The sequence below is a fragment of the Amycolatopsis sp. genome (assembly GCF_025464955.1).
Lineage (GTDB): Bacteria > Actinomycetota > Actinomycetes > Mycobacteriales > Pseudonocardiaceae > Amycolatopsis.
The window spans coordinates 1-52,143 of sequence record NZ_JAODNM010000058.1 but is presented as its reverse complement, the minus strand read 5'-3'; the positions used below and the strand labels follow the sequence as shown (position 1 = coordinate 52,143).

45 protein-coding genes are annotated in these 52,143 nt (G+C 68.6%); 27 read left to right on the top strand and 18 right to left on the bottom strand.

All coding sequences use genetic code 11. The annotated features are described in order from the left end of the window. Window positions 1-119: 119 nt before the first annotated feature. The 3 genes from JWQ81_RS13235 to tkt are packed head-to-tail and all read right to left on the bottom strand — an operon-like array spanning window position 120 to window position 4,968. Entirely contained in the window at window positions 120-1,733 is a 1,614-nt protein-coding gene (locus JWQ81_RS13235) for a glucose-6-phosphate isomerase (RefSeq protein ID WP_297541150.1), read from the bottom strand. Further along, a complete protein-coding gene (tal, locus tag JWQ81_RS13230; protein WP_297541148.1) occupies window positions 1,730-2,842 on the bottom strand; it encodes a transaldolase in 1,113 nt (370 codons plus the stop codon). Before tal ends, JWQ81_RS13235 begins: the two co-directional genes overlap by 4 nt. 14 nt (window positions 2,843-2,856) lie before the next feature. Continuing rightward, a complete protein-coding gene (tkt, locus tag JWQ81_RS13225; RefSeq protein WP_297541146.1) occupies window positions 2,857-4,968 on the bottom strand; it encodes a transketolase in 2,112 nt (703 codons plus the stop codon). A gap of 331 nt (window positions 4,969-5,299) precedes the next feature. Between tkt and JWQ81_RS13220 the strand changes: the two genes are divergently transcribed. Then, a complete protein-coding gene (locus JWQ81_RS13220; RefSeq protein WP_297541143.1) occupies window positions 5,300-6,277 on the top strand; it encodes a heme o synthase in 978 nt (325 codons plus the stop codon). 41 nt (window positions 6,278-6,318) lie between these two features. Here the strand turns inward: JWQ81_RS13220 and JWQ81_RS13215 are convergent, their stop codons facing one another. Beyond that, entirely contained in the window at window positions 6,319-6,561 is a 243-nt protein-coding gene (locus JWQ81_RS13215; RefSeq protein ID WP_297541141.1) for a hypothetical protein, read from the bottom strand. Between the two features lie 146 nt (window positions 6,562-6,707). Between JWQ81_RS13215 and JWQ81_RS13210 the strand changes: the two genes are divergently transcribed. The 4 genes from JWQ81_RS13210 to JWQ81_RS13195 all read left to right on the top strand — a co-directional run bounded on the left by JWQ81_RS13210 (window position 6,708) and on the right by JWQ81_RS13195 (window position 10,765). After that, complete coding sequence (locus tag JWQ81_RS13210; RefSeq protein WP_297541139.1) at window positions 6,708-7,559, top strand: helix-turn-helix transcriptional regulator; 852 nt, start codon at window positions 6,708-6,710, stop codon at window positions 7,557-7,559. A 22-nt stretch (window positions 7,560-7,581) separates the two neighbouring features. Further along, the gene (locus JWQ81_RS13205; protein WP_297541137.1) at window positions 7,582-7,767 is read left to right on the top strand and encodes a DUF397 domain-containing protein; all 186 of its coding nucleotides are present in this window, start codon (window positions 7,582-7,584) and stop codon (window positions 7,765-7,767) included. 83 nt (window positions 7,768-7,850) lie between these two features. After that, complete coding sequence (locus JWQ81_RS13200) at window positions 7,851-10,097, top strand: ATP-binding domain-containing protein (protein WP_297541135.1); 2,247 nt, start codon at window positions 7,851-7,853, stop codon at window positions 10,095-10,097. 65 nt (window positions 10,098-10,162) lie between these two features. Further along, on the top strand, window positions 10,163-10,765 hold the full coding sequence (locus JWQ81_RS13195; protein WP_297541133.1) for an FKBP-type peptidyl-prolyl cis-trans isomerase: 603 nt from the start codon (window positions 10,163-10,165) through the stop codon (window positions 10,763-10,765). 67 nt (window positions 10,766-10,832) lie between these two features. Here JWQ81_RS13195 and JWQ81_RS13190 read toward each other — a convergent pair whose 3' ends face one another. Together JWQ81_RS13190 and JWQ81_RS13185 are read right to left on the bottom strand one after the other, a co-directional pair. Further along, entirely contained in the window at window positions 10,833-11,363 is a 531-nt protein-coding gene (locus JWQ81_RS13190; RefSeq protein ID WP_297541131.1) for a GNAT family N-acetyltransferase, read from the bottom strand. After that, window positions 11,360-12,331 carry a quinone oxidoreductase gene (locus JWQ81_RS13185; protein ID WP_297541129.1) on the bottom strand — a complete coding sequence of 324 codons (972 nt, stop codon included), beginning with the start codon at window positions 12,329-12,331 and terminating at the stop codon, window positions 11,360-11,362. Before JWQ81_RS13185 ends, JWQ81_RS13190 begins: the two co-directional genes overlap by 4 nt. A 95-nt stretch (window positions 12,332-12,426) precedes the next feature. Between JWQ81_RS13185 and JWQ81_RS13180 the strand changes: the two genes are divergently transcribed. Then, window positions 12,427-12,735, top strand: coding sequence for a hypothetical protein (locus JWQ81_RS13180; RefSeq protein ID WP_297541127.1), 309 nt, complete (start codon window positions 12,427-12,429; stop codon window positions 12,733-12,735). Continuing rightward, the gene (locus tag JWQ81_RS13175; RefSeq protein WP_297541125.1) at window positions 12,732-13,604 is read left to right on the top strand and encodes a hypothetical protein; all 873 of its coding nucleotides are present in this window, start codon (window positions 12,732-12,734) and stop codon (window positions 13,602-13,604) included. The genes JWQ81_RS13180 and JWQ81_RS13175 overlap by 4 nt, the downstream gene beginning before the upstream one ends. Before the next feature lie 4 nt (window positions 13,605-13,608). Here the strand turns inward: JWQ81_RS13175 and JWQ81_RS13170 are convergent, their stop codons facing one another. The 4 genes from JWQ81_RS13170 to mptB form a co-directional block, all read right to left on the bottom strand. Continuing rightward, a complete protein-coding gene (locus JWQ81_RS13170; RefSeq protein ID WP_297541122.1) occupies window positions 13,609-14,580 on the bottom strand; it encodes a COX15/CtaA family protein in 972 nt (323 codons plus the stop codon). A gap of 249 nt (window positions 14,581-14,829) precedes the next feature. After that, entirely contained in the window at window positions 14,830-15,555 is a 726-nt protein-coding gene (locus JWQ81_RS13165) for an ABC transporter permease (RefSeq protein ID WP_297541151.1), read from the bottom strand. Between the two features lie 62 nt (window positions 15,556-15,617). Beyond that, a complete protein-coding gene (locus tag JWQ81_RS13160; RefSeq protein ID WP_297541120.1) occupies window positions 15,618-16,544 on the bottom strand; it encodes an ABC transporter ATP-binding protein in 927 nt (308 codons plus the stop codon). Between the two features lie 19 nt (window positions 16,545-16,563). Continuing rightward, a complete protein-coding gene (gene mptB / locus JWQ81_RS13155) occupies window positions 16,564-18,201 on the bottom strand; it encodes a polyprenol phosphomannose-dependent alpha 1,6 mannosyltransferase MptB (RefSeq protein WP_297541118.1) in 1,638 nt (545 codons plus the stop codon). Window positions 18,202-18,295: 94 nt separating this feature from the next. Between mptB and JWQ81_RS13150 the strand changes: the two genes are divergently transcribed. Genes JWQ81_RS13150 through JWQ81_RS13120 form a run of 7 tightly spaced genes read left to right on the top strand, consistent with a single transcriptional unit; the run spans window position 18,296 to window position 24,785 of the window. Next, window positions 18,296-19,156 carry a metalloregulator ArsR/SmtB family transcription factor gene (locus JWQ81_RS13150; RefSeq protein WP_297541116.1) on the top strand — a complete coding sequence of 287 codons (861 nt, stop codon included), beginning with the start codon at window positions 18,296-18,298 and terminating at the stop codon, window positions 19,154-19,156. Next, window positions 19,153-20,601 carry a Fe-S cluster assembly protein SufB gene (gene sufB, locus JWQ81_RS13145; RefSeq protein WP_297541114.1) on the top strand — a complete coding sequence of 483 codons (1,449 nt, stop codon included), beginning with the start codon at window positions 19,153-19,155 and terminating at the stop codon, window positions 20,599-20,601. Before JWQ81_RS13150 ends, sufB begins: the two co-directional genes overlap by 4 nt. Then, complete coding sequence (sufD, locus tag JWQ81_RS13140; protein WP_297541112.1) at window positions 20,601-21,767, top strand: Fe-S cluster assembly protein SufD; 1,167 nt, start codon at window positions 20,601-20,603, stop codon at window positions 21,765-21,767. The genes sufB and sufD overlap by 1 nt, the downstream gene beginning before the upstream one ends. Window positions 21,768-21,801: 34 nt before the next feature. Then, window positions 21,802-22,563, top strand: a complete 762-nt coding sequence (gene sufC, locus JWQ81_RS13135) for a Fe-S cluster assembly ATPase SufC (protein ID WP_297541110.1) — start codon at window positions 21,802-21,804, stop codon at window positions 22,561-22,563. Between the two features lie 52 nt (window positions 22,564-22,615). After that, on the top strand, window positions 22,616-23,938 hold the full coding sequence (locus tag JWQ81_RS13130; protein WP_297541108.1) for a cysteine desulfurase: 1,323 nt from the start codon (window positions 22,616-22,618) through the stop codon (window positions 23,936-23,938). Next, window positions 23,938-24,387: a Fe-S cluster assembly sulfur transfer protein SufU gene (gene sufU / locus JWQ81_RS13125; protein ID WP_297541106.1), complete on the top strand. Its 450-nt coding sequence runs from the start codon at window positions 23,938-23,940 to the stop codon at window positions 24,385-24,387. The genes JWQ81_RS13130 and sufU overlap by 1 nt, the downstream gene beginning before the upstream one ends. Next, window positions 24,384-24,785: a metal-sulfur cluster assembly factor gene (locus JWQ81_RS13120; protein ID WP_297541104.1), complete on the top strand. Its 402-nt coding sequence runs from the start codon at window positions 24,384-24,386 to the stop codon at window positions 24,783-24,785. The genes sufU and JWQ81_RS13120 overlap by 4 nt, the downstream gene beginning before the upstream one ends. A 217-nt stretch (window positions 24,786-25,002) precedes the next feature. On the opposite strand, the gene JWQ81_RS13115 is transcribed toward JWQ81_RS13120, so the two are convergent. After that, entirely contained in the window at window positions 25,003-25,197 is a 195-nt protein-coding gene (locus JWQ81_RS13115; RefSeq protein ID WP_297541102.1) for a hypothetical protein, read from the bottom strand. Window positions 25,198-25,698: 501 nt separating this feature from the next. On the opposite strand from JWQ81_RS13115, the gene JWQ81_RS13110 reads away from it, so the two are divergent. The 3 genes from JWQ81_RS13110 to JWQ81_RS13100 all read left to right on the top strand — a co-directional run bounded on the left by JWQ81_RS13110 (window position 25,699) and on the right by JWQ81_RS13100 (window position 28,222). Then, on the top strand, window positions 25,699-26,238 hold the full coding sequence (locus tag JWQ81_RS13110; protein ID WP_297541100.1) for a snapalysin family zinc-dependent metalloprotease: 540 nt from the start codon (window positions 25,699-25,701) through the stop codon (window positions 26,236-26,238). A 98-nt stretch (window positions 26,239-26,336) separates the two neighbouring features. Next, complete coding sequence (locus JWQ81_RS13105) at window positions 26,337-27,578, top strand: histidine kinase (protein ID WP_297541097.1); 1,242 nt, start codon at window positions 26,337-26,339, stop codon at window positions 27,576-27,578. Next, the gene (locus JWQ81_RS13100; RefSeq protein ID WP_297541095.1) at window positions 27,575-28,222 is read left to right on the top strand and encodes a response regulator transcription factor; all 648 of its coding nucleotides are present in this window, start codon (window positions 27,575-27,577) and stop codon (window positions 28,220-28,222) included. The genes JWQ81_RS13105 and JWQ81_RS13100 overlap by 4 nt, the downstream gene beginning before the upstream one ends. Here the strand turns inward: JWQ81_RS13100 and JWQ81_RS13095 are convergent. Both JWQ81_RS13095 and JWQ81_RS13090 read right to left on the bottom strand, forming a co-directional pair. Beyond that, the gene (locus tag JWQ81_RS13095; protein ID WP_297541093.1) at window positions 28,206-29,900 is read right to left on the bottom strand and encodes a GGDEF domain-containing protein; all 1,695 of its coding nucleotides are present in this window, start codon (window positions 29,898-29,900) and stop codon (window positions 28,206-28,208) included. The two genes, JWQ81_RS13100 and JWQ81_RS13095, sit on opposite strands and share 17 nt — an antisense overlap. A gap of 86 nt (window positions 29,901-29,986) precedes the next feature. Further along, complete coding sequence (locus JWQ81_RS13090) at window positions 29,987-31,123, bottom strand: lycopene cyclase family protein (RefSeq protein ID WP_297541091.1); 1,137 nt, start codon at window positions 31,121-31,123, stop codon at window positions 29,987-29,989. Between the two features lie 42 nt (window positions 31,124-31,165). Between JWQ81_RS13090 and dgt the strand changes: the two genes are divergently transcribed. The 6 genes from dgt to JWQ81_RS13060 all read left to right on the top strand — a co-directional run bounded on the left by dgt (window position 31,166) and on the right by JWQ81_RS13060 (window position 41,388). Next, a complete protein-coding gene (dgt, locus tag JWQ81_RS13085) occupies window positions 31,166-32,728 on the top strand; it encodes a dGTP triphosphohydrolase (RefSeq protein ID WP_297541089.1) in 1,563 nt (520 codons plus the stop codon). A 530-nt stretch (window positions 32,729-33,258) separates the two neighbouring features. After that, complete coding sequence (locus JWQ81_RS13080; RefSeq protein ID WP_297541087.1) at window positions 33,259-36,144, top strand: S8 family serine peptidase; 2,886 nt, start codon at window positions 33,259-33,261, stop codon at window positions 36,142-36,144. A 54-nt stretch (window positions 36,145-36,198) separates the two neighbouring features. Next, on the top strand, window positions 36,199-36,927 hold the full coding sequence (locus JWQ81_RS13075) for an acVLRF1 family peptidyl-tRNA hydrolase (protein ID WP_297541085.1): 729 nt from the start codon (window positions 36,199-36,201) through the stop codon (window positions 36,925-36,927). Between the two features lie 180 nt (window positions 36,928-37,107). After that, window positions 37,108-38,736 (top strand): ABC-F family ATP-binding cassette domain-containing protein, encoded by a 1,629-nt coding sequence (locus JWQ81_RS13070; RefSeq protein ID WP_297541082.1) that lies wholly within the window; start codon window positions 37,108-37,110, stop codon window positions 38,734-38,736. 137 nt (window positions 38,737-38,873) lie between these two features. Next, on the top strand, window positions 38,874-39,122 hold the full coding sequence (locus JWQ81_RS13065; RefSeq protein WP_297541080.1) for a helix-turn-helix domain-containing protein: 249 nt from the start codon (window positions 38,874-38,876) through the stop codon (window positions 39,120-39,122). Window positions 39,123-39,522: 400 nt separating this feature from the next. After that, window positions 39,523-41,388, top strand: coding sequence for an ABC transporter ATP-binding protein (locus tag JWQ81_RS13060; protein WP_297541078.1), 1,866 nt, complete (start codon window positions 39,523-39,525; stop codon window positions 41,386-41,388). A gap of 86 nt (window positions 41,389-41,474) precedes the next feature. Here the strand turns inward: JWQ81_RS13060 and JWQ81_RS13055 are convergent, their stop codons facing one another. Further along, the gene (locus tag JWQ81_RS13055) at window positions 41,475-42,203 is read right to left on the bottom strand and encodes an SIS domain-containing protein (protein ID WP_297541076.1); all 729 of its coding nucleotides are present in this window, start codon (window positions 42,201-42,203) and stop codon (window positions 41,475-41,477) included. A gap of 114 nt (window positions 42,204-42,317) precedes the next feature. Here JWQ81_RS13055 and JWQ81_RS13050 point away from each other — a divergent pair, with 114 nt between their 5' ends. From JWQ81_RS13050 to JWQ81_RS13035, 4 genes are all read left to right on the top strand, one after another. Further along, the gene (locus JWQ81_RS13050; protein WP_297541074.1) at window positions 42,318-43,025 is read left to right on the top strand and encodes an alpha/beta fold hydrolase; all 708 of its coding nucleotides are present in this window, start codon (window positions 42,318-42,320) and stop codon (window positions 43,023-43,025) included. Between the two features lie 115 nt (window positions 43,026-43,140). Then, window positions 43,141-44,415, top strand: coding sequence for a cyclopropane-fatty-acyl-phospholipid synthase family protein (locus JWQ81_RS13045; protein ID WP_297541072.1), 1,275 nt, complete (start codon window positions 43,141-43,143; stop codon window positions 44,413-44,415). Between the two features lie 131 nt (window positions 44,416-44,546). Further along, the gene (locus JWQ81_RS13040) at window positions 44,547-45,731 is read left to right on the top strand and encodes an LCP family protein (protein WP_297541070.1); all 1,185 of its coding nucleotides are present in this window, start codon (window positions 44,547-44,549) and stop codon (window positions 45,729-45,731) included. 10 nt (window positions 45,732-45,741) lie between these two features. Further along, window positions 45,742-46,290, top strand: a complete 549-nt coding sequence (locus JWQ81_RS13035) for a GNAT family N-acetyltransferase (RefSeq protein ID WP_297541068.1) — start codon at window positions 45,742-45,744, stop codon at window positions 46,288-46,290. A gap of 8 nt (window positions 46,291-46,298) precedes the next feature. Here JWQ81_RS13035 and JWQ81_RS13030 read toward each other — a convergent pair whose 3' ends face one another. The 4 genes from JWQ81_RS13030 to JWQ81_RS13015 all read right to left on the bottom strand — a co-directional run bounded on the left by JWQ81_RS13030 (window position 46,299) and on the right by JWQ81_RS13015 (window position 51,975). Then, window positions 46,299-46,757 (bottom strand): peroxiredoxin, encoded by a 459-nt coding sequence (locus JWQ81_RS13030; RefSeq protein ID WP_297541066.1) that lies wholly within the window; start codon window positions 46,755-46,757, stop codon window positions 46,299-46,301. Window positions 46,758-46,861: 104 nt separating this feature from the next. Beyond that, window positions 46,862-48,724, bottom strand: coding sequence for an EAL domain-containing protein (locus JWQ81_RS13025; protein WP_297541064.1), 1,863 nt, complete (start codon window positions 48,722-48,724; stop codon window positions 46,862-46,864). Between the two features lie 191 nt (window positions 48,725-48,915). Further along, complete coding sequence (locus JWQ81_RS13020; protein WP_297541062.1) at window positions 48,916-50,367, bottom strand: cytochrome P450; 1,452 nt, start codon at window positions 50,365-50,367, stop codon at window positions 48,916-48,918. A 513-nt stretch (window positions 50,368-50,880) separates the two neighbouring features. Next, entirely contained in the window at window positions 50,881-51,975 is a 1,095-nt protein-coding gene (locus JWQ81_RS13015; RefSeq protein ID WP_297541060.1) for a ribonucleotide-diphosphate reductase subunit beta, read from the bottom strand. Between the last annotated feature and the right edge of the window lie 168 nt (window positions 51,976-52,143).

The following is a 52,143-nucleotide window of genomic DNA, read 5'->3' as shown; positions in this document are numbered from 1 at the left end:
CAGCTTCTTGCGGGACAGGTCACCGGTGACGCCGAAGATCACCACGCCGCACGGCCCGGCGATCCTGGGCAGCCGCTTGTCCCGCTCGTCGCGCAGCGGGTTGCGCACCACCGCCCTCGTCACCTGTTTACCTCCACCAGTGCCTTGACCAGTTCGGCCAGCCCGGCCACCCGGTCGGTCAGATGCAGGCGCAGCACCGGCCGGCCGTGGTCGGCGAGCACCGATCCGTCGCCCAGCGCTTGGGCGTGCTGCAACACGCCCAGTGTGTAGGGCCGGCTGGGCACCTGGATGTCTTCCTCGACCGCGCCGGTGACCTGGAGGAACACGCCGTTCTGGTGGCCGCCCTTGTGGTACTGGCCGGTGGAGTGCAGGAACCGGGGGCCCCAGCCGAACGTGGTCTGCAGCCCGGAGATCGTGGCCAGCTCCGGCCGCAGCACCGCCGTCGAAGCGTCCGCGAGCCGGTCCAGGTAGGCCTGCACGGACAGGTAGCCGGCGTCCGGGGCGGCGGCCAGCAGGGCACGCACCGCTCCGACCGCGGTGCGTTCCGCGTCGGCCGGCAGCCAGTCGCCGGCGAACACCTCGATCGCGCCGTCGGTGAAGGTGGGCGGGGAGTCGGAGCCGGCGGCCGGGGCGTCCAGCAGCGCCCTGGCGGCGTTCTTGGCGGCCTCCACGTCCGGTTGGTCGAACGGGTTGATGCCGAGCAGCCGGCCGGCCACCGCGGTGGCGTACTCCCAGAACAGGAACAGGCCACCGAGCGGGCCAGCGGTGGTGATCATGGCGCCGTCCGGGTCAGGGCCGATGGCCACCGTGGTGGCGTCGTCACCGGCGTCGGCGAACCCGGGCGCGTGCGCGCTCTCCACCACGACCGGCAGCAGTCCGGTGCCCAGCTTGCCGGTGGACTCCGCGATCAGCTGCTCGGCCCAGTCCGCGAAGCCGGCGATGCCCGAGCCGGTGTCGGCCAGCACGACCTTCTCCGCCCCGGCGGCGTGCCGGGAACCGAGGGCGGCGCCGAGCAGCAGGGCGGGGTTGTCCGTCCCGTCCTGGCCGAGCACCTCGGCGGCGGCCGCCGCGTCGTCGAGCAGCTGGCCGATGTCCGCGCCGGCCAGCCCGGCCGGCACCAGCCCGAACGCGGTGAGCGCGGAGTACCGGCCGCCGACGTGCGGGTCGGCGGCGATCACCGTGAGGCCGGCGTCCTCGGCGCGGGCGTGCAGCGGCGAACCGGGGTCGGTGACCACCACGATGTGCTCGGCGGGATCCAGCCCGGCGGCGACGAACTGCTCGGTGAAGATCCGGTAGTGGCTGTCCGTCTCCACCGTGGAGCCGGACTTCGACGACACCACCAGCACGGTCGAGGGCAGGTCACCGGCCAGCGCGTCGTCCACCTGGCTGGCGTCGGTGGTGTCCAGCACCACCAGCGGCACGCCGGCCGTCCGGCAGATCACCTCGGGGGCCAGCGACGACCCGCCCATGCCGGCCAGCACCACCCGGTGCACCCCGGTCGAGGCGAGCCTGGACTTCAGCTCGGCGACCTGGGCCACCAGCGGGCGGGAGCTGGTGCCCAGGTCCACCCAGTTCAGCCGGACCGACGCCTCGGACTCGGCGTCCGGACCCCACAGCGTCGCGTCCTTCGCCGCGATGCCGGAGGCGACCTTGTCATCGGCCAGCCCGGTCGCGATCCGCCTGGCCTCGTCGGCCAGGTCGGGATCGACGATCCGGAGTTGGACCGAACTCACTTAGCGGCCTCCAGCTGCTCGCGCACGGTCTCCTTGAGCTCGTTCCAGCTGGCGATGAACTTCTCCACGCCCTCGCGCTCCAGCACCTCGAACACGTCGGGCACGTCCACGCCGGCCGCGGTCAGCGCCTCGAAGACCTGCCGCGCGTCGTCGGCCAGGCCGGTGACCCGGTCGCCCTTCACCTCGCCGTGGTCGGCGAACGCCTTCATCGTCGCCTCCGGCATGGTGTTCACCGTGTCCGCGACGACCAGCTCGGTGACGTAGAGGGTGTCCGGGTAGGCCTTGTTCTTCACCCCGGTCGAGGCCCACAGCGGCCGCTGCGGGTTCGCGCCCTTGGCGGCCAGCGGTGCCCAGCGGTCGGAGGAGAACACCTTGCGGAACGCCTCGTGTGCCAGCCGGGCGTTGGCCACGGCGGCCTTGCCGCGCAGCGCGAGCGCCTCGTCGGTGCCGATCTTCTCCAGCCGGGGGTCGATCTCGGTGTCCACCCGGGAGACGAAGAAGGACGCGACCGACCGGATCGAGGCGAGGTTGTGCCCGTTCGCGGCAGCCTGCTCGAGGCCGCTCAGGTAGGCGTCCATCACCGTGAGGTAGCGCTCGATGGAGAAGATCAGCGTCACGTTCACGCTGATTCCCTCGCTGATCGCGCTGGTGATCGCCGGCAGGCCTTCCACGGTGGCCGGGATCTTGACCATCAGGTTGGGCCGGTCCACCCCCTTCCACAGGTCCAGTGCCTGCGCGGCGGTGGCCTCCGTGTCGTGCGCCAGGTCCGGGGCCACCTCGAGGGACACCCGGCCGTCGACGCCGCTGGTGCTCTCCCAGGTGCTGCGGAACAGGTCGCAGGCGCGCTGCACGTCGGCCACGGTCGCCTCGCGCACCGCGTCGTCCACCGATGCGCCCCGGGACGCCAGCTCGCGCATCTGCGCGTTGTAGGCCTCCCCGTGGCTCAGTGCGTTGGCGAAGATGGTCGGGTTCGTGGTCACGCCGACCACGTGGAAGTCGCGGATCAGCTCGGCGAGGTTGTCCGAGTCGAGCCGCTCGCGGGACAGGTCGTCCAGCCAGATGGACACGCCGGCCTCGCTGAGCGCGGCGAGTCGATTCTGCTCGGTCATGGGATGTGCGCTCCTCAGCTGTTCGTCTTCTGGAGGGAAGAGCGGGCGGCGGCAACCACGCTGTCCCCGGTGATCCCGAACTTCTCGTACAGCGTCTTGTAGTCGGCGCTCGCGCCGTAGTGGTCGATGCCGACGATCTCGCCGGCGTCGCCGACCCAGCGGTACCAGGTCAGCGGCTGGGCCGCCTCGACCGCGACCCTGGCCTTGACCTCCGGCGGCAGCACGGTGCGGCGGTACGCCTCGTCCTGCTGCTCGAACCACTCCAGGCAGGGCACCGAGACGACCCGGACGGACACCCCCTCGGCGGCCAGGCGCTCGCGGGCCTCGACGGCCAGCTGCACCTCCGACCCGGTGGCCATGATGATCACCTTCTGGGCGGACGGGCTGGTGTCGTCGAAGTCGGCCAGCACGTAGGCGCCCTTGGCGACGCCCTCGGCCGAGCTGCCCTGGAGGATGGGCAGGTTCTGCCGGGTGAGCGCGATGCCGGCCGGCGCCGTCGGGTTGGTCAGGATGGCCCGCACCGCGTACGCCGTCTCGTTCGCGTCGCCGGGGCGGACCACGTTCAGGCCGGGGATCGCGCGCAGCGCCGGCAGGTGCTCGATCGGCTGGTGGGTCGGCCCGTCCTCGCCGAGGCCGATGGAGTCGTGGGTCCAGACGTAGATGACCGGCAGCTGCATCAGCGAGGCCAGTCGGACGGCGGGCCGCATGTAGTCGCTGAATACCAGGAAGGTGCCGCCGTAGACCCGGGTGCCGCCGTGCAGCACGATCCCGTTCATGATCGCGCCCATGGCGTGCTCGCGGATGCCGAAGTGCAGCGTCCGGCCGTACGGGTTGGCGTTCCAGGTGTCGGTCGACGCCTTCTCTGGGCCGAAGGAGTCGGCACCCTTCATCGTGGTGTTGTTGCTGCCGGCCAGGTCGGCCGAACCGCCCCACAGCTCGGGCAGGACGTCGGCGAGCGCGCTGAGCGTTTCACCGGAAGCGACGCGGGTGGCGATGCCCTTGGCGTCGGGCGCCCAGCTGGGCAGCTTCTCGGCCCAGCCCTCGGGGAGCGTGCGGGTGGTGAGGCGCTCGGCGAGTGCCTTGCGCTCCGGGTTCGCCGCGCCCCACGCGTCGTACTTCGTCTGCCACTCGTCGTGTGCGGCCTTGCCGCGGTCGAGCGCCTGGCGGGTGTGCTTGATGACGTCGTCGTCGACCTCGAAGCTCTGCTCCGGGTCGAAGCCGAGGATCGTCTTGACGGCGGCGACCTCGGTGGCGCCGAGCGCCGAGCCGTGCGACTTGCCGGTGTTCATCTTCGTCGGCGCCGGGTAGCCGATGATCGTACGCACCGCGATGAAGGACGGACGGCCGGTCTCGGCCTTCGCGTTCCTGATCGCCTCTTCGATCGCGACGACGTTCTCGCCACCCTCGACGACCTGGGTGTGCCAGCCGTACGCCTCGTAACGCTTCACGGTGTCCTCGGACAGCGCGATGTTGGTGTCGTCCTCGATGGAGATCTTGTTGTCGTCGTAGAAGACGATCAGGTTGCCGAGCTCCTGGCGGCCGGCGATCGACGACGCCTCGGCCGTGACGCCCTCTTCGATGTCACCATCGGAGGCGATCACGTAGATGTGGTGGTCGAAGATCGACTCGCCGGGGGCCGCGTCCGGGTCCAGCAGGCCGCGCTCGCGCCGCGCCGCCATCGCCATGCCGACGCCGTTGGCGAGGCCCTGGCCGAGCGGGCCGGTCGTGGTCTCGACGCCGTCGGTGTGGCGGTACTCCGGGTGGCCCGGGGTCTTCGAGCCCCACTTGCGGAGCTGCTTGAGGTCGTCCAGCTCGAGGCCGTAGCCCGCGAGGTACAGCTGGATGTAGATCGTCAGGCTGCTGTGGCCACACGACAGGATGAACCTGTCGCGGCCGGCCCAGTGCTGGTCCGCCGGGTCGTGGACCAGCGTGCGCTGGAACAGCGTGTAGGCGAGCGGGGCCAGGCTCATCGCGGTGCCCGGATGGCCGCTGCCGCAGTTCTCCACGGCGTCGGCGGCGAGGACCCGGACGGTGTCCACCGCGCGGGTGTCGGTCGCTGTCCAGTCCGCGGGCACGTTTCGCCGCAGCAGTGGGTTGTTCTCGCTGGTTGAGGCGGTCTCAGGCACTGAACTCGAACTCCCCGTCGTCATGTGTCTTCCACGTCTTGAGCTTGGTGACTCTCTGGTGTGCCCGTGAGCACGCTCTACTAATCTCAATCGATCCCGAAGAGACGATATTCCTGCTCGGAGCTGTGCGCATGCGCACGCCGGAGCCCCGCGCGATCAGCCTAGTGGTTCGACCGTTCGTGCGATGCCCGGCGCGGCGTGAGGACCCGCGATCACGGAGCGAGAGGTACGCGTCTAGCATCGATCGCGGGCTCAGCCCCGCAGGTATCCGGGTTCCACCACAAGATCAACCAGGTGCCGGTGCCCGCCCCGATCTGACGCAGGGAGTGAAATGTCGTTGGTGAACGCTGCGCACGGCCGCAGTGACAGCGCCAGCGCGGTGCACGCCACCGGCGAACGGCCCGAGGGCGGGAAACGAACCCTGCGCTCGGTTTTCGGCGCTTATGCCGCCCTCGCCAAGCCGCGTGTCATCGAGCTGCTGCTGGTGACCACCATTCCGGCCATGTTCCTGGCCGGGCGGCAGATTCCGAGCCCGTGGCTCGTGCTCGCCACGCTCGTCGGCGGCACGATGGCCGCCGGCAGCGCGAACGCGTTGAACTGCGTGATCGACGCGGACATCGACAAGGTGATGAACCGCACCAAACGCCGTCCACTGGTGAAGGACTCGGTGTCGCGCCGCAACGCGCTGATCTTCGGGCTCACCCTCGGCGTGCTGTCGTTCGTGGTGTTGTACCTCACGGTCAACCCGCTGTCCGCGATCCTCGCCATCGTGACGATCCTGTTCTATATCTTCGTGTACACCCTGGTGCTCAAGCGGCGGACTTCACAGAACGTGGTGTGGGGCGGTGCCGCGGGTTGTATGCCGGTGGTGATCGGCTGGGCCGCGGTCTCCGGGACCGTGCAGTGGCCGGCGTTCGTGATGTTCGGCGTCATCTTCTTCTGGACGCCGCCGCACACCTGGGCGCTCGGCATGAAGTACCGCGACGACTACGAGCGCGCGGGTGTCCCGATGCTGCCGGTCGTCGCCACCGCCGAACACGTCGCGCGGCAGATCGTCATCTACTCGTGGGTCATGGTCGCCTGGACGATGCTGCTGATCCCGGTTACTTCGTGGTTGTACGCGTCGTTTGCGCTGGTCGCCGGTGGCTGGTTCCTCTTCTACGCGCACAGCTTGCAAGCCGCTGTGCGCCGTGGTGAGGAGACCAAGCCGATGGCGTTGTTCCACCGCTCGAACACGTACTTGATGGTGGTGTTCGTCGCGCTGGCCGTGGATTCCGCTGTCGGTCTGCCGGTGATCGCCCACCTCTAGGACTCGTGAGTGTTCCGGCCGGTTAGAACCGGCCTAAGTGCTCACGAGCTTTTGTCGGCGACGGCCTGGGTGATGGCGGCGTCGAGGGCGGTGCGGAACTCGACGATGTTGCGGTGCTGCAGGGTGAAGTACTCGCCGCCGGGGCCCGCGATGCCGATCTCGCCGTTGTTCGCCTCGACCCCGCAGACCCCCAGTCGCAGGTCGCTGTCCTGACACCGCAGCAGCCATTCGCGCCGGGGTGAATCCTCGGTGAACACGCTGAGCATGACGCTGTCGGCGGTCATGGGGCTCCTTTTCGCTGAGTTGATCGTCTCGCCAAGTATTGACGCACATCAGATGCACATGCAATTCCTCTTTTGGGTGAGGAGTCTGGCAATGCTGACTGCCGGAGGGTTGACTGTTTGTAGTCCCCAACCTGGAGGTGTGAGCAGTGGCTCGTCGTGCCGGTCCCTCGGTCAAATCCCGTCGTCTCGCGATCGTCCTGCGTCGTCTGCGCGCGAGTAGCGGACTCAGCGCGGCGGAGGTGAGTAGACAGACGGACCTTTCGGGCAGCAAGGTCAACCGCATGGAGAACGCCGAAATCGGCTTCTACATGGACGATCTGGAGAAACTGCTCGACTTCTACCGCGTCTCCGCGCAACGCCGGGTCGAGGTGATGGACATCGCACGCCACGCCGAACAGCGCGGCTGGCTGCGGATGACCAGCCCCAACCTCCCGCACGACTGGCAGACCTGGGTCGACTTCGAAGACGAAGCCAGCGGCATCCTTCAGTTTGCACCGCTGGTGATCCCAGGTCTGATCCAGACACCGGAGTACGCCAAAGCGGTCATTCAGGCGACCGGCAACAGCTTGTCGCCCGATCAGGTCGACGCGCTGGTCGCCAGCAGGATGGCGCGGCAGGGTTTGCTGTCGCGGTCGGAACCGTTGGGGCTCAAGGTGATTCTCGCCGAGAGTCTGCTCACCCAGCCATTCGGTGCGCCCGGTGCGCAGGGACGTCAGCTACGGAAGTTGCTCGACGATGCGTCCCACGAAAACGTTGTCATCCAGGTTCTGCCTACGGACGCCGGTTTGCATCCCGGACTTGCAGGTCCGTTCATCGTCCTTGAGTACGACGCTGAGGCGAGTCTCGTCCTGCTGGAGAACAAGGTCTCAAGCCTGTTCTTGGATGAGGAAGAACACATCGAGACCTACACCAGGACGTGGGCCGAGCTCGTTGATTTGTCTCATGGACCTGCTGAATCGCTAGAGCTGATCGCAGCTGCAGCGGGACGACTTTCCTGAATGACCGTGGGATCATGGCCACATGAGCCCACACTCCAACTCCAGTCCCCATTGGTTCAAGAGCAGTTATAGCGCCGACACTGCAAACTGCATCGAGGTCGCGCTCCAAGGCCCGGCGGTGGGGGTCCGGGACTCCAAGGATCGGGCCCTTCCGGCGCTTGCCTTCGCCTCGAGTGCCTGGTCTGCGTTCATCCGGGAGGTTCGCTAGCCTTTTCGCGGGAATGCCCAGGCGCCCGGCTTGGTTGGTCACTTCCGCCCCCTTCAGCTTCGACCACCGAGAGTGGGTTCCGCTTGTCCGTGTCTTCACCCGACACCGCCGCTGAGATCCAGCGGGAGCAGGACTACGTGTCCGTGCTCTACCGCAAACTCGACGCCGAGCGGGAAACCGCCCAGCGCCGGCTGGACTCCACGCTGCTCCAGACCGGTGGCACGCCGCAGGCTCGCACCGAGCGCGACGTCGCCACCAGCATGTACACCGAACGCCTCGCTCAGCTCGGGTCCGTTGAGCAGGGACTTTGCTTCGGCCGCCTCGACTTCCTGCCGGACGCCGAGGACGAAACCGCGTACATCGGGCGCCTCGGCCTCTTCGACGAGGACGACGAGTACCGCCCGCTGCTGCTCGACTGGCGTGCGCCGGTCGCGCGGCCGTTCTATCTGGCCACCGCCGCGTCGCCCGAGGGCGTGCGCCGACGTCGGCACATCCGGTCGCTGAGCCGGAAGGTCGTCGGCTTCGACGACGAGGTCCTCGACCTCCAGGCCGCTGACCAGGGTCAAGACCTCGGCCTGGCGGGGGAGGCCGCGCTGCTCGCGGCCCTCGAACGCCGTCGGACCGGCGAGATGAGCGACATCGTCGCGACCATCCAGGCCGAGCAGGACCGGATCATCCGGGCCGGGCTCAACGGCGTCGTCGTCGTGCAGGGCGGCCCCGGCACCGGCAAGACGGCCGTCGCGCTGCATCGCGCCGCGTACCTGCTCTACACGTACCGTCAGCAGCTCACCAAGCGCGGCGTGCTCGTGGTCGGGCCGAACAGCACGTTCCTGCGCTATATCGGGCAGGTCCTGCCGTCGCTCGGCGAGACAGGCGTGCTGCTCGCGACCGTCGGCCAGCTGTATCCGGGCTTGGTCGCCGACGGCACCGACACGCGTCTCGCCGCCGAGGTCAAGGGGCGTTCGGTGATGGCGAACATCCTCGCCAACGCCGTCCGGGACTGCCAGCGAGTGCCTGAACCGGTGATGGAGTTCGAGGTCGAGCGCGAGATCATGCGCCTCGACCGCAAAACATGCACCGAGGCGCGCGCCCACGCGCGCCGCTCACGACGTCCGCACAACCAGGCCCGTCGGCTGTTCGTGTCCGACCTTCTCGACGCGCTCACCAAACAGGCCGCGCGCAAGCTCGGTGAGGACCTCCTCGACCTCGACGACCTGACCGACATCCGCGCGGAGCTCGCGGCCGACAAGAGCGTCGCGAAGGCGATCGACTCGCTGTGGCCGGTGCTGACCCCCGAGCAGGTGCTCGATGACCTGTTCGCTGAGCGCGAAAGGCTTGACAGCGCAGCCGGGAAGCGGCTCAGCGAGGTCGATCGCGCGTCGCTCGTCCGGCCGATCGAGTCTCCGTGGACGCCTGCCGACATCGCCTTGCTCGACGAGCTGGCCGAGTTGCTCGGCGAGGACGACACCGAAGCGCGCGCTGAAGAAGCGCGTCGCGAGCGTGAAGAGCGCGCGTACACCGAAGGCGTCCTCGAAATCCTGGAGCAGGACGAAGAGATCATCGACGAGGAGCTGCTACGCGTCGGAGACGTCCTCGACGCGGAGCTGTTCGCCGAGCGGCAGCAGCGTCGCAGCGAGCTCACCGCGGCGCAGCGGGCGGCGCAGGATCGGACGTGGACGTTCGGGCACGTCATCGTCGACGAGGCGCAGGAACTGTCCGCGATGGACTGGCGCGTGCTGATGCGCCGCTGCCCGAGCCACTCGATGACGCTGGTCGGCGACGTCGCCCAGACCGGCGCGGCCGGCGGCGCGACGTCGTGGGCGGACGTGCTCAAGCCGTATGTCGCGGATCGCTGGAAGCTCGAAGAGCTGACGGTGAACTACCGCACACCGGCGGAGATCATGACCGTCGCGTCGGCGGTGCTCGCCGAGCTCGATCCGACGCTCGAAGCGCCGGTTTCGGTGCGGGAAACGGGTGTTGCGCCGTGGCTCGCCGAAGTCGGGCCGAGTGAGTTCGACGCGAAGCTCCGGTCCCTTGTCGACGGCGAACTCGACGCGGTGGACGGTGGCACGGTCGCGGTACTGTGTCCCGCTGACCGGGTCACTACGCTGACGGCGTTGCTCAGCGACGACGAGCGGCTGTCTGTGTCGCCAGTGGACCGGGCGAAGGGGCTCGAATTCGACTCCGTCGTGCTGGTCGCGCCGGACGAGATCGTCGCGGAGTCACCGAAGGGGCTGAATGACCTGTATGTCGCGCTCACCCGCGCGACGCGGCGGCTCGGTGTTGTCCAGACCGGAGAGGCTGTTCCGGCGCTGGCAGGCCTTGGCTAGGGCCCACCCGTCTCTCGCCGCCACCCTCAACGGTGACGCTGCGCGCCGCAGTTATTCTCCTTGCCATGCGCAATCTCGCCAAGATAGTGGTCGTAACGGCCGCGGTGCTTTCGGTGGCCGCCTGCGGTTCGACGAGTCAGGACGCGACGTCGGGCTCCGGCTCGTCGCCGTCGTCATCCCCGGCCGCCGCGGCGACGGGTCCGGTGGCCGGGCCGACGAAGGCGAAGCTGCCGGAGTGCACGGCTGACGACGTCAAGGTCGCCGGGGCGTTCGGGGTGAAGCCGACGATCACCCTCCCGACCACCTGCTCGGCGCCGTCGAAGCTGCTGACGAAGGACCTCGTGCCGGGGACGGGCGCGGGCGCCAAGACCGGTGACACGGTGACCGCGAACTACCTGCTCGAGACGTGGTCGGACAAGAACATCGTCGACAACTCGTTCGACCGCGGGCAGACGTTCCCGGTGCAGAACCTGGGGCAGGCGCCGGTCATCCAGGGCTGGAACGACGGCCTCATCGGCGAGAAGAAGGGCGCGCGGCGCCTGATCATCATCCCGCCCGCCTTGGGCTACGGCCCCCAAGGCAAGGACCCGGTGAAGCCGAACGAGACGCTCGTCTTTGTCGTCGACGCCGTCGATGTCGGCCCCACCACCGGCTCTCCGCAGGGCTAGGGCACCGATTGGACGTGAAGACCACCTTCATTGCGCAATGTGGTGTGAAGGTGGCCTTCACGTCCCGCTACGCCCGGTGCCGCCACTGGTAGAGCGTCGCGAGGCGGCCTTTGACGTCGTCGGCCAGAGGCGGAGCGTCGGTGAGGTGGTAGCCGGCTTTGCGGGCGACGGCCTGGCTCGCGGCGTTCTCCTCGTCGATGCGCAGGACCAACGTCGTATAGCCGAGTTCGTACCCGTACGCCGTCATCACCCGCAGCGCTCGCGCTGCCAGGCCTTGACCGCGGGCCGTCTTCGCAATCGTGTAGCCGAGCTCACCGGTGTCTTCGTCGTCGGTCCGGAACAGCACCATCGTCCCGACGAGCGCGCCGGCGTCGGTGGCGATCGCCAGCTGGATCGCTTTGCCCGTGGTCCGGTTGACACGCCCCTTCTCGAGGTGCGTTTTCGCGGCGACCTCGTCGAACGGCGAAGCCAGGCGGGTGTAGCGCGCGATGTCCGGTTCGTCGATTGTCGCGATCATCGCCGGGACGTCGTCGTCGGTCCATTCGCGGAGGACGAATCCGTCACCTTGCAGCCGGATGTTCGCGGGATACGGCGTCACGGGATCAGCAGCAACTTTCCGGTCGTCTTGCGGCCCTGGAGGTCCTCGTGGGCCTGGCGGGCGTCGGCCAGCGAGTAGCGCCCGCCGATCCGGACGGTGAGCGAGCCGTCGACCACGGCGGCGAACAGCTCGCTCGCGCGCCAGTCCAGCTCCTCGCGAGTGCGGACGTAATGGGTGCTTGTCGGGCGGGTCAGGTACAGGGAGCCGCCGGAGTTGAGGCGCTGCGGATCGATCGGCGGCACCGGGCCGCTCGCGGCGCCGAACAGCGCGAGCGTCCCGCGGATCTTCAGACTCGCCAGGCTGCCGTCCACAGTGGTCTTGCCGACGCCGTCGTAGACCACGGCGACTCCCTCGCCACCGGTAAGTTTCCTTGTCACCTCGGCGAAGTCGACCTCGTCGTAGCGGATGACGTCGTCAGCGCCCGCCTCGCGCGCGAGCTGCTCCTTCTCCGCGGTGGACACCGTGCCGATCACCCGCGCGCCGCGCGCCTTGGCCAGCTGCGTCAGCAGGAGCCCGACACCACCGGCGGCCGCGTGCACGAGGACGTCGTCGCCCGCTTTGACCTCGTACGTCGACCTGACGAGGTAGTGCGCGGTGATGCCCTGCAGCATGAGCGCGGCGGCGGTTTCGTCGGACACGCCCTCGGGCACGTGCACCGCGATATCGGCCGGGACCAGCGTGCGCTGCGCGTAGCTGCCGAGCGAGCCTGTCCACGCGACGCGGTCGCCGGGTGCGAAGCCGGTCACGCCCTCGCCGACGGCGGCCACCGTGCCCGCGCCTTCGAGTCCGAGCGTGAACGGCAGGTCGATCGGGTAGATGCCCTGGCGCTGGTAGGTGTCGATGTAGTTGACGCCCGCGGCGGCCACGTCGACCAGAAGCTGCCCCTGACCGGGTTCGCCGATTTGGACGTCGGCGAGTTCGAGTACTTCGGGGCCGCCGGTCTGCTGGACCTGTACTGCCGTGGACATGCGCTCTCCTGGGGTCGGGGCCGTCTCGACCGTAGCAACTATGGCCGGAACCACTATGTTCCGCGAGCGCGGTAACGGGCGGTTAAGCTCCCCGTGTGGCTGAGGAAACTGTGGCTGAAAAGACAATCGCCCCGACCGACCGGCAGCTGGCGAGCGCACGCGCGTTCGTCGCGGCGCACGGCAAGTCCGCGAAAGCCGTCGTCGAGAACATCGGGCGCATCGGGGCCCGCGTGGTCCTCGTCGGTGCGGATGGTGCCTTGGGCGACGTCGTCGTGCCCTCGCCCGCAACCGGTGACGCGCTGGTCGAGGCTGTCGAAAGTCTCGAAGCGGCGGAGTGGGACCCGGCCACGGTCAACGCCGTGAAGATCGGCTCGGCACACCGGCGCAAGATGGCGGGCCGGTGAGCGGGAAAGCAATCCTCGTCGGCTGCGAGAAGATGCCGGAAGGCGACGGAGACGAGCACGACGTCCTGCCCGCGCTCGCCGACCTCGGGTTCACGCCGAGCTGGGCGACCTGGGGTGACCCGGCGGTCGACTTCGACGACGCCGAGATCGTCATCCTGCGCGCGACCTGGGACTACGCCGAGCGCCGTGACGACTTCCTCGATTGGTGCGCTTCGGTGCCCGCGCTCGTCAACTCGGCGCCGGTGGTGCGCTGGAACACCGACAAGTCGTACCTCGTCGAGCTGATCGAGAGCGGCATCGCGACGGTGCCGACAGTTCTGGTGGAGCCGGGCGAGGCACCGCGTTGGCCGAAGGGTGATTTCGTCGTCAAGCCGGCTGTCGGCGCGGGGTCCAGGGGAGCGGCACGGTTCGCGGCGTCGGCGCACGACAGCGCGTCGAAGCACCTGAAGTCGTTGCACGACGACGGGTACACCGCGCTGGTGCAGCCGTATCAGTCCAAAGTGGACACCGATGGCGAAACCGCACTGGTCTTCTTCGGCGGGGTCTACTCGCACGCGTTCACGAAGGGCGCGATGCTGTCCGGGCAGACCATGGACGATTCGGGGCTGTACGTCGCCGAGCAGCTCGACGTGGCCGCGCCGGACGCGGGTTTCCGCGCGCTGGCTGAGGATGCGCTGGACGCGGCCGCTTCGCTGCTGGGGATCCTGCGCGCCGAACTGCTGTACGCCAGGATCGACCTCGTCCGTGCGGACAATGGCAAGCCCGCGCTGCTTGAGCTGGAACTGGCCGAGCCTTCGCTGGGTTTCCGTTACGCGGACGCCGGTGCGCCGCTTCGGTTCGCCTCTGCTGTGCGTCAGCAGCTGGGTTAGCCGGCTAGTTCGCTGTCGCGAGCTCGGCTTCGTCGCGCGTTTCGGGCGAGGGAGCCGGGCCGCGGTCGCGGGCGGAGGTCCACAGGGCGGCGGTGGCGATGATGACCAGCGCCGATCCGAGCACATGGAACGAAACCAGCGTCTCGGGCACGCCCAGTGCGTACTGCACCTCGCCGAGCACCCCCTGTGCGAGGGCGACGGCCCAGACGACGCCATAGTGCCGCCACAGGCGCTTGGGTGCGCCGACCCGCATCAGCTGCAGGCCGAACGTCGCCAGGATGAGCAGGTAGACGACCAGGATCCCGCTGTGGACCGAGGCGAGTGTCTGGATCGGTACGTCGAGGCGGTGGGTGTCGACGGCGCCGCCGTGCGGGCCGGCGCCGGTGACGGTGGTCCCGGCGATGAGCAGCAGCCACAGCGAGACGACCAGCGCGACGAGGATTTTGCGGCCCGACGCGGGGACCAGCCAGTGCGTGGAAGCGTCACCCTCGTTGAAGGCGCGTAAGAGAAGTACGGCGAGCCAGATCAGCGGGGTCGAGGCGAGGAAGTGGATCGCGACCGTCCACCACTCGAGCTTCGCCAGTACGGTCATGCCGCCGAGGACGGCCTGGAGTACGACCCCCGCGGGCATCGTCCAGGCGAGCTTGACCAGGCGGCGCCGTGACGGCTCGGCGATCTGTACGCGCCACGCCGTGATCACGCACAGCGCCGCGACGACGATGACGACGCCGGTCAGCATGCGGTTGCTGAACTCGATCCACTGGTTCAGCGCGTGGTACTCCGACCGCGAGACCGGCACCATGCTGCCCGGCACGCACTGCGGCCAGGTCGGGCAGCCGAGCCCCGACCCGGTGACCCGCACGACCGACCCGGTCACCCCGATCCCGGCCTGCGTGATCACCGCCGCTATCGCGACTGCCCGCTGAACAGCACGGGAAGGGTAAGGCAGGCGGGCGACAAGGGTCTGTAGCGGCACGCCTGGATGGTACGTCTCGCTTGCTGAGACGTTGCCTCAAGGCCACCTTTGTTGCGTCCAACGCCACAACGCCCCGACCAACCGTGAGTCCCGCGTTCGTCGACGCGAGTTGGCCGATGGGCTACACGAGTTGGCCGGCCACTCACGCGAGTTGGTCGTCGGGCGACGTGAGTTGAACGTTCGTGGACGGTGGACTCACGTGTGTAGGCGGCGTAGTCGCGTGCACAGAGGGCAAACTCGCGAGTCCTGCTACGTGAGCTTCGTCGTCCGGGTGGCCACGGCTCCGGCGACCACGGCCCACGCGGCGAGCACAGCCACTGGGCCCCAGGCGAAGGTGCCGTCGACGAAGGCGGCGCGGAGGCCTTCCGCGAGGGCGCCGGACGGCAGCAGCAGGACGAAGTCGTGCAGGCCGGTGGGCATGGTCGACGGCGCGAGCAGGATGCCTCCGGCGAACAGCAGCACTAGCCAGATGATGTTCGCCAGCGCCAGCACGGCTTCCGCGCGCAGCGACCCGCCGAGCAGCACGCCGAGCGCGCCGAAGCTCAACGTGCCGACGACGAGGAACACCACACCCGCGGCCAACCCGCCGATCGACGGCCGCCAGCCCAGCAGCGCGGCGACCAGTCCGAGGATGACGGCCTGCAGCCCGACGACGACCAGCGTGGCCACCACGCGCCCGGCGACGAGCAGCCAGCGCGGAAGAGCCGTTGTCGACAGCCTTTTCAGTACCCCGTAACGGCGATCGAAGCCGAGTGCGATGGCCTGCCCGGTGAACGCCGACGACATCACGGCCAGCGCCAGCACCCGCGGCGTCACCCAGTCCACTTTGGACACCGAGCCGAGCGTGCTCGCGGACAGCAGGTCGAGCTTGCTCAGCCCGATCAGCACGGCCAGCGGGATCAACAGCGTGAGCAGCACCTGCTCGCCGTGCCGCAGGGTCAGGCTCGCCTCGATCTTGGCGTGCGCGAACAGCATCTTGCCGAGTTTCGCCCGCCCGGGCGCCGGGGTGAACGTGCCGGGGGCGAACCGTGGTGCGGTCACGTGCGGAGCTCCCGTCCGGTCAGTTCCAGGAAGACCTCTTCGAGGTCCCGCCTGCCGACGTGGAGTTCCTCGGCCAGCACGCCCTGTTGCGCGCACCACGCCGTGACCGTCGACACGACCTGCGGGTCGACGCGGCCCTCGACGAGGTACGCACCCGGCGCGGACTCGCGCACGAGGTACCCCTCGGGCAGCGCGGCAGCCAACAAGTCCGTGTCGAGCCGTGCCTGCGCCTTGAACCGCAGCTGCGCCACGTCCGCTGTCTCCGCGGTCAGTGAGCTGGGGGAGCCTTCGGCGATGACGCGGCCGCCGTCGACGATCACGACGTCGTCGGCGAGCGCTTCGGCCTCTTCCATCAGATGTGTGGTGAGCAACACGCTGACCCCGTCGGACCGCAGCGCGCCGAGCAGCTCCCAGACGAGCCTGCGGGCTTGTGGGTCCATCCCGGCCGTCGGCTCGTCGAGGAAGACCAGCTCGGGCCGCCCGACTAGCGCGCACGCCAGCGAAAGCCGCTGCTGCTGGCCACCGGAGAGCCGTTTGAACGGGGTGCGCTTCGCCGAATCGAGGCCGAGGACGTTCAGCAGCCACGCCGGGTCCAGCGGGCTCGCGGCGCACGAGGCCACCAGCCGCAGCATTTCCTCGGCGCGCACGCCCGGGTACGCGCCGCCGCCCTGCGGCATGACACCGATCCGCGGCCGCAGTTCGGCACCTTGACGGACCGGGTCGAGACCCAGCACCCGCACCGTGCCGGCGTCGGCTTTCCGGAAGCCTTCGCAGATTTCGACGGTCGTGGTTTTGCCCGCGCCGTTCGGTCCGAGCAGGGCCAGCACCCGGCCGCGCGCCATCCGCAGGTCGAGGCCGTCGACGGCGGTGGTGGAGCCGTAACGCTTCACCAGACCGGCGATCTCAACGGCGGGAACACTCACGGCGCTCAACGATACGGCGTCACGCCGGGGCCAGATGTTCGGGCAGGTCCTTGTGCCGGGTCAGGAGCAGCGGCGCGCTCCGCCGGACGACCAGCACGGCGAGCGCGACGACCACGATCGCGGCGGCGTAGGCGTACGGCAGCACGTACGACCGGCCGTCGAAGGTGCTGCCGGTCGGGGGCAGCAGGAACGGCATCGCGGCGCTGAGGATCGTCGCCGCGACGCGGAACCGCGACGTCCCCGCGGACGCCGCCAGCGGGATCACCGCCCACAGCACATACCAGGGCTGCAGCGCGATCTGCAGGATCATCACCGCGCCCAGTGACACGCCCAGCCCGATCATCGGCCGGTAGCGCCATTTGAAGCTGTCCCACAGGAACTTCAGCGTGATCGCGCCGGCCAGGAGGTAACCGAGGATGCCGAAGATCGGCACCATCTGGTTCGTGTGGTTGCCCATGCCGAGCGCGATTCCGAGCACGCCGCCGAGGTTCGCCAGCTCGGCGGTGGGCGAGATCCACGAGCGGACCAGCCCGGGCGTACCGAGCGCGCCGATCCAGCCGAACCCGAGCCCGGTGCCCTCGCACGCGGCGACCAGTACCACGCCGAACACCAGCGCCATCGGAACGCCGACGCGGAAGAGGTCGCTCAGCCTGCCGTGCCAGCGCCTGGCCACCATCACCGCGAAGAACGGCAGCGCGAGCAACGCGGGCAGCTTCACCGCGACTCCGAGTGTGATGACCGTGACACCGATCGCGATGAACAGCAGCTCGCCCTTGGCCAGCGGCGGCGGCGAGTCGCCGGCGACGCGCACCGGCAGCCGCCGGATGCCCAGCTCGAGCCCGGCGACCATCAGGCCGATCGCCAGCGCGTCGTTGTGCGCGCCCGCCACGAAATGGAAGATCAGCAGCGGGTTGGCGGCGCCGAGCCAGAGCGCGGTGACGGGCTGCACGCCGAACCGCCGGGCCAGCTTCGGCAGCGCCCAGATGATCAGCACGACGCCGACGAGCGCGAGCCCGCGCTGCAGCAGCACCCCGTCGACGATGTTGTTGCCCGCGATCGGCGCCAGCCAGCTGCCGAGCTTGAGCAGCAGCGGACCGTACGGCGCGGGGGTGTCCCGCCACATGTTCGACACGCCCATGGTCAGCGGGTCGCCGATGCCGAGCGCCTGCGCCGGGCCGAGGGAATACGGGTCCAGTCCGCGGCGCACGATCTCGCTCTGTGCCAGGTAGCTGTAGACGTCGCGGGAGAACAGCGGCGGGACGAACAGAAGTGGGACCAGCCACATCACCAGCGTTCGGCTGAGCTGGCCCTGCGTCGCCAGGCGCGCGCGGGCCGGCCGGGCGAACCGGCCCAGCATCAGCCACGCGATCACCAGTATCCCCATCCCGGCGAAGGCGATGGCCAGTGAGACGGTCGGGATCCGGACGAACAACCGCAGCACCGGGATGTCCTGGACCGGGTTGAGCACCGGGGCGGCGCCCGCGCCGAGCGCGCCGAAGGCCAGCAGGAGCGCGCCGAACGTGCCGAACCGGCGGACGACGTTGAGCGCGTGGTGTTCTTCGTCGTTCAGCGGCTCGGCGAGAGCCGGGCGGACGGGTGACGGCAGGACGGCGGACACGTCCTCGTCCCGCGGTGCGGGATGCTCGCCGATAGCCATCGCCAAAGGGTAACCACTCGCTGTCACCGTGACTCGGGTCACCGTCGCCTGCCCTCCCTTTGCCCTTCGAGCCGAAATAAGACACACTTATGTTGTGAAAAAGGTGGGAACCTCTCAGCTCGCGGACGGCGATCTTCGCCGCGCGCCGCTGGTGGACGTTCCCGCCCAGGCAGAGTCCCAGGTCAGGGCCCAAAACAGTGGTCAATCCCATGTCGACGGCAGGACCCGCCACCAGGTGGCGAGGCTGCTGCTGGAGCAGGGCCCGATGGCCGCGGTCGTGGTCGCCGAGCAGCTGAACATCAGCCCGACGGCGGTCCGCCGCCACCTCGACGCGATGCTCGCCGACGGTGAGGCCGAGACCCGCGACTCGACCCAGCGCGGTCCCCGCGGCCGCGGCCGCCCGGCGAAGATGTTCGCCCTCACCGAGTCCGGCCGCGCCCGGTTCGGCCACGCCTACGACGACCTCGCCGTCACCGCGATCCGCTTCCTGGCCGAGCACGCCGGCGAAGACGCGGTCCGGGCCTTCGCCGAGCGGCGCGTGGCGGCCCTGATCGGTCCGCACACCGAAGCCATTTTGAGCCAGGAAGACCCGGCCGCGCGAGCCGAGGCCCTCGCAACCGCTTTGAGCAGGGAGGGTTACGCTGCGTCGACCCGTCAGGTCGGCGCCGGCGAGCAACTCTGCCAGCACCATTGCCCGGTCGCTCACGTGGCCGCGGAATTCCCGCAGCTGTGCGAAGCCGAGACCGAGGCGTTCGCCCGGCTGCTCGGCACCCACGTGCAGCGGCTGGCGACGATCGCACGCGGCGACAACGCGTGCACCACACACGTACCGGTCGCCTCGGCGACAGGTATCCCGGCTGAACCAGAGCCGGGGAGCACAGAGCCTTCGAGGGCGGCAAAGCCGCGGCCCTCCGGGCGAACCGCACGGATCCCGAATGGAGGGAAACCCGAATGACTGCCGCTGCCGAGCAGCGCACTCCCACCACAGCGCCGCTGAGCCAAGAAGAGACCATCGACTCCCTTGGCAAGTACGCGTATGGCTGGGCCGACTCAGACTCCGCGGGCGCCAGCGCCCGTCGAGGCTTGAACGAGGATGTCGTGGTCGACATCTCGGACAAGAAGTCAGAGCCCGAGTGGATGCGTGAAACCCGTCTCAAGGCACTCAAGCTCTTCGAGTTGAAGCCGATGCCGAACTGGGGCGCGGACCTGTCCGGGATCCATTTCGACACCATCAAGTACTTCGTCCGGTCCAGTGAGAAGCAGGCCACCAGCTGGGAAGACCTGCCCGAGGACATCAAGAACACCTACGACCGGCTCGGCATCCCCGAGGCGGAGAAGCAGCGACTGGTCGCCGGTGTCGCCGCGCAGTACGAGTCCGAGGTCGTGTACCACTCGATCCGTGAGGACCTCGAGGCCCAGGGCGTGCTGTTCCTGGACACCGACACCGCGCTGAAGACGCACCCGGAGCTCTTCAAGGAGTACTTCGGTTCGGTCATCCCGGCCGGGGACAACAAGTTCTCCGCGCTGAACACGGCCGTGTGGTCCGGTGGCTCGTTCATCTACGTGCCCAAGGGCGTCAAGGTGGACATCCCGCTGCAGGCGTACTTCCGGATCAACACCGAGAACATGGGCCAGTTCGAGCGGACCCTGATCATCGTCGACGAAGACGCCTACGTGCACTACGTCGAGGGCTGCACCGCGCCGATCTACCAGTCCGACTCGCTGCACTCGGCGGTCGTGGAGATCATCGTGAAGAAGGGCGCCCGCTGCCGCTACACGACCATCCAGAACTGGTCGAACAACGTGTACAACCTGGTCACCAAGCGCGCCAAGTGCGAAGAGGGCGCGACCATGGAGTGGATCGATGGCAACATCGGCTCCAAGGTGACCATGAAGTACCCGTCGGTCTTCCTGATGGGCGAGCACGCCAAGGGCGAAGTCCTCTCGGTCGCTTTCGCCGGTGAGGGCCAGCACCAGGACGCCGGCGCCAAGATGGAGCACCTCGCGCCGCACACCTCCTCGACGATCGTGTCGAAGTCGGTGGCGCGTGGCGGTGGCCGGACTTCCTACCGCGGCCTGGTCAAGATCGCCAAGCGGGCGCACCACTCGCGCTCCAGCGTGGTCTGCGACGCGCTGCTCGTCGACACGATCTCCCGTTCGGACACGTATCCGTACGTGGACATCCGCAACGACGAGGTGTCGATGGGACACGAGGCCACGGTCTCGAAGGTCAGCGGTGACCAGCTGTTCTACCTGATGTCCCGCGGTCTGACCGAGGTAGAGGCCACGGCGATGATCGTGCGCGGGTTCGTCGAGCCCATCGCGCGCGAGCTGCCGATGGAGTACGCGCTCGAACTCAACCGCCTGATCGAGCTCCAGATGGAAGGGTCCGTCGGCTGATGACGGTGGCTGAGAACAATGTTTCCGGCGCCGTGCGGGAGGGTGTCGTTCCGGCATCCTCCCGCGCGGAGCGGTTCGCCTCCTATGACGTCGAGGCCTTCGAGGTCCCCGGCGGCCGTGAGGAGAACTGGCGCTTCACCCCGATGAAGCGCCTCCACAAGCTGCACGAGGGTCCCGACGCGACCGGCGAGGTGACGGTGGACGCCGACCCCGCGCCCGAGGTCACCGTCGAGACCGTCGCCCGCGGCGACAAGCGCCTCGGTGAAGCGGGCAAGCCGAGTGACCGGATCGCCGCGCAGGCGTTCTCGACGTTCGTCTCCGCCACCGTCGTCACGGTGCCGAAGGAGACCAAGGCGTCGAAGCCGTCGGTCATCCGGATCACCGGCCCTGGCGAAGGCAAGCTCGCGTACGGACACGTCCAGGTGCGCGCCGAGGCGTTCGCGGAAGCCGCGATCGTGCTCGACCACGTGGGCTCCGGTACCTACGCCGACAACGTCGAGTTCGTCATCGGCGACTCGGCGCGGCTGACCGTCGTCAGCGTCCAGGACTGGGCCGACGACGCGGTGCACGTCTCCGAGCAGCACCTGCGGCTCGGCCGCGACGCGAGCCTGCGGCACATCGTCGTCACCCTGGGCGGTGATGTGGTCCGCGTCAGCCCGACGGCGACCTTCGCCGGTCCCGGCGGCGACGTCGAGATGCTCGGCCTGTACTTCGCCGACGCCGGCCAGCACCAGGAGCACCGGCTCTTCGTGGACCACGCGGAGCCGAACTGCAAGTCCAACGTGATGTACAAGGGCGCGCTGCAGGGCGAAGGTGCCCATGGCGTCTGGATCGGCGATGTGCTGATCCGCGCGGCGGCCGAGGGCACGGAGACCTACGAGGTGAACCGCAACCTCGTGCTGACCTCGGGTGCGCGCGCCGACTCGGTCCCGAACCTCGAGATCGAGACCGGCGAGATCACCGGTGCCGGCCACGCCAGCGCGACCGGCCGGTTCGACGACGAGCAGCTGTTCTACCTGCAGTCACGCGGGATCGACGAGCAGCAGGCGCGTCAGCTGGTGGTTCGCGGATTCTTCCACGAGATCCTGGCGAAGATCGACATCCCCGAGGTGCGCGAGCGCCTGCAGGCCGCGATCGAAGCCGAACTCGAAGCCGTCAACGCCTGAGCGCGTTCCCAGACTCTTAGGAAACGAAGAAGATATGGCAACCCTGGAAATCAAGGACCTGCACGCGTCGGTCATCACCGACGAGGGTGACAAGGAGATCCTCAAGGGCGTGAACCTGACGATCCGCGGGGGCGAGACCCACGCGATCATGGGCCCCAACGGTTCCGGCAAGTCCACCCTGTCCTACGCGATCGCCGGTCACCCCAAGTACACCGTGACCTCGGGCGAGGTGCTGCTCGACGGCGAGAACGTACTCGAGATGACCGTGGACGAGCGCGCCCGCGCCGGTCTCTTCCTGGCCATGCAGTACCCGGTCGAGGTCCCGGGCGTCTCGATGTCGAACTTCCTCCGCACCGCCGCCACCGCGGTCCGCGGCGAAGCCCCCAAGCTCCGCACGTGGGTCAAGGAGGTCAAGGAGGAGATGGGCAAGCTCGAGATCTCGTCCGAGTTCGCCGACCGCAGTGTGAACGAAGGTTTCTCCGGTGGTGAGAAGAAGCGCCACGAGATCCTGCAGCTGTCGATCCTCAAGCCGAAGATCGCGATCCTCGACGAGACCGACTCCGGCCTCGACGTCGACGCGCTGCGGGTCGTCTCCGAGGGAGTCAACCAGTACAAGGCCGCGAACGAGGTCGGCGTCATGCTGATCACGCACTACACGCGCATCCTCAAGCACATCACGCCGGACTTCGTCCACGTGTTCGCCGGCGGGAAGATCGTGGAGTCCGGCGGCGTTGAACTGGCTGACGAGCTCGAGGAAAACGGCTACGTGAAGTACGTCGGCGCCGCAGCCGTCTGATCTTTCCCGGGTCTCCTGGGATCCATGAACTACACCGAGAGGAGTCGGCCCGATGACCACCACAGCAAACGGCCTGGCTAACTCTGTCCCCTTGGGGACACCTTTGGACGTGGCCGCGTTGCGGGCCGACTTCCCCATCCTCTCCCGGACTGTCCGGGACGGGAAACCGTTGGTGTACTTGGATTCCGGCGCAACCTCGCAGCGGCCGACGCCGGTGCTCGACGCGGAGCGGCGGTTCCTCGACACCTCGAACGCGTCGGTGCACCGCGGCGCGCACCAGCTCGCCGAAGAGGCCACCGACGCCTACGAGGAGGCCCGCGCGCGGGTCGCCGAGTTCGTCGGGACCTCCCCGGAGGAGCTGGTGTTCACCAAGAACGCCACCGAGGGCATCAACCTTGTCGCGTACGCGATGAGCAACGCCGCGACAGCCGGCCCCGAAGCCGCGCGCTTTGTGGTCGGCCCCGGCGACGAGATCGTCATCACCGAGATGGAGCACCACGCGAACCTGGTGCCCTGGCAGCAGTTGTGCCAGCGCACCGGCGCGACGCTGAAGTGGTTCAAGATCACCCCCGAGGGCAGGCTCGACCTCTCGGACATCGACGAGCTGATCACCGAGCGCACGAAGGTGGTCGCGTTCGCGCACCAGTCCAACGTGCTCGGCACGATCAACCCGGTTGCGCCGCTGGTCGCCGCGGCGAAGAAGGTCGGCGCGCTGACCGTGCTGGACGCGTGCCAGTCGGTGCCGCACTTCAGTGTCGACTTCCGTGATCTCGGGGTCGACTTCGCCGTCTTCTCCGGGCACAAGATGCTGGCCCCGAACGGGATCGGCGTGCTCTACGGGCGCGCCGAGCTGCTCGTGGCGATGCCGCCGTTCCTGACCGGCGGCTCGATGATCGAAATGGTCCGCATGGAGGGCACGACGTTCGCTCCGCCGCCGCAGCGGTTCGAGGCGGGCACGTCGATGATCTCCCAGGCCGTCGGCCTCGGTGCGGCCGTCGACTACCTCTCGGCGATCGGCATGGACCGCGTCGCCGCGCACGAGCACCTGCTCACCGAGGCCGCGATAGCCGGGATCAGCGAGATCCCCGGCGTGCGGATCATCGGCCCGACGGACATGGCCGACCGCGGTGGCCTGGTGTCGTTCGTGATCGACGGGGTGCATCCGCACGACGCCGGCCAGGTGCTCGACAGCCTCGGCATCGCCGTGCGCGTCGGCCACCACTGCGCGTGGCCGCTGCACCGGGCGTGCTCGGTCCCGGCGACCGTGCGCGCGTCGTTCTACATCTACAACACACTGGCCGAAGTGGACGCCCTGGTGGCGGGGATCCGCGAGGCGCAGCGCTTCTTTGGTGTCACGAGCTTCGGGGTGGCTTGATGAATCTCGAGAGCATGTACCAGGAGATCATCCTGGACCACTACAAGCACCCGCACGGCCGTGGCCTGCGTGAGCCGTTCGACGCCGAGTCGTTCCAGGTCAACCCGACCTGCGGCGACGAGGTCACCCTCCGGGTGAAGCTCGACGACGGCAAGGTCTCCGACATCTCCTACGAGGGCCAGGGCTGTTCGATCAGCCAGGCGTCCACGTCGGTGTTGACGGACCTCGTCGTCGGGCACACAGTGGAGGAGGCGTTCACCACCATGGACGCCTTCGTCGAGCTGATGCAGGGCCGTGGCAAGGTTGAGCCGGACGAGGACGTGCTGGAAGACGGCATCGCGTTCGCGGGCGTGGCGAAGTACCCGGCACGGGTGAAGTGCGCACTGCTCGGCTGGATGGCATTCAAAGACGCGGTGGCCCGTAGTGCCGCCGGAGTGGAGACTTCATGACTGACGAGACGAGCACGGTCGAGGTGTCCCGCGAGGGGCGCACGGCCGCCGACCTGCCGGAGCAGGCCGCGCCCGCGGTCGACCTCGCGAACCTCGAAGACGTCGAGGAGGCCATGCGCGACGTGGTCGACCCCGAGCTCGGGATCAACGTCGTCGACCTCGGCCTGGTGTACGACATCCGGGTGGAGGCGGACAACTCCGCGACCATCGACATGACGCTGACCTCGGCGGCCTGCCCGCTGACCGACGTCATCGAGGACCAGACGCGGTCCGCGCTGACCAGCGGCGGCCTCGTGAGCGACTTCCGGATCAACTGGGTCTGGATGCCGCCGTGGGGCCCGGAGAAGATCACCGACGACGGCCGCGAGCAGCTGCGCGCCCTCGGTTTCACCATGTGATCTCGGAGTTCGAGCGAAGACCCCGTCCACCGGACGGGGTCTTTTTCTTTTTCAGGGCGCACGCATGGCGATCGTGGTGGGCCGGCCATCGTTCCGGTGCGAGCCGAAATACCACCACTGTCCCCATGGCGCCGTCGGGTAGGTGCCACGCACAATCCTGATGTGCGCCTCGCCCAAGATGAGAACAGGCGGGACCGCTCAGTTCGTCAACGCCGCGTCACAGCACGGTGGCACCGTCCAGAATCTGCCATTCGGCAGCCTGCTCGGCGGTGATGACATCCCGAGCGGCCAGCAGCTGACAGGCGTCCGTGATCAGGCCCACGAACTCGTCCTCGTGCCCGGAGGCCCATTTGTCCAGCGGTAGACCAAAGTCGCCGCCGACGACCGCGTGCACGCGCAACTCGGGCCGCAATCCGGTGGCACGTGCCCGGGTAAAAGCGGAGGCCCCCGGCGCGGCCTGGGGGTCGCGGCGCCGAGGGCCTCCTTTGCCGCGGCGACCCGAGGGGGAGGTGGGCGCCGGGCACGGCCAGTGCGACACGCGGTCGCAGTACCGGCCTCTCTCCCAGGGTACTGCACTTTTCCGTGCGTGGCGCCACAGAGTTTCAGCAGTGGTTTCACTTGTGCTCGAACCTCCGCACCTGCGGTCCGAAAGCCTGCTCTGACGGCCACTTCAGGGCCCCTAAGTGGCATTTTGGTGCTGGGTGTCACATCGGCTGGGGTCCCCAACTTGCTCGGGGGACGTTTCGTGCAAATCAATTGTACGAAACGTCCCCCGAGTCGTCCCGGGCCAAAACCGTCCACTGTGGACAGTACTTTCGACGGTGGCCGGGGGCGTTGTGGGGTTCTAACGTGACTCAGCGCACTGTGGTTGGTTGTTTTCCTTACAAGCAGGCATTCCGGCGAAGGAGAGACGATGAACGTACGCGGGATCGGTCGGGTTGTGGTCGTGGCCATGGCTTTGACGGTGCCACTCGGGGCGCAGCTGCTGAGCGCTCCCGGCGCCGATGCGGCGTCTGTCACCACGTTGTACTACAGCTCCAGTGACGCTCCGGACTACGTCGCTCAGATCGACCAGGGTGCGGCGAACTGGAACGCGGCCGTCACCGATGTGAAGCTTGTGAAGCGCGACTCGTCCGCCACGATCGTCATCCACGAGACGAACGACGGGCAGGGCTCGTATACGAACACCGATGGCCACGGGAACGGGCAGATCTACCTCGATTCCACCCAGGTCGCCGAGGGTTACGACGTCACCCGCATCGCCGCCCACGAGATCGGCCACAACCTCGGCCTGCCGGACGACTACACCGGGCCCTGCAGTGAGCTGATGTCCGGTCACGGGCCTGGCACGTCGTGCAAGAACGAGAAGCCCAGCGCGCAGGAAGCCGCCACCGTTCAGCGCAACTTCGCCAACGGCTTCGCCCCCGCCACCGCCGTCCGCACCTTCCGCTGACGTCCTCCCGCAGGGATCCCTGACACAACCCTCCGCGCCACCCCCACTCCCGCTGAGGAGGGAGGTTCGGAGGGGCCGGGGGTGCGATGATCGCGGGCATGTTCCTGCGACGGTTGCTGGCCCCGGTGCACGATCGGGTGACCTATCGCCGCTGGGTTTACCTCATCCTGGGCGGCGCGTTGAGCGTGCCGTACCTGCTGTTCGGCGCGATCCTGGTGCCGTCGTCGGTTCCGCTGGTGGCCACGCTCGGGACGGCCGGGGTCATCGGCGGGCTGAGTGCGTTCGTGGTTGTCGTGCTGACGTCGTTCCTGCCCGCTGTCCGTGCGCTCGAAGGCGCGGCCCTGCGGGAACTGCTCGACGACCCGGTGCCCGACACCGTTTTCGGCCCCGCGAAGGGCCGGCGTGCCCGCCTGCGGCACAGCGCGGTGTTCGTCCTGCACGTCGGGGTCGGCGGCGTGGTGAGTTTCCTCAGCCTCGCGCTGCCGGCCCTGTTCGCGTTCTCGATCGCCGCCGCGTTCACCGGCAAGTTCACGGTGAGCTCCCAGGAGCCGATCCGGCTGTCGGCAGGCTGGCCCCGCGCGTGGCTGCCCTTGGTCCTGTTGCTCTCGATCGTCGTGCTGGTCTACGTCGTGAACGGCGTCGGCGCGGTGCTCACGAAGATCGCGACGCGGCTGCTCGGGCTGTCCGCGGCCGAGCGGATCGAACAGCTCGAACGCCGTACCGATCGCCTGGTCGAGCGCAACCGGCTCGCGCGGGAGCTGCACGATTCGGTGGGCCACGCGCTGAGCGTCGTCACCATCCAGGCCGGCGCCGGACGCCGCACCCTGCGCACTGATCCGGACTTTACCGAACAGGCGCTGCTCGCGATCGAAGAGTCGGCCAGGTCCGCGCTCGAAGAGCTCGATCACGTGCTCGGGCTGCTCCGCGAGGAGTCGTCGGGCAAAGCGCCGCAGGCGGACCTCGCGGGGTTGCCGCCGCTGCTGTCGGCTACGCGGCTGGCCGGTGTCCACGTCGACGCCGAGGTGTCCGGGGAGCTGGATTCCGTTCCGCCGGTGGTGTCGAGAGAGGCCTACCGCATCCTGCAGGAGTGCCTGACCAACGCGCTGAAGCACGCGGGGAAGGTGCCGGTGTCGCTGCGGGTCGTCGCGGGAGATCGGCGTCTGGAGCTGGCGGTCAGTAATGCGCTCGGCGCGGACGTCCCGGCTGGCCGGGACGGCGGCGGACGCGGGTTGCGCGGGATGGCGGAGCGCGTCGAGGTCTTGCGTGGTGAACTGTCCGCGGGACGCAACGAAGACCGCTGGGAGGTTCTGGTGAGGTTGCCGTGGGGGAGCGCGCGATGAGCGTCGGGGTGCTGCTGGTCGACGACGAACAGTTGATCAGGGCCGGGCTTCGGGCGATCATCGCCTCCGAGCCGGACCTCGAGGTGGTGGGCGAGGCCGCGGACGGCTCCGAGGTGCCTGGGCTGGTGTCCCGCCTGACCCCGGCCGTCGTGCTGATGGACGTGCGGATGCCGACCGTCGACGGGATCAGGGCCACCGCCCACCTGATGTCCACAATGGATAAACCGCCGAAGGTGATCGTGGTGACCACCTTCGAAAACGACGACTACGTCTACGACGCGTTGCTCGCCGGAGCCAGTGGTTTCCTGCTCAAGCGGGCTCGGCCGGAGGAGATCATCACCGCCATCCGGACGGTCGCGTCCGGGGAGTCGCTGCTGTTCCCGGCCGCGATCCGCCGTCTCGCCGCGAATCGCGGTGCCGCCGGTGACGCGCTGAAGGCTGCCGCGCTGACCGAACGCGAGGGCGAGGTGCTCCGGCTGGTGGCCACCGGACTGTCCAATGTGGAGATCGCTAGCGAGCTTTTCCTCGGTCTGCAGACGGTCAAGACCCACGTCGGCAACATCCTCGCCAAACTGGGCGCGCGGGACCGCACCCAAGCGGTGATCAAGGCCTACGAATCGGGGTTCATCAAGCCGGCCGGCTGAGTTCGCGCCGCTCCGGCACTGTCTGCCGGGTTATGCCGCGCAGCACTTCGACGCGGTCCGAGCCGGGCCTTCCCAGCACCCAGCTTGACCCGGGCACGGCCTTGGCCCGCTTCTTCAGCGGCGCGAGCAGGCGCGAAGCCTCGCGGTACGAAGCGATCGCGCCAGTGCCGCACACCAGTGTCGCGAGCGACACCGTCACCTGCAGACCTTCCGCCGACCACGGCGTGTCCAGCAGCCGTCCGGCGATCGCGGCGATCTCGTCGACGTCGCAGGCGATGAGGAAGTCGTCCCCGCCGACATGGCTGACGGCCATCCGGCGGTGGTCGGCCGAAAGCTCGGTCAGCGTCCGGCCGAGCACACGGATCAGGTCGTCACCCGCGGCGAACCCGGCCGTGTCGTTGACGTTCTTGAACGAGTCGACGTCCAGCCAGGCGGCCACGAACGGCTCACCGGCGTTGATCCGGCGGTCGACCTCCCTGGCCACCGTGTCCGTGCCCGGCAGGCGGGTGAGCGGGTTGAGCGCCGCGGCCTCCTCGACCTTCGCTTCGGCCACCCCCCGCACGACGTCGGTCACCAGCACGACCCCGAGGCACTTGCCGGCTGGGTCGATGACCACGACGTCGTCGCCCGTGCGTCCCCAGTCGGCGTCGGTGACCAGCTCCAGGAACTCGAGCGCGCCGGCGTCCGCGCGGATGGTGTGCGGTGAGTCCGCGAGGCGCTCGGCGGGGCGTTTCGCGTGCAGGGCGTGCCCGTACGGCCCGGTGACCGCGACCAGGAAGCGGGTCCGGTCGACCGACCACAGCGGCCGGTTCGCCGCGTCGACCCCGACGATGCCGGTCGGGCCGTTCTCCTCGGCGAGCACAGTGAGGACGTCCTCGCAGGTCGCCCCGGTCGGCACGGTGGTCGCCGGGCGCAGGAAGTCGCGTACCCGCGGCCCAGGCACCGCCACCTCGATTCGCGGGTCCGGAACGGCCGGGATGACGCCCGGCCACTCCGGTTCGGGACCGGCCTCGGCGAACAGGGTGCCTTGCGCGATCCGGATACCGAGCCGGCGCGCGACGGCGAGTTGGGCTTCGGTCTCGAGGCCGGTGGCGACGAGGCGGAGACTGGTTTTGGACGTGTAGTGCAGCAGCGCTTCGACAACCGCGACCGCGGCGTCGTCGTCGCTCAGCCGCCGGATCAGCCCGCGGTCCAGTTTGACCAGGTCGACCGGGGCCGACGTGAGCAGCGTCAACGGCAGGTCGCCGCGGCCGAGCCCGTCGAGGGCCATGCGGAAGCCCAGCTCGCCGAGGTTCCGCATGCCGGCGCAGATCTGGTCGACGGGGAGCCGCGAGAACGGCGGCCCGATCTCGAGCACGACCTCACGCGGCCGCCGTCCGGCGTCGGCGAGCGCCTTGAGCAGCGGCTCGAACGACTCGGCCGGGGCGGCCAGGGTCGGCGCGGTGAGGTTCAGGTGCAGGGGAAGCGGCGAGTGGTGCTCGGCTTCCTGCCGGGTCGCGTCGGCGGCCAGTGCGATGTCGACGTCGGTCAGCCTGCCTTCGCGACGTGCTTCGGCGAGCAGCTGGTGCGCCGTACCCCGGCCGGGCTTCGCCAGCGCTTCGAGCGCGACGACACCGCCGGTGTGCAAGCTGAACAACGGCTGGAAGGCGAAGCTCACGATCGTCGGGGTCGGGCCCACGACTAGATAATCGCCGTTCGCCGACAGAAATCAAACTCATGTCGGCTGATGTTCACCATGGCGGCCCCCGGATGGGGGAATCCAGGTCAGCGGATGAGGTGTTTGCGTAGCTTTCCGGGGCTGCGGCGGAAAATCTCCGCCATGGTGACCGCTGTTCCGGTCAGGTCTTCGCGGCCGGACGTGAAGGCGCGCTGCCGCTCGACAGGGAGTGCGAAGAACAGCTCGAAGAATTCGGGCAATTCGGAGCAGGACATGCCCAACAGCGCGTTCAGGCCGCGTTTGCGCAGGGTGTGCACCGCGCGGGCGCGAGGACCCCAGAGCGCCCGTCGTGCCGCGCCGGACGCCGCGGAGGGCCCCTGTGCGAGCCCGTCAGCGACTGCTTTCGCGACGAGAGGCGCGAGCCGGAGCGAGCCGGCGAGGCTGTACCCGGTCGCCGGGTGCACGAGCCCGGCCGTGACCCCGAACGGGACTATCGCCGAGTTCCGGGGGACCGGCAGGTCCAGTGGGATCCGGACGCGTTCGGTCCGGCCGCCGGACCGGATTCCCGCGCCCGCGAACCGGGCTTTCAGCCGGGCGGCGAGAACGTCGTGCCCGAGACCTGGCCGTCGGGCGAGCGAGGTCTCTTCGACGAGGACGCGGCCGCCGCCGAGGGGCAGCGCGTAGAGGAACGTGGGATCGGGCGCCGGACGCCGCCAGTCCATGAACAACGCGGTGTGCCCCGCGTCCGGTACGAGCCGTTCGGCATCCGCGACGTCGAGTACGACACCGACCGCGTGCTGCTCGGCGGTGGTGCGTTTGGCCGGACCGCCGGACAGTGCGCGCCCTGCGCCGCTGGCGTCCACCACGACACCCGCCGCCATCCGGCGTCCGCCGTCGAACACGACGGTGGTGCCGAGTTTGCCGGAGACGACTTGGTCGACCTGGCCGGTGACCACCTCGACGCGGTTGTCGGCGAAGGCGTCGCGCAGTCCGTTGTTGTCGATGACCAGGTACTGGCGCGGGATGACGTACTCGGACACGGCAATGGCGAGCGTGCGGGCAGGCGCTGCGGCGACGGCGGACGCCGGCAGATCGGGTGCCTCGTCCGCCCAGAGCCCATAGGTGGCCTGCCAAGGTGCGTCCGGTGCGGGATCGGCGAGTGCGGTGTCGAGCCCGAGGCGGGCGCAGGCGCCGGCGAGCGCCCAGCCCGCCGGGCCGGCACCCGCGATCAGCACGTCCACCACCTCGGCAGGTTACCGGCGCCCGTGACAGATACGGTGTCGGGCATGCGAGACGAGGATCCGAGGGCACAGCGTCGAGATGCGACCGAAGGGGCGAGCGGCTTCACTGACCTGGCGACCGGCCCGTTCCGCATCGACCGCGACCGCATCGCCGCGTCGCCTTTCTTCGCCCGGCTCGGCGGGGTCACCCAGGTCGTCAGCGCGGGTGGTTCCGGTTTGCTGCACAACCGGCTCACGCACAGCCTGAAGGTCGCCCAGGTGGCGAGGGCGATCGCCGAGCGCATCTGCGCGTCGAGCGAGTCCGCCGCGCTGGCCGACAAGCTCGGCGGCTGCGACCCGGACGTCGCCGAGGCCGCCGCGTTGGCGCACGACCTCGGCCACCCGCCGTTCGGGCACCTCGGCGAACAGACACTCGACCGTATCGCGCGGCATCGTTTCGGGCTGGCGGACGGGTTCGAGGGCAACGCGCAGACGTTCCGGATCCTGACCACGACCGATGTCCGCGGGCCGTCGGCGGTGGGGCTGGACCTGACCGCGGCCGTTCGTGCCGCGGTGCTGAAGTACCCGTGGGCGCGGCTGCACTTCCCCGATCCGCATCCGGCGGGCTTGTCGGTCCCGCCGCGCGGCGCCGCTGAGCCGGACAACGCCCCTGGTACCGGATCGTCCAAGTTTTCGGCCTACAGCACGGAGTTGGACGATTTCGCGGAGGCCCGCGCGCCGTTCGCCGGACGTGTCGAGGATTGGCAGCAGACCGTTGAAGCGTCCGTTATGGACACTGCGGACGACATCGCGTACGCCATCCACGATCTGCAGGACTTCCACCGCATCGGAGTGCTCCAGCACGCTTCCGTCGCCGCGGAACTCGGTGAGTGGGCGCGGCACACGCGTGAGATGTCCACTGTGGACGACGAAGACCTGACGACGGAACATCGCCGCCCTGGGTACTCGCTCGAGCGACTGAGGCGTCGGCTGCACGCGAAAGACGCCTGGATCGTCGACGACGAAGCTTTCGCCGACGCAGTCGCCAGGGTGCGCGCGGAGCTCGTCGACGACTTGCTGGCGAGCGTCTTCGACGGCTCGACCGAGGCCGAGCAGGCAACGGCCGCGTTCTCGTCCCGCTGGACGTCGAGGCTGGTCGGCGGGGTGCTCGTGGTGCCTTCGCCGCCGACGCGGTCCGGGCACGTCACACTGAGCCCGGCGCAGTGGCACGAGGTGCAGGTGCTGAAATTCGTGCACCGGCGGTTCGTCCTGCTGCGCCCGGACCTCGCGCTGCACCAACGCGGGCAGGCGAGTTTGGTGTCGATGCTCGTCGACGCGCTGGAAGCCTGGTTGCTCGACCGCGACGAGATCCACCGCCTCCCGCGCCGGCTGCATGACCTCGTCGAGCTGGCGCACGGCGAGTACGCCGGGCTGGCCCGGACGTCGCCGGAGCTGCTGGTCGGCGCCACCGGTGAGCGCGTGAGCGGTGAGGACGCCGTCCGCGGCCTCGCGCGCGGCCGCGCCGTCGTCGACTTCGTCGCTTCGCTGACCGACAAGCAGGCCGTCAGCCTGCTCGACGCCCTGTCCGGCCGCGCCTCGCAACCCTGGTCGGACTCCTTCGTCCTCTGACCGGGGCGGGACCCCTCAAGGCCACGACATGGCGGGCCCTCGCAGTGCGTTGAACGCCAATGCGTGGAACCTCAGGGGGTCGGGGTGGTCGGTTCTGTCCAGAGCAGCAAGGACCGGGGCGAGTGGGTGCTGGCAGCGGGGTTGAGGGCCAGTTGCGTTGTGCTTGTTGGGGCTCCTGAAGGCACTTTCGGTAGGGCAGGGGCGTCGTGAAGGCCTAGTTGAGTGCGCCTAACGCTGTGAAGGTGGCCTTCACGTCAGGTCACAGCGTCACACCTCGCCCCGGGCTGCGAGGGTCGCCATGTAGTGGCCTTGAGGGTACGTGGACCTGCCTCACTCCCGCCCACGGCTTGACCTGCGGCGACGAATTCGGAGGGTGAGCGGAAATTACCGTTCCAGTGTCACTCGAACGGGTGATGTTTACCGACACCCTCTGTTTTTAGCTATATCCAGTCGGTGATCACCGACGTTGGTCAGCGTGAGTCGGGGCACGCGCCTAATCACCGGAGGCGCATGTGCGTCCAGCTCATTCCATGAGAGCCATCAGAGCAAGAACCACGGCCGGGGCAGCGGTACTGATCGCTGTCCTCGGTCTTGTCACACCCACGACGGCCTCGGCGGCCACGGCCGGCTCGGCGGGCACTTTTTCCGCCACTACCGAGCAGCAAATCGCCGCCCTGCAAGCGATTAAGAAGTCTCAGAGTGCTGGGGAAGCCAAAGTAGACAGCAGTCTGCTCGTCGAGCAGAAGCTCCGCGCGTCGCGTTTTTCCGCCGCCGCGGTGCCCCGGCTCCAGACCGGCGCGAACGTGTCGGCGAGCGGGACCGTGGTGGTCGACATCCGCGTCGACAAGGTGTCCGACAACTTCATCAACTCGGTCAAGGCGGCCGGCGGAGGCATCCGCGCGGTTTCGCAGCGGACCGGGAACGTGCGCGCTGAGTTACCACTCGCAGCGGTGACGACGCTCGCCCAACGGGGTGACGTGCGGCAGATCCAGGTCGCCGACCAGGCGCGGACAGCCCGCGAGCCGAACGCTCCGGCGGCACCGGCGGTGAAGCCGGAAACCAAGGAAGCCAAGGCCGCGCGGATCGGCGCCGCGTTGCAGCAGGCGACACAGGCCAAGGCGAAAGCCCAGGCCGCAGGCGTGCAGACCGGCACGGTCACCAGCGAAGGCGACAAGGCCGAGGGCGCCGACATCGCACGTCAGCAGTACGGCGTCACCGGCGTCGGGGTGAAGGCGTGCGCGTTGTCCGACGGCGTCGACTCGCTCGCCGTCTCGCAGGCGAAGGGCGAGCTCCCGGCGTCCGTCGACGTGCCGGCCGGCCAGCAGGGTTCCGGTGACGAAGGCACCGCGATGCTGGAGATCATCCACGACCTGGCGCCCGGCGCGGCGCTCGGTTTCGCGACCGCGTTCACCTCCGACGCCAGCTTCGCGGACAACATCCGCAACCTGCGTTTCCAGTCGCACTGCGACGTCATCGTCGACGACGTCATCTACTTCACCGAGTCGCCGTTCCAGGACGGCCTCATCGCGCAGGCCGTCAACGACGTCACCGCCGACGGTGCGCTCTACTTCTCTTCGGCCGGCAACGAAGGCAGTGTGGCCGACGGCACCGCCGCGCACTGGGAGGGCGACTTCGCCGACTCCGGCAAGAGCGTCGGCAAGTTCGCCGGCACCGCGCACAACTTCGCCGGCGCCGGCGGCACCCAGATCTTCGAGCCGATCTCCGACGCGTCCTCGGCCGGTGTGCCGGTGACGCTGTTCTGGTCGGACCCGCTGGGCGCCTCGTCGAACGACTACGACCTCTACCTGCTCGACGCGGCGGGCAACGTGGTTTCGTTCAGCCAGAACAACCAAACCGGTACCCAGGACCCGTACGAGCGGCTGAACACGCCGATTTTCGGCGGCACGGGCTTGCGCCTCGCGGTCGTCAAGTTCTCGGGGCAGGCCCGCTACCTCTCGCTTTCGGCGCTGGGCGGCCGGTTCTCCAACTCGGCGGACGGGCTGAAGGCGTACAACACCCCGGGTGTCACCGTGGGCCACTCCGCGGCACGACAGGCGTTCAGCGTGGCTGCCGTGCCGGCCGCTGCCGCGTTCCCCAGGCCACTCGAGCCCGGCGACCCGGCTAACCCGGCCGGGCCGTTCCCCGGCTCGTTCAGCGCCGCCAGCAAGGTCGAGCGGTTCAGCTCGGACGGGCCGAGGCGCATGTTCTACCAGGCAGACGGCACGCCGATCACCCCGGGCAACGTCACCGCGACCGGTGGCGAGGTACGCCAGAAACCGGAAATCGCCGCGGCGGACGGCGTGAGCACGAGCGTCGGCGGGTTCTCCCCGTTCTTCGGCACCTCCGCGGCCGCCCCGCACGCCGGGGCCGTCGCGGCGCTGGTGCTGTCGGGCAACCCGGGCCTTTCGCCCGCTGACGTCCGGTCCGCGCTGGTCAACACCGCCGTGGACATCGAGGCACCCGGCGTCGACAACGTGAGCGGGGCGGGCGTCATCCTGGCCGACCGCGCGCTCGCCTACACCGGTGCCAGTCCGCAGCCGCTGGTCCAGGCCCAGCAGCCGACGGTTTCGGTGGCCGGCGGCAGCGGGTACCTGGAACCGGGCGACACCGCGAAGGTGACCCTGCCGGTCACCAACAACGGCGACGGTGCCGCGGTGTCGACGAGCGTCGTGCTCATCAGCCCGACGCCCGGGGTGACGATCGCGCCGCGGGCGAAGTCCTACGGCACGATCAGCCAGGGGCAGACCGGGGTGAACGACTTCACGGTGACGGTTCCCGCCACGCAGCAGCTCGGCATCCCGGTGGTTCTCGACGCGAGGGTGACCTTCGCCGGTTCGCTTTCCCCGACGACAGCGGAATTCCCGCTGTCGGTGGGGCAGCCTTCGCCGGTGGCGACGGACTTCGCCTACGCCGGCGCCCCGGTCGCGATCCCGGACAACAGCCCACTCGGCGCTTCGGTGCCGATCGTGGTCAGCGGTGTCGGCCCGGCGTCCAAGGTCACGCTGTCGGTCGACGGCACGACTTGTAGTGACACCGCGGGTTCGACCACCGTGGGCCTCGACCATACCTACGTCGGAGATCTGGTGGGCACGCTCACGTCGCCGTCCGGCGCCAAGGTGACGGTGTTCCAGCGCAACGGCAGCGGTGGCAACAACCTCTGCCAGGTCGTGTTCGCCGACAGCGCGGCTCAGCCGTTCAGCTCGGTGCTCGCCGGGAACGCGCCCTTCACCGGAACCTGGCGGCCGACGGCGAAGTTCACGTCGCTGGCCACGTCCTCGGTGGACGGCACGTGGACGTTCTCGGTGGTCGACGCGGCCGGCGGTGACACCGGTTTCGTACGGGCTGTTTCCTTGCACATCAACGGGTTCGTCCACCCGACCCAGGCATCGGGGCGTCCGGTGCGCGGGCCGGTGTAGGACCTGCGAACGCGGTACGGGCCGGCCGCGCGGTCGGCCCGTACCGTGACCGCCATGAGCAAGACACGTCAGGTCGCGGGTGGCGGCCGCGCCGTCGAGGTGCCGCCGGACCGGCTGAGGGGCTGGTTCGCCCGGTTCGCCGAGCGCAACGACGGCGTTGTCAGCACCACGCTGCGGCCGGGCGAGGTGGTCGTCACCGCCAGAAACGGCACGACGGCCGTCGCGGCGGTGCCCTTCGGCCCACTCAGCGTCGAAGGAGGCGTCGAAGGAGGTGTCGAAGGAGGCGTCGACGGAGACTTCGCACGGGATGCCGAACGGGACTTCGAAGGACTGGCCGTCGAGCAGCTGATCACCCACATGCGGCAGTCCCGCCGGATCGGGCTGCTGCTGGTGCGCCTCGGCGGACACAGCATGGGCATCGTCCGTGACGGCCAGGTGCTCGTCTCGCGCACCGACCGGCAGCAGGTGCACGGCCGGTCCGCGGCCGGCGGCTGGTCGCAGCACCGCTTCGCCCGCCGCCGCGAGGGGCAGGTCCGCCAGTCGCTCCAGCACGCCGCGCTCAACGCGTTCGAAGTCCTCGTGCCGCGGCTGGACGACATGGATGCCGTCGTGCTGGGCGGAGATCGCCACGCACTGGATGAACTTCGCGAAGACCGCAGGTTGACGCCGCTTTTCGCGCGCGCCGAAGCACGGGTCCTCGACGTCGCGGAACCGCGCCTGGACGTGCTCGTCGAAGCCGCCGAGCGGGCGGTCGCGCTGGAGATCGTCGTCCGCGATTCGTGAGACGAGCGCCACGGGGACGGAAACCGATTGCCCGCAACCCGTACACTGATCACGTGGATATCCAACTGGAGTAGCTCCGAGCCGGCGACTGCCGGTTCGTTCTGATGCTCTCCCGGCCCACCGTGGGTCGACAGTGCCCACCAAAGACCCTCTCCACCACCCCCTAATTGGGAGTTCCCTGTGATCACGGCTTCAGGCATGGAGCTGCGCGCCGGCTCGCGCATCCTCCTCGCCGACACCACCCTGCGCATCCAGCAAGGCGACCGCATCGGCCTCGTCGGCCGCAACGGCGCCGGCAAGACCACCTCGTTGAAGGTGCTTGCCGGCGAAGGCGAGCCGCACGCCGGCGAGGTCCGCGTCACCGGTGAAATCGGCTACCTCCCACAGGACCCGCGCGAGGGTGACCTCTCGGTCACCGCGAAGGACCGCGTGCTTTCCGCGCGCGGTCTCGACACGCTGCTGCGGGACATGGAGAAGGCGCAGATGGCGATGTCCGAGCTCGTCGACGACGCCCAGCGCGACAAGGCCATCAACCGCTACAGCCGGCTGGAGGAGCGCTTCGCTTCCCTCGGCGGTTACGCGGCCGAGAGCGAGGCTGCCCGGATCTGCTCGAACCTCGGCCTCGCCGACCGCGTCCTCGCTCAGACCCTGCAGACGCTCTCGGGTGGGCAGCGTCGCCGTGTCGAGCTCGCCCGGATCCTGTTCGCCGCGGCCGAGGCAGGCGCGGGTGGCAAGTCCGAGACGATCCTGCTGCTCGACGAGCCCACCAACCACCTCGACGCCGACTCGATCAACTGGCTGCGCGGCTTCCTCAAGTCGCACGAGGGCGGTCTGGTCGTGATCAGCCACGACGTCGACCTGCTCGCCGACGTCGTCAACAAGGTCTGGTTCCTCGATGCCACGCGCAGCGAGCTCGACCACTACAACATGACCTGGCAGCGTTACCTCGACGCGCGGGCCACCGACGAGAAGCGCCGCCGCCGCGAGCGGGCCAACGCCGAGAAGAAGGCTTCGGTCCTGCACACGCAGGCGTTGAAGATGGGCGCCAAGGCCACCAAGGCGGTCGCCGCGAAGAACATGGCGCGCCGGGCGGACCAGCTGCTGGCCGGCCTCGACGCGACGCGCGTGGCCGACAAGGTCGCCAAGATCCGCTTCCCCGAACCGGCCCCGTGCGGCAAGACTCCGCTGATGGCCGAGGGGCTGTCCAAGTCGTACGGCTCGCTCGAGATCTTCACCGGGGTCGACCTCGCGATCGACCGCGGTTCGAAGGTCGTCGTGCTCGGTTTGAACGGTGCCGGGAAGACCACTTTGCTGCGGCTGCTCGGCGGAATGGAAAAACCCGATACCGGTCAGCTGCTGCCAGGTCACGGAATGCGGTTGGGCTATTACGCACAGGAACACGAAACGCTCGATCACGACGCGAGTGTGTGGGAGAACATCCGCCATGCGGCGCCCGATACCGGCGCACAGGAATTGCGGAACCTGCTCGGCCAGTTCCTCTTCACCGGCGAACAGCTCGACCAGACCGCCGGCACGTTGTCCGGTGGCGAGAAGACCAGGCTCGCGCTCGCGGGTCTCGTTTCGAGCGCTTCGAACGTGCTGCTGCTCGACGAGCCCACGAACAACCTGGACCCGGCCAGCCGTGCGCAGGTCCTCGAAGCGCTGAAGAGCTTCTCCGGCGCCGTCGTCCTGGTCACGCACGACCCGGGCGCGGTGGAGGCGCTCGAGCCCGAGCGGGTCATCCTGCTGCCCGACGGAACCGAGGATCACTGGTCCGCCGATTATCTGGAACTTGTCCAGCTTGCGTGACCATGCGGCCATTCGGGTGCCTGTTTCGACCCCTTGAGGCACTGGAATGGCCCAATGTGATCGCGATTGCGACTGATTTGTGCCCGTCGTCTGGCATTCCGGCCGCCAGTGTTCGATCATTGCGCGGCAGGGGTCGAATGTGGCCCAAGACACTCTCAGGCGGAAGGCGGATCAACGTGGCTGACCTGAAGAAAGGCGCGCGGATCACAGGAAACACGCGCGACAAGCTGGCCGCTGACCTGAAAAAGAAATACGAGAAGGGGTCGAGCATCCGTGCACTCGCGGAGTCGACCGGCCGATCGTACGGGTTCGTGCACCGGGTGCTCTCGGAATCAGGCGTGCAACTGCGCGGACGAGGCGGTGCGACCCGGGTCAAGAAGAAGTAACGGCCGGGCGCGGGGGGCACCGCCGTTTCCAGAAGTTCTTGTGAGTCACCGAACACCAGTGTGGAGGGTGGGCAGCGCCGAGTCCGACTGCCGTACGCGTATCTCGCGTGCGGACCGGTCACGGGGGGCCGGCGCCACCGACCGGATCGTCGTCGAGCCCGCACCGAGACGATCACCAGGGGAAAGCGGACTCCTTGCGCCGCTTGGCAAGCGTGACCCATTTCGGGCCGTAGTGCGTTGATCTTGAACATCCCATGTTACGCAGCGTCCCGGACCGGCTGCGCCCCGGTTTCGCGAATCTGTGAGGATAGGGAAGAATTCCCCTGTGCTGCGCGTTATCCAGGCAATACGCGGAAAATACCTCAAGTATAGTTGAGCTTTTGGCCGGGAAGAGGCGCAAGTGGACAACTCGTGGTCGTTGATGAATTCGGCCATGCGGGCGGGGGACGTGCCGAGAGGCCTCACCCGCGGCACGGTCGGCAGGGTGGCCCGGTTCGCCAAACCACATTGGCGCCGGCTGGTGGTTTTCCTGGGACTGACAGTGATCTCCGCGGTGCTGGCGGTCACCACGCCGGTGCTGGCGGGCAAGGTGGTCGACGCGATCATCGGCCACCGCGAGGTGTCGACGGTGATCTGGCTCGCGGTGGTGATCGCCTTGCTGGCGGTCGCCGACTCCGGGCTCGGTCTGGCCGAACGGTGGCAGTCCGCGCGGATCGGTGAAGGGCTGATCTACGACCTGCGGCGCGCGGTGTTCGAGCACGTGCAGCGGATGCCTGTCGCGTTCTTCACCCGCACCCGGACCGGCGCGCTCGTCAGCAGGCTCAACAACGACGTGATCGGCGCGCAGCGCACCTTCACCGCGACGTTGTCCGGGCTGGTCACCAACGTTATCCAGCTCGTGTTGTCGCTGGTGGTGATGGTGACGCTGTCCTGGCAGGTGACGCTGTTCGCGTTGGTTCTGCTGCCGATCTTCGTGCTGCCCGCCCGGCGGATGGGTAAACGAATGGCGGATCTGCAGCGCAGTTCGGCGAACCTCAACGCCGGGATGACCACGCAGATGACCGAGCGCTTTTCCGCGCCCGGCGCCACGCTGGTCAAACTGTTCGGACGGCCAGTTTCCGAAGCCGAGGAGTTCGGCGTGCGGGCCGCGCAGGTGCGCGACATCGGTGTCCGCAGCGCGATGCTGACCCGCTGGTTCATGACCAGCCTGACGCTGGTTTCGGCGCTCGCGCAGGCGCTGGTCTACGGCCTCGGCGGTTGGCTTGCGCTGCGCGGACAGTTGCAGCCCGGCACGGTCGTCGCGCTCGCACTGCTGCTGACCAGGCTTTACGCACCGCTGACGGCGTTGGCGAACGTCCGTGTCGACGTGATGACCGCGCTGGTTTCGTTCGAGCGGGTCTTCGAGGTGCTCGACATCAAGCCGATGATCACCGAGTTGCCCGACACCAAGACCGTGCCGGACGGCCCGGTGTCGGTGGAGTTCGACGACGTCCGCTTCGGTTACCCGGCGGCGGACCGGTTCTCCCTCGCGTCGCTCGAGGATGTGTCCACTTTGGACCACCGCGTCGGCGAGGAAGTGCTGCACGGGGTGAGTTTCCGGGCCGAGGCGGGACAGCTGATCGCACTCGTCGGATCATCCGGTGCCGGTAAGTCCACCATCGGCACGCTGCTGCCGCGGCTCTACGACGTGGATTCCGGCGCGATCAGGCTGGCCGGGGTCGATGTCCGGGAGCTCAGCTTCGAAACGCTGCGGGAGACCGTCGGTGTGGTCACGCAGGACGGCCACCTGTTCCACGACACCATCCGCGCGAACCTCGCCTACGCCCAGCCCGGTGCGTCCGATGCCGACCTCTGGCACGCGCTGGAGCAAGCGCGGCTCGGCGAGCTGGTGCACGAACTGCCCGACGGGCTCGAGACGCTGGTCGGGGAGCGGGGCTACCGGCTCTCCGGCGGTGAACGGCAACGGCTCACCATCGCCCGGCTCCTCCTCGCCCAGCCGAAGGTGATCCTGCTGGACGAGGCGACCGCGCACCTGGACTCCGAGTCCGAAGCCGCCGTCGGCGAAGCGCTGGCGACCGCGCTGGAGGGGCGTACGGCACTGGTCATCGCGCACCGCCTGTCGACCATCCGCGCAGCGGACCAGATCCTGGTCCTCGAGTACGGCACGATCGTCGAACGCGGTGACCACGAGACCCTCCTCGCCGCCGACGGCCGCTACGCATCCCTCTACCGCACCCAGTTCGCGGAAGAGCCGTCCCCGGCTTGATGGGGGCTGTAGCAGAACTCGTGAGTGTTCCGGCCGCTTAGAACCTGCTTAGAACCGGCCGGAACACTCACGAGCTCGCGGACCCTTCACCGCAGCGGCGGTACCCGCGGCTCGTACTTGGCCAGCAGTGCCTTGTTGGCCTGGTCGCCGCCTTCGACGTTGGAACTGCGCCACAGCGGCACGTCGACCCCCGCCGCGGCGCCGCCGTCGAGGACCCTGGTCAGCACCAGGTTCCACAGGAAGGCGTTGACCACTGTGGATACCGGCGCGGTCACCGGAGCGTCCGGCGGGTAACTCGAATCCCCGGGCCGGACACCCGAATCGAGCACGACGTCGGCCTCTTCGGCCAGCGTCGTGCCGGACCGCTTCGGAGCCGCCGACGACGTCGCGATCGAGGTCACCGCGATCACCGCCGCGCCGTTGGCCTTGGCCACCCGGGCCAGTTCGACCGGGTACGGGTTGACCCCCGAGGTCGAGAACACCACGACCACGTCACCCGGCCCCGGCGGGGTCGCGGCCAGTACTTCCGCCGCCAGCCCGGAGCGCCGCTCGGCGACCGTGGAGGACTGCGCGCCGTGGATCGGCAGCAGCTCGGGGTGATAGAGCGGGTACACGCAGGCCAGGCCGCCTGCGCGGTAGAACGTCTCGGCGACGGCGGCCAGCGAATGGCCCGCCCCCGCGGTGTAGACCAGCGCGTCCGATCCGATGACGCCGAGCACGAGCTCGGCCGCCTTGTCGAGGCTCTCGCTGTTGGTGCGTTCGGCCTCGGCCAGCATGCCCGCGACGCTTTCCCACTGTTCGGTGGTGCTCACCACATCCGCCCTTCTTTTCGACATCTGGCGCCGAACCTATCGGTGCGGGCGGGAGGGCACGCGGCGGAATACCGCGAACCTCCGGTGTGGTTGACCGTTACGAGGAGGTCTGCGCTGGTGAACGAGAGTCTTCCGGTGGTGTCCGTCCGTGCTGCGGCCGGACCGGTGAAGTCAGTGGTACTGGTGTTGCACGGCGGAGCGGAGCAAAGCCGCGCGCCGGTGCCTCCGTGGAAGCTCGCCTACCTGCGGATGGTCCCGATCGCCGCGGCGATCCACCGTGACGGCCGCGAACACGGCGTCGAAGTGCGTCTGCTGCGAAACCGTGTCTACGGCTGGAACGGCGAGGGGCAGGACGCACTCGCCGACGCGCGGTGGGCCCTCGACCGCATCCGTGAAGACCATCCCGGCGTCCGGATCGTGCTCGTCGGGCATTCCATGGGCGGCCGGGTCGGGCTGCGGGTCGCCGACGACCCCGCCGTCGTCGCTGTCGCGGCCCTCGCGCCGTGGACACCTGAGGGTGAACCTGTCGACGCCGTCGCCGGCCGGTCCGTGCTCATCGCGCACGGCACCCAGGACCACATGACCGACCCGGCGGGCTCGTACTCCTTCGCCCTGCGCGCCGAGCCGGTCGCGACCCGCGTGGTCCGCTACGAGATCGACCGCGAAGGTCACGCAATGCTGCGCCGGGCCGGAGTTTGGACGCGCCTGGTCCGCGAATTCACCCGCGAATTCACCCGCGAATTCACCCGCGACGCCGTGGCCGACCGGCCACCAGCGGCCGCCGAGACCAAGCCGGATGCCGAGCGGCTGCGAATCCCGGTCTGACCGAGCGGGCATGCCGTGGCAGTGACCACAAGTGGTGAACAGCACCAGCGCGGGAAACGTGCGCCTGGATTATTATTTTACCGGCTGATAGGAAATGCCGGCGGGAGGGAGTGCCTTGACCACCTCAAGCATCGATCGGGCGACAGTGCCGGCGGACCGGCCGAAGCCCGAAGAGAACCATTGGCCCGGTCTCGACACGCCGCCCCACTCGCCGTTGCGAGCGCGGATCGCGGAGTCCTTGTTCCGGCACGCTGTCCGGCCGCTCGACGTCAGCGTCGTGCTCCCCGACGGCAAGCGGCTCGGCGCCGGCGGCGAGGGCTCCCCGGAGATGCGCCTGCACCGCCCGGCGGCGTTCTTCCACCGCCTCGGCGTCGACGCGAAGATCGGCTTCGGCGAGTCGTACATGGCAGGCGACTGGACGACGGACCGCCTCGCCGAACTGCTCACCCCGTTCGCCGAGCGGATGGCCGTCGTCATCCCGCCGGTACTGCAGAAGTTCCGGCGGTTCGTCGACCGCCGCCAGCCGACGGTCGAGCAGAACACTCTCGAAGGCGCCCGGGCGAACATCCACCGGCACTACGACCTGTCCAACGACCTGTTCGCGACCTTCCTCGACGAGTCGATGATGTACTCGTCGGCGATCTTCGGCCCGGACGACGACCTGACCGTCGCGCAGCACCGCAAGCTCGACAGCGTGCTGGACTACGCCGGCGTCCGTGACGGCAGCGAGGTGCTCGAGATCGGCACCGGCTGGGGCGAGCTGGCGATCCGTGCCGCCGCGCGCGGGGCGCGCGTCACGTCACTGACCATTTCCCAGGAGCAAAAAACCCTCGCGGACCAGCGGATCGCCGAAGCCGGGTTCTCCGACCGGGTCGACGTCCAGCTGTGCGACTACCGCGAGTCTCAGGGCGAGTTCGACGCCGTGGTCAGCGTCGAGATGATCGAAGCCGTCGGCGCCGACTACTGGCCCACGTTCTTCGGCACGATCGGGCAGCGGCTCCGCCCCGGCGGCAAGTTCGGGCTGCAGGCCATCACCATGGACCACGACCGGATGCTGGCCAGCGCCGCGTCCTACACCTGGATCCACAAGTACATCTTCCCCGGCGGGCTCATCCCGTCGACCCGGGCGGTGGCCGAGGGGATCAAGGAGAACACCCAGCTCAAGGCGAACGGCGTGCGGGAGTTCGGCCAGGACTACGCGCGCACGCTGCGGTTGTGGCGGGAGCGGTTCAACCAGCGCTGGGCCGAGGTCGCCGACCTCGGTTTCGATGAGGTGTTCCGCCGCATGTGGGAGTTCTACCTCGCCTACTCCGAGGCCGGGTTCCGCTCCGGCTACCTCAAGGTGCACCAGTTCGGTTTTGCCGCTCCCGACGCCAGCGACGCGGGGTAACTGCTTCTAGCAGATCGGCACACAACCTGACGAGGGTGTCGCACGTCTGTTGTGGTGATGCCTGCGGTTGACTAGGGGTCAGACGCGGCCTCACGGCATGGAATGCGACAAAGCGGAACGGGTGATGTGTGATGACCTACGGCGGCAACTATGGCGGCTACCCGCCGGAGGGCCCTCGTCCGTCATCGGGCCGGCAACGGCAGGTGATGCCGCTGCCCGGCCGAGCGCCTTCGTCCTACGACGAGCGCACCCGCCCGGTCCGCAACGAGCCGCCGCGCCCGCAGCAGCCTCCGGGCCCGCCGCCGCACCACGACTTCCCGCCGCAGGGGCCGACCGGTGAGCGTCCGCCGCGCCGGCGTCGCCGCTGGCGCATCAGCCGCATCCTGATGGCGCTGGTCGTGGTGTTCCTGCTGTTCGTCGGTGGTGTCTGGGCGTACCTGGAGTTCTCCATCAACCGGGTCGACGCGCTGAAGGACTACGCCGGCCGTCCCGCGGCCGCGTCCGGCACGAACTGGCTCATCGTCGGCTCGGACAGCCGGGCCGGGCTGAGCACGGCCGACGAGCAGCGCCTGTCCACCGGCGACGTGGCCGCGGCCGGTGGCGGTCAGCGCACCGACACGATCATGATCGCGCACCTGCCGGACAACTCGACCAAGCCGACGCTGCTGAGCCTGCCGCGCGACTCCCAGGTCAAGATCCCCGGGCACGGCACCAGCAAGATCAACGCCGCCTTCTCACTCGGCGGCGCGCCGCTGCTGGTGCAGACCGTCGAACAGGCCACCGGCCTGCACATAGACCACTACGCCGAGATCGGGTTCGGCGGGTTCGCGAACATCGTCGACGCCATCGGCGGCGTCAACATGTGCCTCGACAAGGACATGAACGACACCGAGACCGGCGTCCAGCTCAAGGCCGGCTGCCAGGACCTCAACGGTGCGCAGTCGCTCGGGTTCGTCCGGATGCGGCACAGCGACGCCACCCCGCGGTCGGACCTCGACCGGGTCGCCAACCAGCGGAAGTTCATCGGCGCGCTGGTCAGTCAGATCGCCAGCCCGGGGACGCTGCTGAACCCGTTCGCCTTCTTCCCGCTGCTGTCGTCCGCGCCCTCCGCGCTGACCATGGACACCGGTGACCACGTGAACAACCTGGTCGGCCTCGCGATCGGGCTGCGCGGGATCTCCTCGGCCGGCGTGACGACCACGACCGTCCCGGTGACGTCGGGCTCCGCGGAGCACTGGGACGCCACCAAGTCGAAGGAGCTGTTCGACGCCCTGCGAGGAGACACCGAGATCCCCGCGAACGCGATCTTCAACTAGATTTGGGCGCGTGCCTCACGAGGAAATCCAGGGCGACGGGTTCCTGCTGCGCCGCTGGCGACCGTCCGACGCCGAAACGCTGTACCGGGTCATCAACGACACGCTCGAGTACCTCGAGCCGTGGGTCCTGTGGGCGCTGGGCGGCTACAGCGAGGACGACGCCGTCCAGTTCTGCGAGACGACGTCCGCGAACTGGGAGAGCGGCGAAGCGTTCGACTACGCGCTGCTCACCCCGGACGGGGAGCTCGTCGGCGCGGTCGGGCTGATGGCGCGGATCGGCCCCGGCGGCCTCGAGATCGGGTACTGGCTGCACCACGCGCACACCGGCCGCGGGCTGATGACCCAGGCCGTCACCCTGGTGATCGAGGAGGCCTTCCGGATCGGCTCGGACCGCATCGAGATCGTCCACGACGCCGCGAACTCCGCCAGCGGAGCCATCCCGCGCCGCCTGGGTTTCACCGAACTCTCCCGGACCCCGCGCCGCGGCACGCTCACGCCCGGAGAGATCGGCACCGACGTCGTCTGGCGCCTGCTGCGCCCTGCGCACGCCCGCGCGTGAAGTGCACGCTAGGCAGCCTTGCGGGCGCGGAGGATTTCGAGGGCCTTGTCGGCGTGCACGGTGAAGTTCAGCTCGCTCTTGATGACCTCGAGGACCTTGCGGTCGGTGTCGATGACGAACGTGTGCCGCTTGGCGTGCAACGGGATCAGCCGGCGGTGGACGCCGAACTGCTTGGCCACTTCGCCGCCCTCGTCGGCCAGCAGCGGGTAGTCGAAGTTGTTGGCCTCGGAGAACTGACGCTGCTTGTCGACCGAGTCCGGGCTGATCCCGAGCCGCTGCGCGCCGACCTCGGCGAATTCGCTGGCGAGGTCACGGAAGTGGCAGCTTTCGGCGGTGCAACCGCTCGTCATCGCGGCCGGGTAGAAGAAGAGCACCACGGGGCCCGACGCGAGGAACTCCGAGAGCTTGCGCTCGTCACCCTTGTCGTCGAGCAGGGTGAAGTCCGGGGCGAGGTCTCCCTGGTTCATGGAGGTCCTTTCGGGTTCGTGCACCGCCGGGCAGGGCGGTACTGCGGATCATCCTGCCCGGCATTCGGAACCCAGCACGCACCGGCTTGTCCTCAGCCGCGTCCTTACCGGGCGTGCCGTTCGATCAGGTCGTCCACTTCGTCACCGGTGGCCGAGTCCGACACGAACGCGCCGCGGGCGGCCAGCACGCCCAGCTTGCGGAGCCGGGCGGCTTGCGCGTGGGTGCGCACACCCTCCGCGCCGACTCGCAGCTGCAGCTCCTTGGCCCGCGTGATGAGCTGGGTCAGGTGCCGCATGGCGGGTTCGTCCTCCGAGTCCGCGATAGCGTCGACCACCGGTCCGCTGAGGATCACGTGCCGCACCGGCAGCTCGTGCGTCGGGATGAGCTCCAGATCGGACGTGCCGGTGATGGTGAGCACCAGCTGCGTGCCCAGCCCGGCCAAGGTCGTCAGCGAGTCGAGGACCTCGCCGCGTGGGTCCAGGATCGACTCCCGGTCCGTGCAGATCCGCAGTGCCTTCGCCGGCAGGTCGTTGCGGTCGAGCTCCTTCTTGACCATCAGCACCAGGTCCGGGTCGATCGCGAGCCGGGCGGGCAGCCGGACGCACACGTCCGGCGCGGAGTCGCCGAAGCGGTCACGCCAGCGTGCGGTGGCTGCCAGTGACTCGGCCAGCAGCCATTTGCCGAGCGGGCCGGTCATCCCGGTGGTCGCGGCGAGCGGGTAGAACTCGTCGGAGTCCAGGTCTCCGTTGTCCGGATGGTTCCAGCGCAGGCCCGCGTTGACCGCGGCGAGCTCGTCGGGCTTCGAGAGTTTGACCGTCGGCTGGTAGATGAGCGAGAACTCGCCGTTCTCCAGCGCTCCGGCGATGACCGCGCCGAGCTGGTAGCGGGCGCGGTCGGCCGCGTCGAGTTCCGGCTCGAACAGCTTCCACTGCGCCTTGCCGGCTTCCTTCGCCCGGTGCAGCGCGATTTCCGCGCCACGCAACAGATCCATGCGGCTGCCCTCGGCAATCCCGCGGACGACGATGCCGGCGCTGGCGCTCACGCCGATGCCGTAACCGTCGAGATAGATCGGCTCGGCGAGGTCTTCGAAGGCCTGGTCGACGAGCTCGATGACGTCGCCGGCGCCGAGGTTTCCGCGCATGAGGATGGCGAAGCCGTCACCGGAGAGCCGGGCCACGAAGCCGTCGTACTTGCGCGAGAACACGGCGGACAGCTTCCTCGCGACGCCGCGCAACACCTTGTCGCCGGTGCCCGCGCCGAGGCCGTCGTTGATCACCTTGAAACCGTCGATGTCGAGGTAGATCAGCGCGATCTGCTCCTGGCTGCGGCTGCCAAGCGCGGTCTCGAGGTGGGTGGCGAACTGGGAACCGTTCGGCAGCCCGGTCAGCGCGTCGGTGATGTTCTGGTGTAGCAGGCGTTCACGGAGCAGGTGCAGCTCGTTGACGTCGGAGACCATGAGCACGGGGTACGCCGAGCCGCTCGTGTCGCCAGGCAGGTGGGCGAGCGTGATCTCGACCCAGATCTGGCCGTCTTCGGCGTGGTCGAGCTTCACCTTCTCTTGGTAGCGCTCGGTTTTGCCGTCGCGCAGCTCGTTGAGGCCGGACCGCAGTGTCATCGCGTCGCGGCCTTCGGCGCCGAGGTCGGAGATGTTGCGCCCGCGCAGCTCCTCGGCGGGGAAGCCGAGCAGCTTGATGAGCGCCGGGTTCGCCTCGAAGATCTCGCCGTCGTGGTCGGCCAGCGCGATGCCGAGCGGGGACAGGGAGTAGAGACCGGTGAACCGCTCCAGCGCCGAATCCCGGGTCGAATCCCGCTCCGAGGGCGCGTGCTCGACGGCCGCCCGCGCAACCTGCAGCAGTATGCCTTCGAGCTCCTCTGGGGTGAGCGATACTCCTTTAGTGTCAGCCAGCGTCGCCGCCCATTCGCGGGCGACCTCGGCCAACCCTGGTGTAGCACCAGGCTCAGGCACACTCCACCTTCTTCACACATGGTTTAAAGGCCAGCTCAGCCAGGGTGCGGATGATCGAACACCCACACTAGGTATGAGTTGGCCGTGAGTCATGCCACGGCATCACGTCCGAAGTGGCATGTATAGCGGCTGAACGAGTGATGAGCAGTGTACAAGTCGTCACCAACCGTCACCACTTCAGTCCACTGTGGTCAGCGCTTTTCCAGCCGCATCGGGAGCCCGTCGACCGGTACCGGGAGCGAGACGTAGTCCCAGCGCGCTTCGTAGGCCGATGGCACCGACCAGCGGTACGCCAGCAGCATCTCGTGCAGGAGCGCCTTGACTTCGAGGGTACCGAAATGCAGGCCGATGCACTTGTGCGCACCGCCGCCGAAGGGCATCCAGGCGTAGCGGTGCGACTTGTCCTCGCGGCGCTCGTCGTTGAACCGTTCCGGGTCGAACCGCATCGGGTCGGTCCAGCACTCCGGGGCGAAGTGGTTGATCGTGGGATTGACGCTGACCAGTGTCCCGGCCGGCAGATAGTGGCCGAGGACTTCGGTGTCCTTTACCGTCTTGCGGGCCATCGACGGCACCGGCGCGACCAGCCGCAGTGCTTCCTTCATGACCAGGTCGAGCGTGTGAAGTCCTTCCAGGGCTTCGATATCCGGGATGTCGTCGCCGAGTGCGAGCGACTCCTCGCGGGCGCGTTCCTGCCACTCGGGGTGCTTCGCGAGGTAGTACGCGGCGGCGCTGCTCGTGATGGTGGTGGTGTCGTGTGCCGCCATCATCAGGAAGATCATGTGGTCGATGACGTCGGCGTCGGTGAACCGCTCGCCGTCTTCGGCGGTGGAGTGGCAGAGCGCGGAGAACAGGTCCACGCCTTCGGTTCGGCGTTTCTCCGGCAGGTTCGCGGCGAAGTAGCGCTCCAGCACCTTGCGGCCGTTCAGCCCGGCCGCCCAGCGTCCGCCCGGGACGGGGTAGCGCAAGATCGCGGTGCCCGCGCGCACGGTGTCCACGAACGCGCGGTTGATCGCGCCGGCGTCGTCATCGCTGCTCATGCCCATGAACACACGCGTCGCGACGTCCAGGGTGAGCTGCTTGAGTGACCAGTAGAGCCGCGGGTGGGAGTTGCCCGCCCAGGCCGCGACGCCCTCGCGGAGCGCGGGCCCCATCTGCCCGACGTACCCGGTGAGCCTGTCGCGCGTGAAGGCTTGCTGCATGATCCGGCGGTGCATGTGGTGCTCGCCGAAGTCCATCAGCATCAGGCCGCGGGGGAAGAAGTTCTCGATGAAGAACTTCCAGCCCTCCTGTGAAAACGCCTTGTCCTTGTTGACCAGTGCGATCTGGGTGGCCTCGGGACCGCTGAGGCCGATGATCCGGCGGCCGAACGCGCTCGTCCACGTCACCGGGCCGTAGCGCTCGTAGCTGCGGAACGCCCACTCGAGTCCGAAGCGCATGAAATCGAGGGAGTGGCCGATCAGCGGGGCGCCCGCGTCACCGAGGATCGGCTTGAGCCCGCTGCCCGCGGGGGCCGGGGCCAGTTCGGTGACGGGCCAGCTCTGGTTCAGCAGGCGACGGTCGACAGCGCGGGGGAGCGGAATCGACGTGAGCGTCGGAACGCGCACCCTGATCGCCCCGGTGAGTTCGCTGACCCTGCTTGCCATCGCTGTAGTCCCCTCGCCGCTGAGAGTCCTGTCGCCTACCACCATGCACCCCTATTGGCGCTGTGACAATAGCTCGTCCGGGAAGTCCCGCTTTTGCGCTTTTGTGGGGTCTCTTAGTTTCTAAGAGACCGCAACTCGACGGCGAGTTGCGCAGCGGGTGTGGTCGGCTTGTGGTGACTGTGGGACTCGTCGGCTTGAACGTGGGACTCGCCGGGCCGGAGTGTGGGACTCGCCGACGCGCTGTGCGAGTCCCACGTTCGCCGAGGGCGAGTCCCGCACTCAGACCGGCGAGTCCCACACCTAGGCTCCGGACACCGGCTTTCGCCGTACACCGACACGACCCGGCCGGCCTTCGCATCTGCCAGGGACTCCCCGGCCCGCCCCGGTCCAACGCAGCCAGTCCACATTAACCAGCACCCACGGATAGAGCAGGAGAACCACAAAAGTACAAAAGTGCCCTCCCCCGGAGATGGGGGAGGGCACTGGTGAGTCGGTCGGCTGGGGGCTGGGGGGTCAGTCCCAGTCGAGGGCGCCGCCGGACTGGTACTCGATGACGCGGGTCTCGAAGAAGTTCTTCTCCTTCTTGAGATCCATCGCCTCCGACATCCAGGGGAACGGGTTCTCCTCCTCGCCGAAGATCGGCGCGAGGCCGATCTGCTGGGCGCGGCGGTCGGTGATGAAGTGCATGTACTGCTCGGTGTGTTGCGCGGACAGGCCGAGCATGCCGCGCGGCATGGTGTCCTTGGCGTAGGCGACTTCGAGGTGACAGGCGTCGGTGAGCATGCCGCGGATCTCCGCCTGGAACTCTTCGGTCCACAGGTGCGGGTTCTCGATCTTGATCTGGTTGATGCAGTCGATGCCGAAGTTCAGGTGGATCGACTCGTCGCGCAGGATGTACTGGTACTGCTCGGCGATGCCGATCATCTTGTTGCGGCGGCCGAGCGAGAGGATCTGCGCGAAGCCGGTGTAGAACCACATGCCTTCGAAGATCACGTAGAACGCGACGAGGTCCCGCAGGAAGGCCTGGTCGGCCTCCGGGGTGCCGGTCTTGAAGTCCGGGTCCTCGAGGTGCTGGGTGTACTTCAGCGCCCAGGCGTCCTTCGCCGAGATCGACGGCACCTCGCGGTACATGTTGAACAGCTCGCCCTCGACCAGGCCGAGGCTTTCGCAGATGTACTGGAAGGTGTGCGTGTGCACGGCCTCCTCGAACGCCTGGCGCAGCAGGTACTGGCGGCACTCGGGGTTGGTGATCTGGCGGTACACCGCGAGCACGATGTTGTTGGCCACCAACGACTCCGCCGTGGCGAAGAAGCCGAGGTTGCGCTTGAGCATCTGGCGCTCGTCGGAGGTGAGGCCGTCCTTGGACTTCCACAGCGCGATGTCGGCCTGCATGGCGACCTCGGTCGGCATCCAGTGGTTGTTGCAGCCGGCGAGGTACTTCTCCCACGCCCAGGTGTACTTCATCGGCAGGAGCTGGTTGACGTCGGCGCGGGCGTTGATCATCCGCTTGTCGTCGACGTTGATGCGGCTCGCGCCGACCTCGATCCGGCCGAGGCCGGTGGCGTCGACCTGCGGGGCAGCAGCGGGCGGGGTGTCCAGGCTGGTCATGGAGGCGACTCACTTCGGGTGGGTGGCTTGTGAGTGTTGCGGCCGGTTCTAAGTGGCTGTGCTGTCTCAGGACTTCGTGAACACATGTGTCCCACGACATCGTGAACAGTTTCTCATACCGGTGTGTCCTGGGTCGGCCCTTGGGCCGGCCCAGGACGTCTCGGGGTG

Excerpts from the sequence above, each read along its gene's own strand:
- sufU (WP_297541106.1), top strand. The coding sequence starts at position 23,938 with ATGAATCTCGAGAGCATGTACCAGGAGATCATCCTGGACCACTACAAG.
- JWQ81_RS13205 (WP_297541137.1), top strand. The coding sequence starts at position 7,582 with ATGAGCCCACACTCCAACTCCAGTCCCCATTGGTTCAAGAGCAGTTAT.
- JWQ81_RS13130 (WP_297541108.1), top strand. The coding sequence starts at position 22,616 with ATGACCACCACAGCAAACGGCCTGGCTAACTCTGTCCCCTTGGGGACA.
- sufD (WP_297541112.1), top strand. The coding sequence starts at position 20,601 with ATGACGGTGGCTGAGAACAATGTTTCCGGCGCCGTGCGGGAGGGTGTC.
- JWQ81_RS13105 (WP_297541097.1), top strand. The coding sequence starts at position 26,337 with ATGTTCCTGCGACGGTTGCTGGCCCCGGTGCACGATCGGGTGACCTAT.
- JWQ81_RS13040 (WP_297541070.1), top strand. The coding sequence starts at position 44,547 with ATGACCTACGGCGGCAACTATGGCGGCTACCCGCCGGAGGGCCCTCGT.
- mptB (WP_297541118.1), bottom strand. The coding sequence starts at position 18,201 with ATGGCTATCGGCGAGCATCCCGCACCGCGGGACGAGGACGTGTCCGCC.
- sufC (WP_297541110.1), top strand. The coding sequence starts at position 21,802 with ATGGCAACCCTGGAAATCAAGGACCTGCACGCGTCGGTCATCACCGAC.
- JWQ81_RS13020 (WP_297541062.1), bottom strand. The coding sequence starts at position 50,367 with ATGGCAAGCAGGGTCAGCGAACTCACCGGGGCGATCAGGGTGCGCGTT.
- tal (WP_297541148.1), bottom strand. The coding sequence starts at position 2,842 with ATGACCGAGCAGAATCGACTCGCCGCGCTCAGCGAGGCCGGCGTGTCC.
- sufB (WP_297541114.1), top strand. The coding sequence starts at position 19,153 with ATGACTGCCGCTGCCGAGCAGCGCACTCCCACCACAGCGCCGCTGAGC.
- JWQ81_RS13080 (WP_297541087.1), top strand. The coding sequence starts at position 33,259 with ATGAGAGCCATCAGAGCAAGAACCACGGCCGGGGCAGCGGTACTGATC.
- JWQ81_RS13065 (WP_297541080.1), top strand. The coding sequence starts at position 38,874 with ATGTGGCCCAAGACACTCTCAGGCGGAAGGCGGATCAACGTGGCTGAC.
- JWQ81_RS13075 (WP_297541085.1), top strand. The coding sequence starts at position 36,199 with ATGAGCAAGACACGTCAGGTCGCGGGTGGCGGCCGCGCCGTCGAGGTG.
- JWQ81_RS13110 (WP_297541100.1), top strand. The coding sequence starts at position 25,699 with ATGAACGTACGCGGGATCGGTCGGGTTGTGGTCGTGGCCATGGCTTTG.
- JWQ81_RS13030 (WP_297541066.1), bottom strand. The coding sequence starts at position 46,757 with ATGAACCAGGGAGACCTCGCCCCGGACTTCACCCTGCTCGACGACAAG.
- JWQ81_RS13015 (WP_297541060.1), bottom strand. The coding sequence starts at position 51,975 with ATGACCAGCCTGGACACCCCGCCCGCTGCTGCCCCGCAGGTCGACGCC.
- dgt (WP_297541089.1), top strand. The coding sequence starts at position 31,166 with ATGCGAGACGAGGATCCGAGGGCACAGCGTCGAGATGCGACCGAAGGG.
- JWQ81_RS13220 (WP_297541143.1), top strand. The coding sequence starts at position 5,300 with ATGTCGTTGGTGAACGCTGCGCACGGCCGCAGTGACAGCGCCAGCGCG.
- JWQ81_RS13100 (WP_297541095.1), top strand. The coding sequence starts at position 27,575 with ATGAGCGTCGGGGTGCTGCTGGTCGACGACGAACAGTTGATCAGGGCC.
- JWQ81_RS13195 (WP_297541133.1), top strand. The coding sequence starts at position 10,163 with ATGCGCAATCTCGCCAAGATAGTGGTCGTAACGGCCGCGGTGCTTTCG.
- JWQ81_RS13215 (WP_297541141.1), bottom strand. The coding sequence starts at position 6,561 with ATGACCGCCGACAGCGTCATGCTCAGCGTGTTCACCGAGGATTCACCC.
- JWQ81_RS13185 (WP_297541129.1), bottom strand. The coding sequence starts at position 12,331 with ATGTCCACGGCAGTACAGGTCCAGCAGACCGGCGGCCCCGAAGTACTC.
- JWQ81_RS13120 (WP_297541104.1), top strand. The coding sequence starts at position 24,384 with ATGACTGACGAGACGAGCACGGTCGAGGTGTCCCGCGAGGGGCGCACG.
- JWQ81_RS13165 (WP_297541151.1), bottom strand. The coding sequence starts at position 15,555 with ATGCTGTTCGCGCACGCCAAGATCGAGGCGAGCCTGACCCTGCGGCAC.